This is a genomic window from Pantoea sp. USMM079 (assembly GCF_037153115.1).
GTDB lineage: Bacteria > Pseudomonadota > Gammaproteobacteria > Enterobacterales > Enterobacteriaceae > Pantoea > Pantoea communis.
Genome location: NZ_JBBCKX010000007.1, coordinates 1 through 55,579, shown reverse-complemented (window position 1 = coordinate 55,579; position 55,579 = coordinate 1). Strand labels below are relative to the sequence as shown.

57 protein-coding genes, 1 tRNA gene and 2 pseudogenes are annotated in these 55,579 nt (G+C 53.8%); 32 read left to right on the top strand and 28 right to left on the bottom strand.

Annotated elements, in window-relative coordinates:
* Positions 1 to 86: 86 nt before the first annotated feature.
* The 3 genes from ybeD (at position 87) to lipA (ending at position 2,212) form a co-directional block, all read left to right on the top strand.
* Complete coding sequence (gene ybeD, locus WFP70_RS12350; RefSeq protein ID WP_034829045.1) at positions 87 to 350, top strand: DUF493 family protein YbeD; 264 nt, start codon at positions 87 to 89, stop codon at positions 348 to 350.
* A 69-nt stretch (positions 351 to 419) separates the two neighbouring features.
* A complete protein-coding gene (lipB, locus tag WFP70_RS12345) occupies positions 420 to 1,070 on the top strand; it encodes a lipoyl(octanoyl) transferase LipB (RefSeq protein WP_337023520.1) in 651 nt (216 codons plus the stop codon).
* A gap of 176 nt (positions 1,071 to 1,246) precedes the next feature.
* Complete coding sequence (gene lipA, locus WFP70_RS12340) at positions 1,247 to 2,212, top strand: lipoyl synthase (protein WP_034829042.1); 966 nt, start codon at positions 1,247 to 1,249, stop codon at positions 2,210 to 2,212.
* 132 nt (positions 2,213 to 2,344) lie between these two features.
* Here lipA and tatE read toward each other — a convergent pair whose 3' ends face one another.
* The 6 genes from tatE to WFP70_RS12310 all read right to left on the bottom strand — a co-directional run bounded on the left by tatE (position 2,345) and on the right by WFP70_RS12310 (position 7,034).
* Positions 2,345 to 2,548, bottom strand: a complete 204-nt coding sequence (gene tatE, locus WFP70_RS12335; RefSeq protein WP_034829040.1) for a twin-arginine translocase subunit TatE — start codon at positions 2,546 to 2,548, stop codon at positions 2,345 to 2,347.
* A 106-nt stretch (positions 2,549 to 2,654) separates the two neighbouring features.
* Entirely contained in the window at positions 2,655 to 3,425 is a 771-nt protein-coding gene (locus WFP70_RS12330; RefSeq protein ID WP_337023521.1) for an amino acid ABC transporter ATP-binding protein, read from the bottom strand.
* Positions 3,422 to 4,372, bottom strand: coding sequence for an amino acid ABC transporter permease (locus WFP70_RS12325; protein WP_058960807.1), 951 nt, complete (start codon positions 4,370 to 4,372; stop codon positions 3,422 to 3,424). Before WFP70_RS12325 ends, WFP70_RS12330 begins: the two co-directional genes overlap by 4 nt.
* On the bottom strand, positions 4,369 to 5,256 hold the full coding sequence (locus WFP70_RS12320; RefSeq protein WP_097117441.1) for an ABC transporter substrate-binding protein: 888 nt from the start codon (positions 5,254 to 5,256) through the stop codon (positions 4,369 to 4,371). Before WFP70_RS12320 ends, WFP70_RS12325 begins: the two co-directional genes overlap by 4 nt.
* 21 nt (positions 5,257 to 5,277) lie before the next feature.
* Entirely contained in the window at positions 5,278 to 6,072 is a 795-nt protein-coding gene (locus WFP70_RS12315; protein WP_034829032.1) for a deaminated glutathione amidase, read from the bottom strand.
* 2 nt (positions 6,073 to 6,074) lie between these two features.
* Complete coding sequence (locus WFP70_RS12310; protein WP_045816520.1) at positions 6,075 to 7,034, bottom strand: ABC transporter substrate-binding protein; 960 nt, start codon at positions 7,032 to 7,034, stop codon at positions 6,075 to 6,077.
* Positions 7,035 to 7,169: 135 nt separating this feature from the next.
* Between WFP70_RS12310 and WFP70_RS12305 the strand changes: the two genes are divergently transcribed.
* Positions 7,170 to 8,525, top strand: a complete 1,356-nt coding sequence (locus WFP70_RS12305) for an aminotransferase-like domain-containing protein (protein ID WP_337023522.1) — start codon at positions 7,170 to 7,172, stop codon at positions 8,523 to 8,525.
* Here WFP70_RS12305 and WFP70_RS12300 read toward each other — a convergent pair.
* The 4 genes from WFP70_RS12300 to WFP70_RS26785 all read right to left on the bottom strand — a co-directional run bounded on the left by WFP70_RS12300 (position 8,503) and on the right by WFP70_RS26785 (position 10,910).
* Positions 8,503 to 8,934, bottom strand: a complete 432-nt coding sequence (locus WFP70_RS12300; protein ID WP_034829026.1) for a GNAT family N-acetyltransferase — start codon at positions 8,932 to 8,934, stop codon at positions 8,503 to 8,505. The genes WFP70_RS12305 and WFP70_RS12300 overlap by 23 nt on opposite strands.
* A 357-nt stretch (positions 8,935 to 9,291) precedes the next feature.
* Positions 9,292 to 9,501: a transcription antiterminator/RNA stability regulator CspE gene (cspE, locus tag WFP70_RS12295; RefSeq protein WP_034829024.1), complete on the bottom strand. Its 210-nt coding sequence runs from the start codon at positions 9,499 to 9,501 to the stop codon at positions 9,292 to 9,294.
* Positions 9,502 to 9,651: 150 nt separating this feature from the next.
* Positions 9,652 to 10,224, bottom strand: coding sequence for a lipid IV(A) palmitoyltransferase PagP (gene pagP, locus WFP70_RS12290; protein WP_442956344.1), 573 nt, complete (start codon positions 10,222 to 10,224; stop codon positions 9,652 to 9,654).
* A gap of 602 nt (positions 10,225 to 10,826) precedes the next feature.
* Positions 10,827 to 10,910, bottom strand: a complete 84-nt coding sequence (locus WFP70_RS26785) for a membrane protein (RefSeq protein WP_017346848.1) — start codon at positions 10,908 to 10,910, stop codon at positions 10,827 to 10,829.
* Between the two features lie 259 nt (positions 10,911 to 11,169).
* Between WFP70_RS26785 and WFP70_RS12285 the strand changes: the two genes are divergently transcribed.
* Both WFP70_RS12285 and WFP70_RS12280 read left to right on the top strand, forming a co-directional pair.
* Positions 11,170 to 11,415, top strand: a complete 246-nt coding sequence (locus tag WFP70_RS12285) for a hypothetical protein (RefSeq protein WP_008103719.1) — start codon at positions 11,170 to 11,172, stop codon at positions 11,413 to 11,415.
* 108 nt (positions 11,416 to 11,523) lie between these two features.
* Positions 11,524 to 12,606 (top strand): malate/lactate/ureidoglycolate dehydrogenase, encoded by a 1,083-nt coding sequence (locus WFP70_RS12280; protein WP_337023524.1) that lies wholly within the window; start codon positions 11,524 to 11,526, stop codon positions 12,604 to 12,606.
* A gap of 47 nt (positions 12,607 to 12,653) precedes the next feature.
* Here WFP70_RS12280 and gntT read toward each other — a convergent pair whose 3' ends face one another.
* Positions 12,654 to 13,970, bottom strand: coding sequence for a gluconate transporter (gntT, locus tag WFP70_RS12275; RefSeq protein WP_045816524.1), 1,317 nt, complete (start codon positions 13,968 to 13,970; stop codon positions 12,654 to 12,656).
* 125 nt (positions 13,971 to 14,095) lie between these two features.
* On the opposite strand from gntT, the pseudogene WFP70_RS12270 reads away from it, so the two are divergent.
* Positions 14,096 to 15,408, top strand: a pseudogene (locus WFP70_RS12270) (iron-containing alcohol dehydrogenase).
* A gap of 152 nt (positions 15,409 to 15,560) precedes the next feature.
* On the opposite strand, the gene WFP70_RS12265 reads toward WFP70_RS12270, so the two are convergent.
* The 3 genes from WFP70_RS12265 to WFP70_RS12255 form a co-directional block, all read right to left on the bottom strand.
* Positions 15,561 to 16,388, bottom strand: coding sequence for a Cof-type HAD-IIB family hydrolase (locus tag WFP70_RS12265; protein WP_337023525.1), 828 nt, complete (start codon positions 16,386 to 16,388; stop codon positions 15,561 to 15,563).
* Positions 16,389 to 16,496: 108 nt separating this feature from the next.
* Positions 16,497 to 16,970 (bottom strand): RcnB family protein, encoded by a 474-nt coding sequence (locus WFP70_RS12260; RefSeq protein WP_034828301.1) that lies wholly within the window; start codon positions 16,968 to 16,970, stop codon positions 16,497 to 16,499.
* A gap of 102 nt (positions 16,971 to 17,072) precedes the next feature.
* A complete protein-coding gene (locus WFP70_RS12255) occupies positions 17,073 to 17,561 on the bottom strand; it encodes a hypothetical protein (RefSeq protein ID WP_337023526.1) in 489 nt (162 codons plus the stop codon).
* A gap of 214 nt (positions 17,562 to 17,775) precedes the next feature.
* Here WFP70_RS12255 and WFP70_RS12250 point away from each other — a divergent pair, with 214 nt between their 5' ends.
* Positions 17,776 to 17,943 carry a hypothetical protein gene (locus WFP70_RS12250; RefSeq protein ID WP_337023527.1) on the top strand — a complete coding sequence of 56 codons (168 nt, stop codon included), beginning with the start codon at positions 17,776 to 17,778 and terminating at the stop codon, positions 17,941 to 17,943.
* Here the strand turns inward: WFP70_RS12250 and WFP70_RS12245 are convergent.
* Complete coding sequence (locus WFP70_RS12245; protein WP_058960815.1) at positions 17,916 to 18,155, bottom strand: DUF1272 domain-containing protein; 240 nt, start codon at positions 18,153 to 18,155, stop codon at positions 17,916 to 17,918. The two genes, WFP70_RS12250 and WFP70_RS12245, sit on opposite strands and share 28 nt — an antisense overlap.
* A gap of 182 nt (positions 18,156 to 18,337) precedes the next feature.
* On the opposite strand from WFP70_RS12245, the gene WFP70_RS12240 reads away from it, so the two are divergent.
* Together WFP70_RS12240 and WFP70_RS12235 are read left to right on the top strand one after the other, a co-directional pair.
* Positions 18,338 to 19,441: an AI-2E family transporter gene (locus WFP70_RS12240; RefSeq protein WP_160867887.1), complete on the top strand. Its 1,104-nt coding sequence runs from the start codon at positions 18,338 to 18,340 to the stop codon at positions 19,439 to 19,441.
* Between the two features lie 63 nt (positions 19,442 to 19,504).
* Complete coding sequence (locus WFP70_RS12235) at positions 19,505 to 20,506, top strand: AI-2E family transporter (protein WP_337023528.1); 1,002 nt, start codon at positions 19,505 to 19,507, stop codon at positions 20,504 to 20,506.
* A gap of 1 nt (position 20,507) precedes the next feature.
* Here WFP70_RS12235 and WFP70_RS12230 read toward each other — a convergent pair whose 3' ends face one another.
* Positions 20,508 to 23,207, bottom strand: a complete 2,700-nt coding sequence (locus WFP70_RS12230) for a cation-transporting P-type ATPase (protein WP_337023529.1) — start codon at positions 23,205 to 23,207, stop codon at positions 20,508 to 20,510.
* A gap of 739 nt (positions 23,208 to 23,946) precedes the next feature.
* Here WFP70_RS12230 and WFP70_RS12225 point away from each other — a divergent pair.
* Both WFP70_RS12225 and WFP70_RS12220 read left to right on the top strand, forming a co-directional pair.
* Positions 23,947 to 24,570, top strand: coding sequence for a response regulator (locus WFP70_RS12225; protein WP_034828290.1), 624 nt, complete (start codon positions 23,947 to 23,949; stop codon positions 24,568 to 24,570).
* Positions 24,571 to 24,577: 7 nt separating this feature from the next.
* Positions 24,578 to 28,186: an ATP-binding protein gene (locus tag WFP70_RS12220; RefSeq protein WP_337023530.1), complete on the top strand. Its 3,609-nt coding sequence runs from the start codon at positions 24,578 to 24,580 to the stop codon at positions 28,184 to 28,186.
* 14 nt (positions 28,187 to 28,200) lie between these two features.
* Here WFP70_RS12220 and WFP70_RS12215 read toward each other — a convergent pair whose 3' ends face one another.
* The gene (locus tag WFP70_RS12215; protein WP_337023531.1) at positions 28,201 to 28,827 is read right to left on the bottom strand and encodes a response regulator; all 627 of its coding nucleotides are present in this window, start codon (positions 28,825 to 28,827) and stop codon (positions 28,201 to 28,203) included.
* A gap of 399 nt (positions 28,828 to 29,226) precedes the next feature.
* Here WFP70_RS12215 and WFP70_RS12210 point away from each other — a divergent pair, with 399 nt between their 5' ends.
* A complete protein-coding gene (locus WFP70_RS12210) occupies positions 29,227 to 30,099 on the top strand; it encodes a phosphorothioated DNA-binding restriction endonuclease (protein WP_337023546.1) in 873 nt (290 codons plus the stop codon).
* A gap of 27 nt (positions 30,100 to 30,126) precedes the next feature.
* Positions 30,127 to 30,777, top strand: coding sequence for a winged helix-turn-helix domain-containing protein (locus WFP70_RS12205; protein WP_337023532.1), 651 nt, complete (start codon positions 30,127 to 30,129; stop codon positions 30,775 to 30,777).
* 698 nt (positions 30,778 to 31,475) lie between these two features.
* Here WFP70_RS12205 and WFP70_RS12195 read toward each other — a convergent pair.
* From WFP70_RS12195 to WFP70_RS12180, 4 genes are all read right to left on the bottom strand, one after another.
* Positions 31,476 to 32,615, bottom strand: coding sequence for a hypothetical protein (locus WFP70_RS12195; protein WP_337023533.1), 1,140 nt, complete (start codon positions 32,613 to 32,615; stop codon positions 31,476 to 31,478).
* Between the two features lie 42 nt (positions 32,616 to 32,657).
* Positions 32,658 to 33,014 (bottom strand): hypothetical protein, encoded by a 357-nt coding sequence (locus tag WFP70_RS12190; protein ID WP_337023534.1) that lies wholly within the window; start codon positions 33,012 to 33,014, stop codon positions 32,658 to 32,660.
* Positions 33,015 to 33,089: 75 nt separating this feature from the next.
* A complete protein-coding gene (locus WFP70_RS12185) occupies positions 33,090 to 33,374 on the bottom strand; it encodes a PerC family transcriptional regulator (RefSeq protein ID WP_442956382.1) in 285 nt (94 codons plus the stop codon).
* 25 nt (positions 33,375 to 33,399) lie between these two features.
* On the bottom strand, positions 33,400 to 33,732 hold the full coding sequence (locus WFP70_RS12180) for a hypothetical protein (protein WP_337029538.1): 333 nt from the start codon (positions 33,730 to 33,732) through the stop codon (positions 33,400 to 33,402).
* A gap of 209 nt (positions 33,733 to 33,941) precedes the next feature.
* Here WFP70_RS12180 and WFP70_RS12175 point away from each other — a divergent pair.
* A pseudogene (locus WFP70_RS12175) lies at positions 33,942 to 34,248 on the top strand (tyrosine-type recombinase/integrase); the annotation flags it as partial.
* Between the two features lie 15 nt (positions 34,249 to 34,263).
* Here WFP70_RS12175 and WFP70_RS12170 read toward each other — a convergent pair.
* Positions 34,264 to 34,340 (bottom strand) — tRNA-Arg (locus WFP70_RS12170).
* A 168-nt stretch (positions 34,341 to 34,508) separates the two neighbouring features.
* Entirely contained in the window at positions 34,509 to 35,012 is a 504-nt protein-coding gene (locus WFP70_RS12165; protein ID WP_337023536.1) for a DUF1198 family protein, read from the bottom strand.
* Between the two features lie 176 nt (positions 35,013 to 35,188).
* Here WFP70_RS12165 and folD point away from each other — a divergent pair, with 176 nt between their 5' ends.
* Together folD and ybcJ are read left to right on the top strand one after the other, a co-directional pair.
* A complete protein-coding gene (gene folD / locus WFP70_RS12160; protein ID WP_034828233.1) occupies positions 35,189 to 36,055 on the top strand; it encodes a bifunctional methylenetetrahydrofolate dehydrogenase/methenyltetrahydrofolate cyclohydrolase FolD in 867 nt (288 codons plus the stop codon).
* On the top strand, positions 36,055 to 36,267 hold the full coding sequence (gene ybcJ, locus WFP70_RS12155; RefSeq protein ID WP_034828230.1) for a ribosome-associated protein YbcJ: 213 nt from the start codon (positions 36,055 to 36,057) through the stop codon (positions 36,265 to 36,267). The genes folD and ybcJ overlap by 1 nt, the downstream gene beginning before the upstream one ends.
* Before the next feature lie 172 nt (positions 36,268 to 36,439).
* On the opposite strand, the gene cysS is transcribed toward ybcJ, so the two are convergent.
* Entirely contained in the window at positions 36,440 to 37,825 is a 1,386-nt protein-coding gene (gene cysS, locus WFP70_RS12150) for a cysteine--tRNA ligase (protein ID WP_034828229.1), read from the bottom strand.
* Between the two features lie 218 nt (positions 37,826 to 38,043).
* Here cysS and ppiB point away from each other — a divergent pair, with 218 nt between their 5' ends.
* The 4 genes from ppiB to purK all read left to right on the top strand — a co-directional run bounded on the left by ppiB (position 38,044) and on the right by purK (position 41,025).
* Positions 38,044 to 38,538 (top strand): peptidylprolyl isomerase B, encoded by a 495-nt coding sequence (gene ppiB / locus WFP70_RS12145; RefSeq protein WP_034828227.1) that lies wholly within the window; start codon positions 38,044 to 38,046, stop codon positions 38,536 to 38,538.
* Positions 38,538 to 39,254 carry a UDP-2,3-diacylglucosamine diphosphatase gene (locus tag WFP70_RS12140; protein ID WP_337023537.1) on the top strand — a complete coding sequence of 239 codons (717 nt, stop codon included), beginning with the start codon at positions 38,538 to 38,540 and terminating at the stop codon, positions 39,252 to 39,254. The genes ppiB and WFP70_RS12140 overlap by 1 nt, the downstream gene beginning before the upstream one ends.
* Positions 39,255 to 39,454: 200 nt before the next feature.
* Complete coding sequence (purE, locus tag WFP70_RS12135) at positions 39,455 to 39,964, top strand: 5-(carboxyamino)imidazole ribonucleotide mutase (protein ID WP_034828223.1); 510 nt, start codon at positions 39,455 to 39,457, stop codon at positions 39,962 to 39,964.
* The gene (gene purK / locus WFP70_RS12130; RefSeq protein ID WP_337023538.1) at positions 39,961 to 41,025 is read left to right on the top strand and encodes a 5-(carboxyamino)imidazole ribonucleotide synthase; all 1,065 of its coding nucleotides are present in this window, start codon (positions 39,961 to 39,963) and stop codon (positions 41,023 to 41,025) included. Before purE ends, purK begins: the two co-directional genes overlap by 4 nt.
* Before the next feature lie 44 nt (positions 41,026 to 41,069).
* Here purK and ybbP read toward each other — a convergent pair whose 3' ends face one another.
* Positions 41,070 to 43,487, bottom strand: coding sequence for a putative ABC transporter permease subunit YbbP (gene ybbP / locus WFP70_RS12125; protein ID WP_337023539.1), 2,418 nt, complete (start codon positions 43,485 to 43,487; stop codon positions 41,070 to 41,072).
* On the bottom strand, positions 43,484 to 44,170 hold the full coding sequence (gene ybbA / locus WFP70_RS12120) for a putative ABC transporter ATP-binding protein YbbA (RefSeq protein ID WP_034828216.1): 687 nt from the start codon (positions 44,168 to 44,170) through the stop codon (positions 43,484 to 43,486). Before ybbA ends, ybbP begins: the two co-directional genes overlap by 4 nt.
* On the opposite strand from ybbA, the gene tesA reads away from it, so the two are divergent.
* The 6 genes from tesA (at position 44,138) to WFP70_RS12090 (ending at position 49,300) form a co-directional block, all read left to right on the top strand.
* The gene (gene tesA / locus WFP70_RS12115; RefSeq protein ID WP_224934094.1) at positions 44,138 to 44,764 is read left to right on the top strand and encodes a multifunctional acyl-CoA thioesterase I/protease I/lysophospholipase L1; all 627 of its coding nucleotides are present in this window, start codon (positions 44,138 to 44,140) and stop codon (positions 44,762 to 44,764) included. The two genes, ybbA and tesA, sit on opposite strands and share 33 nt — an antisense overlap.
* Before the next feature lie 243 nt (positions 44,765 to 45,007).
* On the top strand, positions 45,008 to 46,099 hold the full coding sequence (locus tag WFP70_RS12110) for an acyltransferase family protein (protein ID WP_337023540.1): 1,092 nt from the start codon (positions 45,008 to 45,010) through the stop codon (positions 46,097 to 46,099).
* Positions 46,100 to 46,156: 57 nt separating this feature from the next.
* Complete coding sequence (locus tag WFP70_RS12105; protein ID WP_337023541.1) at positions 46,157 to 46,930, top strand: SDR family oxidoreductase; 774 nt, start codon at positions 46,157 to 46,159, stop codon at positions 46,928 to 46,930.
* 79 nt (positions 46,931 to 47,009) lie between these two features.
* Positions 47,010 to 47,864, top strand: coding sequence for a thioredoxin family protein (locus tag WFP70_RS12100; protein WP_160867906.1), 855 nt, complete (start codon positions 47,010 to 47,012; stop codon positions 47,862 to 47,864).
* A gap of 63 nt (positions 47,865 to 47,927) precedes the next feature.
* Positions 47,928 to 48,842, top strand: coding sequence for an SPFH domain-containing protein (locus tag WFP70_RS12095; protein ID WP_034828210.1), 915 nt, complete (start codon positions 47,928 to 47,930; stop codon positions 48,840 to 48,842).
* On the top strand, positions 48,842 to 49,300 hold the full coding sequence (locus tag WFP70_RS12090; protein WP_166933786.1) for an NfeD family protein: 459 nt from the start codon (positions 48,842 to 48,844) through the stop codon (positions 49,298 to 49,300). Before WFP70_RS12095 ends, WFP70_RS12090 begins: the two co-directional genes overlap by 1 nt.
* On the opposite strand, the gene cueR is transcribed toward WFP70_RS12090, so the two are convergent.
* Positions 49,276 to 49,692 (bottom strand): Cu(I)-responsive transcriptional regulator, encoded by a 417-nt coding sequence (cueR, locus tag WFP70_RS12085; protein ID WP_058960852.1) that lies wholly within the window; start codon positions 49,690 to 49,692, stop codon positions 49,276 to 49,278. The two genes, WFP70_RS12090 and cueR, sit on opposite strands and share 25 nt — an antisense overlap.
* 110 nt (positions 49,693 to 49,802) lie before the next feature.
* Between cueR and copA the strand changes: the two genes are divergently transcribed.
* From copA to ybaK, 4 genes are all read left to right on the top strand, one after another.
* On the top strand, positions 49,803 to 52,301 hold the full coding sequence (gene copA, locus WFP70_RS12080; RefSeq protein WP_337023542.1) for a copper-exporting P-type ATPase CopA: 2,499 nt from the start codon (positions 49,803 to 49,805) through the stop codon (positions 52,299 to 52,301).
* A 71-nt stretch (positions 52,302 to 52,372) separates the two neighbouring features.
* A complete protein-coding gene (locus tag WFP70_RS12075) occupies positions 52,373 to 53,173 on the top strand; it encodes a TraB/GumN family protein (protein ID WP_337023543.1) in 801 nt (266 codons plus the stop codon).
* Positions 53,174 to 53,382: 209 nt separating this feature from the next.
* The gene (locus WFP70_RS12070; RefSeq protein ID WP_160867910.1) at positions 53,383 to 53,559 is read left to right on the top strand and encodes a hypothetical protein; all 177 of its coding nucleotides are present in this window, start codon (positions 53,383 to 53,385) and stop codon (positions 53,557 to 53,559) included.
* A 24-nt stretch (positions 53,560 to 53,583) separates the two neighbouring features.
* A complete protein-coding gene (gene ybaK / locus WFP70_RS12065; RefSeq protein ID WP_045816347.1) occupies positions 53,584 to 54,063 on the top strand; it encodes a Cys-tRNA(Pro)/Cys-tRNA(Cys) deacylase YbaK in 480 nt (159 codons plus the stop codon).
* Here the strand turns inward: ybaK and WFP70_RS12060 are convergent.
* On the bottom strand, positions 54,060 to 54,929 hold the full coding sequence (locus WFP70_RS12060; protein ID WP_337023544.1) for a LysR family transcriptional regulator: 870 nt from the start codon (positions 54,927 to 54,929) through the stop codon (positions 54,060 to 54,062). The two genes, ybaK and WFP70_RS12060, sit on opposite strands and share 4 nt — an antisense overlap.
* Before the next feature lie 90 nt (positions 54,930 to 55,019).
* Between WFP70_RS12060 and WFP70_RS12055 the strand changes: the two genes are divergently transcribed.
* The gene (locus tag WFP70_RS12055) at positions 55,020 to 55,451 is read left to right on the top strand and encodes a multidrug/biocide efflux PACE transporter (RefSeq protein ID WP_034828198.1); all 432 of its coding nucleotides are present in this window, start codon (positions 55,020 to 55,022) and stop codon (positions 55,449 to 55,451) included.
* Positions 55,452 to 55,579 lie beyond the last annotated feature (128 nt).

Genomic DNA, 55,579 nt, shown 5'->3' with positions numbered 1-55,579 from the left:
AAGCCTCCCTTATCGATTTTTATGCATCACCTGTTGTAGGGGCGGCCTTCGGGCTTCTCTTCTCAATTTTAAGCACCGGAGCCAACATGAAAACCAAACTGAATGAACTGCTCGAATTCCCTACCCCCTTCACCTATAAAGTAATGGGTCTGGCGCAACCGGAGCTGGTTGATCAAGTGGTTGAAGTGGTGCAGCGCCACGCCCCCGGCGACTATACCCCGGCAGTGAAACCGAGCAGCAAAGGTAACTACCATTCGGTTTCTATCACCATCACCGCAACGCATATCGAACAGGTAGAAACCCTGTACGAAGAACTGGGTAACATTGATATCGTGCGCATGGTCCTGTAATACCCGCGCTGGCAAAGGCGGCTTTGCCAGCGTTATACTCAGCCCTTCACTCTCTACCGGATCTCCGCTTTGTCAGCTAACACGCTTCTTGTTCGTCAACTGGGCCAGCGCGACTGGCAACCTGTCTCCGATGCGATGCATCAGTTTACCGATCAACGTGACAGCAGCACTGCCGATGAAATCTGGCTGGTGGAACATCATCCGGTGTTTACCCAGGGCCAGGCAGGCAAAGCCGAACATCTGCTGATGCCGGGCGATATTCCGGTTGTGCAGAGCGATCGTGGCGGCCAGGTGACGTATCACGGGCCTGGGCAACAGGTGATGTACGTGTTGATTGATATTAAACGTCACAAAATCGGTGTCAGAGAGCTGGTCACTGCGCTGGAGGAAACCGTGATCGCCACCCTGGCGGATTATGGTATCGCTGCGCGCGCACGTGCCGACGCACCCGGCGTTTATATCGGCGATGACAAAGTGTGCTCATTAGGCCTTCGCATTCGCAAAGGGTGCTCCTTCCACGGCCTGGCATTAAATGTGGCGATGGATCTGGCACCTTTCCTGCGCATCAATCCCTGCGGTTATGCCGGCATGCGCATGACGCAGTTAAGTGAAAAGCAGCCGGGCGTCACAACCGCCGACGTACAACCCCGTTTGGTACAACATTTCGCCCGCTTAACGGGTTTCACCCAGCTTGAATGGCAAAATGATGCCAGGGTCTGACCTTGACTGTCTGTGCTCATTTACAAAATTGTAACTTTAGCACTCGCATATCGGCTGCTTATGCGCAGTCGAAATGATATAATTTTTGCCATATTTTCAAATAAAGTTGAAAGCCTGGTTCTCAGTTTGAGTGAGGAAGCTTTCAAATCGCAATCCCGACCGGAACCTGCAGATTTATGAGTAAACCAATTCAGATGGAACGTGGCGTCAAGTATCGCGATGCCGACAAAATGGCGCTGATTCCGGTGAAAACCGTGATGGTCGAGCGTGAAGAGATTCTGCGTAAGCCGGAGTGGATGAAGATCAAACTGCCTGCGGATTCCAGCCGCATTCAGGGTATTAAAGCCGCCATGCGCAAAAATGGTCTGCACTCGGTGTGTGAAGAGGCCTCCTGCCCTAACCTCGCTGAATGTTTTAACCACGGCACCGCCACCTTTATGATCCTCGGTGCGATTTGTACGCGTCGTTGCCCATTCTGCGACGTCGCCCACGGTCGTCCAAATATGCCTGACGCCAACGAACCGCTGAAACTGGCACAAACTATTGCCGATATGGCGCTGCGTTATGTGGTGATCACCTCGGTTGACCGCGACGATCTTCGCGACGGCGGGGCTCAGCACTTTGCCGATTGCATCACTGCCATTCGCGAAAAAAGCCCTAACATCAAAATTGAAACGCTGGTGCCTGACTTCCGTGGTCGTATGGATCGTGCGCTGGAAATCCTCACCGCCACGCCGCCAGATGTGTTCAACCACAACATGGAAAACGTGCCACGCGTTTACCGTCAGGTACGCCCTGGCGCCAACTACGACTGGTCGCTGAAGCTGCTGGAGCGTTTCAAAGAAGCGCATCCGGACGTGCCAACCAAGTCTGGCCTGATGGTCGGATTGGGTGAAACCAATGCGGAAATCGTAGAAGTGATGCGTGACCTGCGTCGTCATGGTGTCACCATGCTCACACTCGGCCAGTATTTACAGCCAAGCCGCCATCACCTGCCGGTACAGCGCTATGTGAGCCCGGCAGAGTTTGATGAGATGAAAGAGGAAGCCATGGCGATGGGCTTCACCCACGCGGCCTGTGGCCCATTCGTCCGTTCTTCTTATCATGCGGATATGCAGGCCAAAGGGCTGGAAGTGAAGTAATCGGTTCTGCGGGTGTGACGCCCGCAGCCAGGCTTTTTTCACCCGTGCCAAAAAACAAAAACCAGACTGGAAGCAGTCTGGTTTTTTTATCAACGTCATAAACATTTACACTTATTGACGTTTGAAGTCGGATTACTCTTTGTGGCTCACGCGTTCAGCCGGCGCTTCTTCAGCGGTGCTTTTGGTTGCGGTGGATTCATCGTCTTTCATGGCTTTCTTGAAGCCTTTAATGGCGGAACCCAGATCACCACCCAGTGAACGTAACTTGTTGGTACCAAACAGCAGTACAATAAGTGCACCGATGATCAGCAGTTTGGCAATGCTGAAACCTTCCATACTTTACCTTTCAACCTTAGCGAAAACAGACATAACTATTAACGCGCAGTTTATCAGCTGTCACAACTGGAATCTGTAACAGATTACGATCAACACCCGCGCAACATTAAATAAAGCGGCTCAAAAAGGCCTGCGTACGCGGGTGCTGTGGATTACCGATCACCTGCTCCGGTGTTCCCTGCTCCACCACCACGCCGCCATCCATAAATACCACCCGATCCGCCGCCTCACGTGCAAAGCCAATCTCATGTGTCACCACGATCATGGTCAGACCACGATCGGCCAGCGTGCGCATCGTCGCCAGCACCTCTCCCACGAGTTCGGGGTCCAGCGCGGAAGTCGGCTCATCAAACAGCATCAACGCCGGTTTGATGGCTAACGCACGAGCAATCGCCACACGCTGCTGCTGGCCGCCGGAAAGATGGCGTGGCCAGGCATCGGCTTTGTCACTTAATCCCACCGTTGTCAGCAGCTCGCGTGCATGCTGTAGCGCTTCCTGGCGGGGAAACTTGTGCACGCCAATCGGCGCTTCGATGATGTTCTGCAGCACAGTCATATGCGGATAGAGGTTGAACTGCTGAAACACCATGCCGATCTTCTGACGCTGGTGAGCAATCCGCCGTGCCGACAGGCGATGCAGAATTCCGCGCTTCAATTCGTAGCCAATCTGCTCGTCACCCACCATAATGGAACCGGCATTCATATCTTCCAGATGGTTGATGCAGCGCAGGAAGGTCGATTTACCCGAGCCCGATGGCCCGAGAATCACCACCACTTCGCCTGGAAACACATCCAGATCGATCCCTTTCAACACTTCGTTATCGCCATAACTCTTCTGGACATTGCGCGCAGAGACCAGCGGCTGAATCTCACTCATACATCCTCCTTCAGCTGATGTGTGGCTGCGACAGCCGTGTCTGTCCGGCGTTTATTCACCACGGTACGTTTGGTGCCGCGTGCGTAGTAGCGTTCAATTGCTGACTGCCCAATATTCAGGATCGACGTGATCAGCAGATACCAAATCACGGCCACCATCAGCATCGGGATAATTTCAAAGGTGCGGTTATAAACGGCCTGCACCGAGTAAAGCAGATCGCCCATGGCTATTACGCTGACCAGCGACGTCGCTTTGATCATACTGATCAGCTGATTGCCGGTGGGAGGAATGATGGATCGCATCGCCTGCGGAATGATGATGCGACGCAGCGCACGACTGCGGCTCATGCCAAACGCCTGAGTGGTTTCCACCTGTCCCTGATCCACAGACAACAGCCCAGCGCGAATGATCTCCGCCATATACGCCGCTTCATTCAGTGCCAGTCCGGCAAACGCAGCGGTCAGCGGCGTAATCAGATCGTTGGTATTCCAGCTGGCGAAGGTAATATCTGTCCAGGGTACGGTAATCGAAATGTTCGGAAACAGCGTCGACAGGTTGTACCAAAAGATCAGTTGCACCAGCAGCGGCGTGCCCCGGAAAAACCAAATGTAGAGCGACGAGATACCGCTCAGCAGTTTGTTTTCCGAAAGACGCCATACCGCCAGCAGCAGCCCCAGCAGCGTACCGAGGATCATCGAGACCACCGTCAGCCCGAGCGTCACCTGCAGCCCTTTCATCACCGAACCTTCGGTGAACCACTGCAACACCACTTTCCATTCAAAATTGGGATTGGTCGCCACCAGCCAGAGAAAGTTGGCCGCGACCACCAGTACCACAATCCATGAGATCCAGCGTCCATAAGTGGGCGCACTGCGGGCGAAAGCGACATCGCGCTGCTGCACGTTGGCCTTATCCCTGGCTCGCGTATTGTGGGTGACCGGATTCATTTTGCTGTCCCCTGCGCCAGATTACGACCCGGCTGCTGCAAGATATTGCCGTCGAGTTTCCACTTCTTCATGATCGCCGCGTAGGTGCCGTTGGCGAACAGCTCTTTATAGGCGTCGAGTACTACGTTGCCCAGTTCGGAACCTTTTGGTACCACCGTGCCCTGGAAAATATCGCCAAAGCCGTTTTTCTGTCCTTTACCCGAAAGCTCCAGCTGGCCATTGGCTTGCTCAATAAAGTAGGTCAGCGGCGCCTGAGAAGAGAAGAATGCATCAGATCGCTTAGAGCGCACCGCCAGAATCGATGAAGGCTGATCGGTAAAGGATTGCACCACCACCGCGGGCTTGCCCGCAGCGACGCAGGCATCCGACTGTTTACGAATCACCTGCTCGGCAGAACCGGCCGCCATCACGGCGATACGCTTGCCGCAGGTGTCTTCCAGACCGTTAATTTTCGCTGGATTGCCCTTCTGCACGCCGAATACCACGAACTCCTGCACAAAATCGATGAAGTCGACTTTCTGCTGACGATCGGGATAGTCGCCAATCGGCCCAATCGCCATCTGATAACGGCCCGAGTTAATGCCAGCTAAAACACCCGACAAACCGCTGACCGTGGCATGTTCAATTTTCACACCCAGCAATTGAGCCAAAGCATTCGTCAGGTCGGCTGAGGCGCCGTCCATCGAATGTGGACCGTTCACGATCTCATAAGGAGGAAACGATCCGTTGTTTACCGAAATCATTTTTCCAGCGCTTTTAATCTCTGCTGGCAAGCGGTCATGCAGCGCCTGATCAACTTTCTGCGTTGGGATAGTTTCCGCTGCCTGCACTGCGCTGACTGTCAGCCCCAGCGCCAACGTTATTGCTGTTGTAAGTTTATTCATGAGCCAGTTCCCCAAAATCTATCAAAGTGGTTTCAGTTCAGGACGTGCAAAACGGCGGTTTTCCAGCACCGGCAGTACGCTACGTGCGTAGGCAATACGTTGTGGATCGAGGTCGGCGAACACCAGTGCCGCCGACTCTGGCGCTTTGGCTATCGCCACGCCGAGAGGATCGATGACCAGACTGTTGCCGATGTTACGCGGGCCACATTCGCCCACGGCCACCATGTAACAGGTGTTTTCCAGTGCGCGTGCCGTACACAGCAATTCCCAATGCATCTCTTTCAGCGGGCCTTTGACCCACGCGGCAGGCAATACCAGCACATCAGCACCGTCCAGCACCAGACGGCGCGCCAGTTCCGGGAAGCGCACGTCGTAGCAGGTCATCAGGCCCACTTTCATCCCCGCCACTTCCACCAGCGGTGGGATTTCGTTGCCTGGATTCACGCGCTGTGACTCCTGCATCGCAAACGCATCATAAAGATGCAGCTTTTCGTAGGCGGCGATGAGTTCACCGTTGCGAATGGCAATCAGCACGTTGAGCGCCTTGTTGCCCTCTGTCGGCACGTGCACGCTCATCATGGTGGTTAAATCGTTGCCCTTACTGACCGCCAGCAACTGTGTGATGAAAGGGCCATCCAGCGGCTGTGCGGCTTTCAGTACCAAATCAGGGTCGGCAATATCACGCGCCAGCACGCCTTCTGGCAGGACCAGTAAATCCGCGCCTCCAGCAAGTGCATTGTTCATTAAACCGATGCAGATATCGGTGTTTTCCTGCCATTCCCGGCTGACAGCAAACTGCCCCATTGCAACTTTCATCTTCACTCCCCTTGCACTGCTGCCGGGAAAATCGCTTCCGGCGTCAGTAATGTTTTGGTTAAGCCTTGCTGGAACAGCTCGTTAGCAAAATCGGCGATCATCTTTTTGTTAGCGGAGAATCCGTTTTGATTCCAGTCCGCCGGTAATTCCTGCGCGGTACGTCGCAAATCATCCAGCAGCCACGGTGTGGTGTCGGCGTATTTCTCGCGTTTCTGCATCCACATCTGGTACGAACGATCGATGATTTCGCTTAACGCCTGCGGCAGCCAGGGATGCATTTCCGCCAGTGCCGGTTTCATCGCCAGCAGATGGATACCCGGCACGTAGCCGACGCGATTAAAGTAGTCGCGCTCGGCGGTCACAAAGTCGTTTTGCAATTGACGCAGGCCAGAATTTTTCAGGAAGAAACCTTCTGGCATAAACGGCGTGAACACCGCATCCAGCTCACCGGCCTTCAGCAGTTCGATCAGCGGGCGCTCACCCGGTGCCGGCTCAATGCGACCTGGACGGCCGAAGCCTGCGAGGCGATCCACAATCGGATGCTCTTCGGTTAGACGGCCGGCAAACCAGTACGCATCATCGATCTCCACGCCAGCTTCACGCAGCACGGTGCGCGTCCAGGTGTTGCCAGAATCCTGCCAACCGGTCACACCGATTTTCTTGCCTTTCAGCTGAGCGGGCGTGGTAATCGGGCTGTCGGCGGTGGTGATGATGCAGCGCTGGCGGAAGCCGCGCATCAGGAAGTGCGGCAGGCCGAGCAGTGCGTTATCCCCTCTGGCGCATGCCTGAGCATAGCGGCTGAATGACACTTCACCCGCGTCGTATTTGTCGCTGGTCGCGAGGTTATCAACCAGCGTGCCCACGCGGTCAATCTCTAACGTGAAGCCTTCCGGTTTGATGTCGCCGAGTGCCAGCGGGGTGAAATAATCCCAGTCACGCACCGCCAGTCTGATGGTTACCATAATTGTGCTTTCCCCGTTTTCGGCCAGAGATCTGGCGCTGTTTATTTATTCAGCAAATAGTGCTTGAATTTGAGTCTAAAACGCGAATACTAATCTGAACAATCAATTCTTTGTTACTGAACAAATGATTTTCTTATGACGCAAACGGTAGATGTCGAGTGGCTTAGCCATCAAATAGACGATGCTTCGGTAAAGGGAATAACGCTTACCGCCTCATCCTTAATTCGGGACGGCCAAATTGCTGTTGGCATGCAAATGCCTGCGGTGCGCGAACTGGCGGAGCGGCTGGGCGTCAGTCCGGCAACCGTTTCTGCTGCCTGGGCGCAACTGAAGAAGCAGAAAGTGCTGGCGGGTAAAGGACGCAGTGGCGTGTGGGTGTGTGGCAACAGCGTACTGCCACGCCCTATCCGCTTTGAGAAGATTGGTAACTACGGCGAGAACATCCGGGCGGCGCTGGCGATGGCGTCACCCGATCCGGCGTTGCTACCCGATCTTAAACGGGCGATCCTCGCGGGGATTGCCTCGCCTGAGTTAAACAGCTATCAGCGCGAGGCGATTTCCCCGCAATTGCAAGCGGCCATCAGTCCACGCTGGCCCTATCCGGCGGAAGCCTGGTTAGCCACTGATGGCGGTTTTGATGCCATGAACCTGATTGTGCAGACGCTGTTGTCGCCGGGCGATCGGGTGGTGATTGAAAATCCCACCGCCACCCGTTTGCTGGATATGCTGGAAAATATCGGCGCAGAAATTTTGCCGCTGCCCTGTGATGATCAGGGGCCGATACCCACGGCACTGGCCACACATCTGCAAAAATCACCGGCGATGTTTATCTATCAGCCGCGCACGCATTCCGCCACCGGCTACAGCGTGACTCAGCGTCGCAGCGCCGAGCTGGCGCGGGTGCTGGCGAACAGTACCACGATGATTGTCGAGGATGATGGCATTGGCGATCTGTCGCGCTGGCCGGCCTGGAGCCTCGGTTTTCACTTCCCGGAACGGGTCATCCACGTGCACTCATTCTCCAAAGCCTACGGCCCGGATCTGCGACTGGCGGCGCTATCCGCGACGGCAGACATGGTGAAACGCTTACAGTCGTGGCGTAACTTCGGCGTCAGCTGGACCAGCCGTATCTTGCAGGATGCGGTGGCATGGATGCTCACCGATGAGGCCACACAGCAGAGCGTTCAACAGGCGAAGACCGTTTACGCGCAGCGTCGCCAGCAGTTACTGGCGGCACTGGCAAAACGCGGAGTGGTGCTGGAAGAGCGAGATGGGTTGAGCGTACAGATCCCGGTGGAATCAGAGCAGTACGCCATGATCACCCTGGCAGCACGCGGCATTGCTGTACTGCCGGGAGAACGCTGTTGCCTCAACGGCGAGCCCTTTATTCGCGTCAGTGCTTCACTGCTCCCGTTCGATCAGCTTGAAAGCATTGCTGACGCGCTGGTCATCGCCACCGGGCGTGAACTTAAAGCGAGCCCAGATCTTTGATGTGATAACGCGGAGATTCTACATAGCCTTCACGCGAGTAGAACTGGTTGGCTTTAAGGCGGGAAGCGTGACAATGCACTTCCATGCGATCGCAGCCCCGTTCACGCGCTAGCTGCTCGGCATGGCTGAGCAGCTGTTGGCCACTGCCTTTACTACGCTCGCCTTCCGCAATGCAAAAATAGCTGATGCGGGCGAAATCACCGGGCAGCGCCAGTTGGGGGATAAAGTGCAAAGAGAGAAATCCCAGAACCTGATTACCGTGTTCTGCCACCAATAAAATTTCGTCGGGATGGCTGCATAACTGCGCCAGACGTGTATCAATAAACTTTTCTGTGCCGCTGTAACCCAGTTCGGTTAACAGCGCACTCAGGGCAAAACTGTCTTTTGCCAGTGCCTGACGTATATTCATCCTGCCTCCTCATGAGTCCTTGCATGCAGTTATATAGCGTTGTTGCGTAAAAAGCTGCAAGTAAGGATTGTTATGAGAATGTTACTGCCAGGTTCTGTGAAATACGCCGCAGAATGTGCCCTGTCATCAGACTGTCATCACGGCTTAAGGTTGGCTTAACCTGGCTTTGCGATGCTGAGTGAAATACACCTCTGGGGCGCGCACATGAAAAACCTGATTCCACGTAGCTACAATGAAGTGATGGCGCTTTTCGTCGCCATGGCGGCCGTGTTGGGCTATTCCCTGACCTGGTGGCACATGTAAAAAGGACAAAAAAAACCCGCCATTAGGCGGGTTTTCAAAATTCTAACTGTTAACTTACAGAGCGATAACGTTAGCAGCAGATGGGCCTTTAGCGCCGTCAGTGATTTCGAACTCTACACGCTGACCTTCAGCCAGAGTTTTGAAACCATTGCTCATGATTGCAGAGAAGTGTACGAATACATCTTTGCTGCCATCTTCTGGAGTAATGAAACCGAAGCCTTTCGACTCATTAAACCACTTAACGTTACCTTTGATCTTGGACATCTATATTACCTTTACATGAAAAATGGACACTAAACTGTGTCGGCATCTAGTACAGCAATTGCGGTGACATTTGTCCAGTGAGAATTGATGAAAAAGTGATAAATATTGATTTTTTGCATCCCCTTCACACTTTTTGACGCTTTTCACACGCTAAAACTGGAATCTCAGCCAGGCAAAATAGACGTTGCCGTTATTATAAGTTCCTGGAATATAAGTCATTTGGAAAGTGGCTGGCCCATATCCTATTGATGCTAATGGCAAAACCAGTGGAACCGGGATATAGCGCCAGTTATCTCTCGCGGTGACGCCCGCGGTGTAGCCTGCACCGATGTGGAAATTCTGATCGTTCAATGGCCGCCAGGTCGCTTCCCAGCCATAGCCAGCGATAGGCTCCCATTTGTTGAACGAGTCTTTGAACACCATGGCATAGAGCCCATGCCAGTTGCCTTTCTCATCCCAACGAGAGACACCGCCCCCTGCACCCCACGGCCGCTCGTTGTACTTTTCGATATGCTCGTCATCATAGGTCCAGCGGTTATGCCAGGTGATAGCGGGCAGGTAAAAGTCATGATGCTGTGGCTGCGACCAGGTTTGCTCAACATTGGTGCTAAATGTGTTCCATCCCGCCTTAATGGCTTGCGATGTTGTGACTGCTGATGCCGAAAACGTCATGGGTAACGTCAAAATTCCGCCCAAAAGTGCGGATAAAATGTGCCGATTCACAAAAAAATCCTATTAAGTCATCTCTTAAATTCGCCCCCCAGTAAAAAGGCGCATTCGGTGAGTGGGCGATTATTAGCGCAACAACTTAAAACGATATCTAAAAAGGCGGCTAAAAACTCCAGGGATAGTCTGCGTTACAACATTATTTTCCGATGATTTAGATTAGGTTGTGGTTTTTCTATAGAAAGAAATATCCCGGTCGTCAGGAAAAATGCACATTAAATGCACTCATAGCGTGATAATCACCCAGAGAGACAACTTAATTTTCAGTAACTTAACGACAATCATTTACACTGGAAATAAATTAATTAAATTTATGAATTGAACTCTGAGGGCGAATAAGATAAATCTCATCTTTCCAGGATGGAGAGGGAGGAACATTGAAATGACGATTCGCTGTCGACGTTGCGGCTGCGCTAAATTTTATTTCACATTGCCGAAAGTGGAAGAGGATAGAAATAACCCACACCATGGTGCGTGTTGCGCGGGTTGTGATAAACCGATTGACTGGCGGGACTTGATTCCGGCAATGCTCACATTGAGCGAATTTGCCGCGTCCCGGGCAGAATAAAGAATTCAGGCACCTCAGGTGCCTGTTCATGCTAAAAAATCAGTTTGAATACACCCGTAATCGTCAGTAATCCCACGATAAAAATGATGGCAATAATCCACAGAATTATTTTCATTGTTCGCTCCTTCAGTGATGAAAAATAACGCGCCTGTTATCCAGTATAGATGATCATTCTGCGTTCGCTGTGCAGTGCGAGCACTGTCACGCATGGTGATGAGCGTTGCCTTCCGTTCAGTTTTATTTCTGCGAGACGGGTCGCATGTCGCGATTTTATCTCTCTCTCCCGCTGCGCACCGCCGGCTCGTGCTGTCTAAACTTACAGCGCCTCTAGCAGGCCTCAATTGTTATCACTGCCTACGTAACAAGGAGATCTTATGAGCACGATTAATACCAGCATGGGGCGTTACAGCCTGAAGGCAAAGGATTACGGCAACCACATCAGTGGCAGCATTGCTATTAATGATGAAGGTGGCACCCAACTCACCATGCAAGAGTTTGAAGAGCATTACCTTGACGATGTCGTCAACAATGTCATTTATCCGGTCACGGGTGGGAACCGTGAAATTACCCGCGCGTTGCGCGATCAGATGGTGAAAGCGGGCTTTGAACAGCCGCATTGAGTTTTTGGGCCACAGATTGTGGCCCTTTGCTTTTGATAACACTCACTTGCGGTAATGATAGCTTTAAGCGCAGGATACATTATCGAACATGACAAGGAGATTGACCGCGTGAGTGCCCTTTACCGACTTCCCCCTTCCCAGTTACATCAATTTGTTCAGGCCATTTGGTTACATGCCGGCTGCAGCGCCGAAGAGTCACGTTTAGTGGCTGACCATCTGGTGGCCGCCAATCTGGCCGGTCACGATTCACACGGCGTAGGAATGATCCCGAGCTATATGAGTTCGCTGAAGCAGGGATTCCTGCAGCTGAACCAGCACACCACCATTGAAAAGGATGCCGGTGCGGTGCTCACCCTGCACGGACATAACGGCTTTGGTCAGGTGGCGGCACATCAGGCGATGCAGTTGGGTATTGAGCGTGCAGCGAAGCTGGGTATCGCTGCGGTCGGCTTACACCACTCTCACCATATTGGTCGTATCGGTCATTGGGCGGAACAGTGCGCAGCTGCGGGATTCGTCTCTTTCCATTTCGTCAACGTGATGGGTGATCCGATGGTTGCGCCCTTTAACGGTAGCGACCGTCGTTTTGGCACCAACCCCTTCTGTGCCATCTTCCCACGCCAAAATGCCAAACCGCTGCTGCTCGATTTCGCTACCAGCGGGATTGCCTACGGCAAAACACGCGTGGCGTGGAACAAAGGGCAACAGGTCGCGCCCGGTTATCTGATCGATCATCAGGGGCAGCCCACCACCGAACCCGGCGTGATGCATCAGGCACCTTATGGCTCGCTGATGCCCTTCGGTCTGCACAAAGGTTACGCGCTGGCCACGATGTGCGAAATTCTGGGCGGTGCGCTTTCCGGTGGTCGCACCACGCACGATGCCACGCTGGTCAGCAGCCATGACGCCATTTTCAACTGCATGACCACCATCATCGTTAATCCCGAAGCGTTTGATGCCCCGGCGATGCAGGAAGAAGCAGAATCGTTCCTCGAATGGGTAAAACGCTCGCCACAAAGCGGCGATGCACCGATTCAGGTGCCGGGTGAATGGGAAGAACAGAATCGTATCGAACGCGATCGCGAGGGGATTCCGCTCGACAGCAACAGTTGGGAACAGATTTGCGCAGCGGCATTACAAGCGGGCATGTCCGATGAAGAGCTGGCGGCCTTCCGCGCGCTGGCGCAGTAGACCCCAGTAATAAGAAAGCTGAGGCACATCGCCTCAGCTAATTTCCTTCAGATCACGTTAGCCAGCAGCAAACAGCCGACCAAACCACACACCGAAATAATGGTTTCCAGCGCGGACCAGGAGCGGATGGTTTCACCGATGGTCAGGTTGAAGTATTCCTTGAACAGCCAGAAGCCCGGATCGTTGACGTGAGAGAAGATCACGCTGCCGGAACCCACGGCAATCACCATCAGTTCCGGGCTGGCACCGCTGGTGGCAATCAGTGGTGCAACGATCCCGCCGGCGGTAATCGCCGCCACGGTGGCTGAACCCAATGCGATACGCAACACCGCCGCGATGGACCACGCCATAAAGATCGGCGATACGTTGGTCTCGTGCATCATACTCGCGATGTATTTATCGACGCCGCTGTCCACCAGCACCTGCTTGAACGCCCCGCCGCCACCAATGATCAACAGCATCATGGCGATGATTTTGATCGAGTCGGTGATGGTGCCCATCACTTCATCCATGCTACGTCCACGGTTCAGACCAAAGGTGAAGATGGCGATCAGCACTGCAATCAGCGTTGCCATAATCGGGTCACCAAAGAACTCCGCATACGGCAACAACAGATGCCCTTTCGGCAACACCATCTCCGCCACGGCACGCAAGGCCATCAGCACTACCGGCACTAACGCCGTCCAGACGCTGACGCCAAAGCCGGGCATTTCCGCTTCGGTAAAGGTTTTCGGGTTCCACAAACCTTCAGGAATCGGTTTGTCGATGCCTTTCAGGAAGCGCGCATACACCGGGCCCGCCAGAATCACGGTCGGAATACCCAGCAGGGTGCCATACAGCAGCGTTTTACCCATATCGGCGTTGAACAGCGTCGCAATCGCCGTTGGACCTGGATGCGGAGGCAGGAAACCGTGCGTCACCGACAATGCCGCAGCCATCGGCACGCCGACGTACAACAGCGGCACACGCGCCGACGCCGCGATGCTGAACACCAGCGGCAGCATCAACACAAAGCCCACTTCATAGAACAGCGCGAAGCCCACCGTGAAGCCGGTTAAGACCAGCGCCCACTGAATGTGTTTTTGACCAAATTTAGCAATCAGCGTGGTGGCAATACGCTGGGCACCGCCGCAGTCAGCCAGCAGTTTTCCCAACATCGCGCCAAAGCCCATGATCAGCGCCAGACTACCAAGTGTGCCGCCCACGCCGGTTTTGATCGATCCAATCACTTTGTTGACGGGCATACCCTGCATCATGCCCACCGCCAGCGCGACCAGGATCAGCGCAATAAATCCGTTCAGCTTGAAGCGAATCATTAACAGCAGCAGTAAGGCTACGCCAATCGCCACATAGAGTAATGGCATAATTTTTCTCCACTTTTGCGCACGACAGCATGTCGGCAGCGGTTTGTTTTGTTGATCCCAAAGGACAGTCGATTCGGTGACATCGCTGAGAGGCACGCGGTCTGCCGCACAATGTTACGGGTATCATGTTAAGGGTAACATTGCGTACAAAGCATCAGCCGTGCGGGGGGAATTTCTGTTTTGCGAAGGTGATCAACTTTTTGCCAGGCAGTTATCAGAATGTTTGCAGCGGGGGCGTCACCGCTTTTGGTTACACTAAGGTCTTTATGCCCTTCAAAAAAAGGATCTGCAGGTGAGTGAGAATCTGATCGAGTTGTACAGTAATCAACAAACCCTGTTTGGACGTGGCAGCATTGACCGTTTATTGCCGCTGCTGGCTGCCCATCCCCAACCGACGTTGCTGTTTTGTGGCCGCTCTTTCCTTAACGGTCCCGCCTGGCAAAGACTGGGTGCGGCACTCAATGACCAGATTTTGGGCTATGAAATTGTCAGCCATGAAGCCTCGCCCGATGAAATTGATGCCTGGGTGAATCGCTGGCGCGGCCATGTGGATCGCGTAGTGGCGATCGGCGGCGGCAGCGTGCTGGATGCGGCTAAAGCTTTCAGCGCCATGATGCAGCATCCGCTGAATACCGCACGTTACCTGGAGAAAGTGGGTGATACGCCGGTTCAGGCGATCACTCTGCCGCTGATCGCCATTCCCACCACAGCGGGAACGGGCAGTGAGGCGACGCAAAACGCCGTGGTGACCGATCAGCAGCATATTCAGGTGAAAGCCTCGTTGCGCCATCCGGTGTTTGTGCCACAGGTGGCAATTCTGGATGCCGATTTGCTCAAGGGCACACCAGATAGCGTACTGGCCACCTGCGCCATTGATGCCTTTACTCATCTGTTCGAGGCGTACCTGTCGCGCAAAGGCAATCTGTTTACCCAACAAACGGCGCTGAATGGGCTGCGGCTGTTCTTTCAGGCATGGCCAAACCTGAATCGTGACGATGCCCAAGGTGATGAAGCGCGGGAAGCGATGATGATGGCTTCCTGGCTGGGCGGTGTCTGCCTGAGCAGTGCGGGATTGGGCGTGATTCATGGGATTGCCGGTGAACTGGGCGCCATCAAACCTTTCCATCACGGAGAAGTGTGCGGACGTTTGCTGTTCCCATTCCTCGATGTGCTGGCGGAAACCGAGCACGCTGAACAGCAGCGTTTGATGGCACAGCTGGGGCAAGCGCTACTACCGGACGATCCGGCGCCGCCCGCGCTGGCGCTGAAAGCCTGGCTGCAGCAGCATGCGATTGTGCCATTCTGGCAGGATGGGCCGACCTTGAGCGCTACCGACGTTGACTGGATTGTCGCGCGCGCCAACAGTAAAAACGGTTGGGTCAGCTACGATGCGCCAACCCTCACCGAGATGATCACCGCAGCCTGGCATGTGGCATAACAACGGTTGATTGCGACGGTGCGGGCGCGCCAAAGCACGCCCGCACAGCATGACTTTCCCGCCAATGTCCTGCGCCCGCGGTGCCGCTGCATCTCGCTGCGCCTGGTATGCGTAGCGCATCGGCAAAGCATTAATTGAGCCCTAAATGACGCTCAGCTTGCAAACGGCGCTTTGCCCGCCAGCATCTGTTCAATCACCTGCAGTACGCCCTCTTCATTGTTGCTGGGCGCTTCATAGCGTGCGGCATCTTTCACTTTTTGCGGTGCATTCGCCATGGCGAAGCTAAAGCCCGATTGCTGCAACATCTCCAGATCGTTACCGCCATCGCCAAACACCAAAATCTCGCTGCGATCGATGCCCCAGCGTTTGCTGAGCAGATCGAGCCCATGCCCTTTGTGATTGCCTGGCACAATCAGATCCACTGAGCCGTGGCCGCTGGACGTCGCCGCAGCCGAACCCTGATGCAGGCGTTCGATATCGGCCATTAACGGTTCAACATAATCATCGGAAAGATTGAGGGCGAACTTGAAGAGTTTGTCATCCGCGACCTCATCGAGGCTGCGAATCGGCTTCAGACGATGGCAGTAGTGGCGCATCTTCACCAGCCAGCTCTCGTCGAGACCTTCGAAGTAGTAAGCACTTTCACGTCCGCAGAGGATATAACGCAGTTCCGGGTAGTGCCCGTTGTGCAGGGTGTCGAGTACCGCATCGATATCGTCACGGCTGAATGCGCCGCAGAACAGCTCTTCATCGCGATCGATGATCCATGCACCGTTTTCGGCGACGAAGGCAATTTCGCTGGAGATATCGGGGAAGAAGGATTTGAGTTGGTAATATTGATTGCCACTGGCGACCACAAATTTGATGCCGCGCCGTTTCATCTCTTCATAACAAGCCTGAAAACGAGCCCGGTTGTACTGCTTTTTATCGTCGAGAAAGGTGCCGTCCTTGTCTACTGCCACCATTTTTACCACGGTCATCATGACTCCTTAGCGCGTTGTAGGGAAAAAAGGGTCGCATAGAGAATAACCTGGTGAGGGCAGAAAGCAGAGAGAAACACGGATGGCCGTAGCCATCCGTGGGGGAGATTAGTTAAATGCGCCGTTCAGCAGCAGCGAGGTGATCACGCCAGTGGCGGCAGCAATCAGGACGTAATTACCGTCAATGTAAGACCAGTACTCACCGCGCGGCGGCTCTGGCAAACGGCGTTCACGCCAGTCATCTACGCGATAGTGCGGGCCACGGAATTCTGGCGGCATCGGGTGACCGCGACGGAAGTCATGGCCGTTCCAGGCGAAGTGATCGCCGTCATGGTGTCCATCTGGGCCACGATGGTCGGCATAACGGTCATGATGATCCGGGCCACGGTCCGGGCCATGGTTGTAGCCATGATCGGGGCCGCGATCACCGCCATGGTCAGGGCCACGCCCATGATCCTGATGCTGGTCGCCGCCGTGCTGCTGCCAGCGCTGGTCGCCCGGGCCATCTGCCCAGGAGACGGAAGAGAACAGTGTGCTGCATGCAATAAGTGAAGCAATAAGACTTAATGTTGTTTTTTTCATGATGTTGCCTCCAATGATAACGGCAGTTACTGCGCCGTCGAGAGACACTATTCACCAATCAAAAGCAAAAGAGGATTTCCAAAACTCTTAAAAACCGCAGACTTACATTAAATTACTGCAAATTAGCGATTTCTTAACGATTGTGTCTTTTCTGACATTATCTGGTCTTAAAGTCAGCGGATTCATACTACAGCGGAGAGGAAAGAAACCCGATCGCGAGGATCGGGTGGAGAATGCTATTTCCATAAATTGCATAAAGCGGGTAAACCCTAAAATTGAGGGTAAAACTGAAGCACACAACGCCACATCACTAGCATTGCGGATAAACAATACCATTTTAAAATGCAAAATTCTTTTAAAAACCCCTGCTTTTCGGAAAAAACCGTAAAAATAAAATGGCGCAGAAAAATAATCTGCTGTGCGAGGGATCTGATGCACAAATAAGGTCTGTGCTCTGACCAGAATAGCGGTTTGATAAATTTCGCACCGTCGTGGTGATAGAAACGAACCTGCCCCCAACGATAACCACACAACCACCATTCGATAAAACACTGCTAAATCAATACCATTCCCTTCAACCTGCGTCGGCAAACCCTTTCATTAACCAGACTTCAGCGTTATTCATCAATTTACCCGGCATTAATACGTTAGAATCCTGCAGCACCTCGATTAATTCACAATCGTGATTAATATCGCGCTAAATATAGCGCAGGCTTTAACTCGCTTAATGGATTTTTATTTCAACTTCGATATCAGCGTTAGAATATTACGTTACCGCTGCGATTTATTTCCGAAGGATGGAGTCATGGAAAGAATATTAGTTAGTGCCTGCCTGATGGGATTGACGGTTCGTTATAATGGCAGCGATAAGTTACTCATCTCTCGCACGCTGCTGCGCCAGCATGGCATCGAAGTCTTCAACGAAGCGCAGCTTGACGAACTCATTCAGCGTGTCGCGGAAGCCGATAAATGACGCGTGGTCGAAGCCGGATGGCGTGCTAACGCCGCCGCCGGACGCACCGGACGGCGCACCAGTTCCCCCTCACAGTTTGGGCAGCGATGATTCAGCGTGGTTTCCACGCACTCGACACAAAAGGTGCATTCGAACGAGCAGATGCGTGCATCGGGTGAGTCCGGCGGTAAGTCTTTATCACAGCATTCGCAGTTGGGACGCAGTTCCAGCATGGTTCATCTCCAGTCAGATTTTTCACCATCATCACCGCGATTCAACCCTTGCACCAGCCCGCTTGCAGACATCAGCAGGACAAATCGGGACATCCGATGTCCACACGCGTGGCCTAAAAGCATTACATTCCGCTAATCACGTTCTATAGTTCAATCGCCACGTTTACTCACGAGACAATTGAATGCGTATTAAAGGACTTAACTTCGGCTTCTTTATTGTTATTTTGGCGATAGTCACCTACGCCTTTTTTGATGTGCTGACACCATACTTCTCTGCCATTTTTTGGGCAGCCATTCTGGCGGTGATCTTCCATCCGCTGAAGTCATTGCTGCGCCGCAAAATGGGCGATCGTAACGGGCTCGCTGCCTTTGCCACTCTGGCGATCATCTGTCTGATCGTGTTCACGCCATTAGCGATTATCACCTCGTCGATGGTAGTTGAAGTCAATACTGTTTACACCAAACTGCAGAACAGTTCGTCACAGTTCCCGACGGTGTTTGCCGAATTAATGCAGCACTTACCGAACTGGGCGCAGAGTTATCTCGCGGAACACAACCTCAACAATGCCGGCCAGATTCAGCAGAAACTGTCTGAATTTGCCCTCAAAGGCGGCCAATACATGGCAGGCAGCGTGTTCATGATCGGTAAAGGAACGTTCACCTTTACGGTTGGCTTCGGCGTGATGCTGTATCTGCTGTTCTTCCTGTTGAAGGATGGCCCATGGCTGGTCAATCTGATACTGGAAGCACTGCCGCTCTCTACTTACGTGAAGCATCACCTGATGGTGAAATTTGCCGCCGTCTCACGCGCTACCGTCAAAGGCACGGTGGTGGTCGCGGTGGTTCAGGGCGTGTTGGGCGGTCTTGCCTTCTGGTTCACCGGCATTGACGGCAGCTTGCTGTGGGGCGCACTGATGGCGTTCCTGTCGCTGATCCCGGCGGTCGGTTCCGCCATCGTTTGGGTGCCTGCGGCGATCTTCTTCTTCGCCACCAGCGCGATATGGAAAGGTCTGTTCCTGGTCGGCTTCTTTGTGGTGATCGTCGGTCTGGTAGACAACATTTTACGTCCGCTGCTGGTCGGAAAAGACACCAAAATGCCTGACTACTTGATCCTGATCTCGACGCTGGGCGGCATGGAAGTTTACGGTATCAATGGCTTTGTCATTGGCCCGTTGATTGCCGCGCTGTTTATCGCCTGCTGGAACCTGCTCTCCGGGCGCGACAACCGCGACAATGTCGAGGAGATCGACGAAGAGTTTATTGAAGAGGGGAAATCTCGCGAGTAAGGCCTTTCCCTGTCAGGCGGTTGCTGCACACGGCAACCGCCCGTTTACCGGAGAACTGCATCGATGTACCAGGGTTGGTTAAAATCTTTCGCGCCGCTATCGCAGGCGCTTATTTTGCTCGCATGTCTGACCCTTGTACTGTTTGGGCTGCGCCTTGGTGCGCCGCTGATCAACCAGGTGCTGCTGGCGATATTTCTTGCCGTGATGCTCGATCCACTGATTAGCCGCCTGGCGCGACGCGGCATCCCACGTACGCTCTCTTCTCTGCTGGTGATTGTGATTTTGCTGCTGCTGATCGTCATCACCATCATGTCACTTAGCGCCTCCGCGCCCGACCTGATCAAACTCAGCCGTCAGGCACCCAATCTGGTAGCAGCCAAGCTGCAATACCTGACGCTCTCTCTGAGCCAGATGGGCATTGCCCTCACCGCCGATGAGATGCTGAATTTTGTCGATGCCGGTGCGGTGGTGCGCTTTGTCACCTATCAACTGTCGTTAATCCCCGGCCTGCTGTCGTGGTGGCTGATGGTGTTCCTGATGCTGCTGTTTATGCTCATTGAGCTGCCGCTGCTGAAACGCACCCTGCGCGCCAGTAAACAGCACACTGCGCTGTTTATCGCTTTGGAAGAAGGGATTCAGAGTGTGATTGTTTATGCGCGGGTGAAAACGCTGACCGGCCTACTGGGCGGCGTGATTGTCTGGGGCATGGCACATCTGCTGGGATTGAAGTTCGCCTTTTTGTGGGGCGTGCTGATGTTTATCTTCAACTACATTCCGGTGCTCGGTTCCTTTCTCGCGGCCATTCCCCCGGTGATCCAAACCTTTATCCTGTTCGATACTCAAACCAGCCTGATGATGGTGGGATTCTTTGTGGTGCTGAACCTGCTGCTCAGTTCGGTGCTGGAACCACTGATGCTCGGCAAGCGCCTGAATCTCACCCTGACCGTGCAGTTGCTGGCCTTCCTGTTCTGGCAAGCGCTGCTGGGCATGACCGGTGCGATACTGGCGATTCCTCTCACCTTCTTGCTGAAAAAAGTCTGGCTGGCACTGCGCCAGCCAGAGTGAGTTATCGGGCGACGCGCCAGCCGCGCGTCAGATGCTTCTCAATTTCCACCAGCACAAATATCCCGGCGCTGACCGCCAGCGAAATAAACCAATATTTAACCGGCAGTGGCTCGGTGCCAAACAGCGTATTCATCAGCGGCAGATAAATAATCATCGCCTGCAGCGCCACCAGCACCAGCGTCACCAGCCAGATACCGCGATTTTTCAGCAAGCCTTTATCCAGTGAGAAGCCCTCGCTGTTGCGGCAGTTGAGCATATATGCCCACTGGGCAGTCACCAGCATCTGCAACAGCACCGTGCGGATAAACTCCGGCGAATAACCACGCGGCTGCAACCAGGCTTCCAGTACAAAGGCGCTAATCGAAATCAGTAAGCCGACAAAAACCACTCGCCAGATGGCGTATCCATCCATCACATGGCTGCGCACGTTACGCGGCGGCCGACGCATGATATTGCGCTCGGCGGCTTCGAATGCCAGCCCAAATGAGAGTGTTGCTGAGGTCGCCATATTCATCCAGAGAATCTGCACCGGCGTCAGCGGTAATAGATTGCCCATCAGAATGGCGATGATGATCAACAACCCTTGTGCGAGGTTGGTCGGCATCACAAACAGGATGGTTTTCTTCAGGTTATCGTAAACGCGACGCCCCTCTTTCACCGCCGCCGCGATAGTCGCGAAGTTATCATCCGCCAGAATCATATCCGCCGACTCTTTGGTCACCTCGGTGCCTTTGATGCCCATGGCGATGCCGACATTGGCCTGTTTCAGCGCAGGGGCATCATTCACGCCATCGCCGGTCATCCCGACGATCTCCCCGCTCACTGCCAGCGCTTTCACCAGACGCAGCTTATGTTCCGGGCTGGTGCGTGCGAAAATGTCGTACTCGCGTGCCGCTTTGCCCAGTTCAGCATCATCCATGTGCTCCAGCTGATAACCGGTGACGGCGCTGTCACTGTTGCCGATGCCTAAAATCTGACCGATGGCCATCGCCGTTTCCGGGTGATCGCCGGTGATCATTTTGACGCGAATCCCGGCCTGCTGGCAGTCGCGTATGGCGGTAATCGCTTCCGGACGCGGCGGATCCATCATGCACGCCAGACCCAGCATCATCATGCCCTCGCGCAGATCGGCGTGATCGATCCGCTGCTGGCCCTCCGGCAGCCAGCGCCAGGCCGCGGCCACGGTGCGCAGCCCTTCGCTGGCATAAGTGGTGATCGCGGCGTTCCAGTAGTCGCGATCCAGCGCTTCGGCACCCTGCACGCCCTGCTGCTGCTGACATAGCGCGAGGAGCACATCCGGTGCGCCAGTCAGTAACAGGCACGCTTTGCCATCAATCAGGCAACTCACGGCCATGTATTTGTAGGCCGAGTCAAACGGCAGCTTGCTCAGCACCTGCACACTTGCCGAATTGATGCCTGCTTTCGCCGCCAGCACCTTGAGCGCGCCCTCGGTGGGGCCACCCACAATCCCCCAGTGACCCTGTTTATCCTGCCTCAATTGGCTCTCGTTGCAGATATCTACCGTCTGTAAAAAGCCGTTGAACAGCGCCTCATCACGCTGGCCGCTTTCCAGATGAAACTCCCCTTTCGGCTCGTAGCTGTTGCCACTGATACGCCAGTGACTGTTCGCCAGCACCAGCGCTTTCACCGTCATTTCGTTCATGGTCAGCGTGCCGGTCTTATCCGAGCAGATCACTGACATGGCACCGAGGGTTTCTACCGTCGGCAGCTTACGAATGATGGCATGATTGCGCGCCATCGACTGCACGCCAAGTGAGAGAATGATCGAGATAATCGCCGGCAAACCCTCTGGCACCGCCGCCACCGCCAGGCTGATCACCGCCAGCAGCAGTTCCGCCAGCGGGATGTCGCGCAGCAGATAACCGAACACGAACAGCGCGGCCATCATCAGCAAAATGATGTAGAAAATCGCCTTACCGAGTTTTTCAATCTGCACCAGCAATGGCGTTTTTGCTTCTTCGATGGAGGAGATCATCGCGTTGATGTGCCCCAACTCGGTATCACCGCCAGTGGCGATCACCACACCTGCGGCAGTGCCAGAACTCACCGTAGTACCGGAATAAGCCAGATTCAGCCGATCGCCGAGCGACTTTTCGCCTTCCAGCGCATCGCTTAATTTGGACACCACCGTGGATTCCCCGGTGAGAATGGCTTCTTCCACCCGCAAATTGTGCACGTCGAACAAGCGCAGATCGGCAGGGATTTTGTCGCCAGGACGCAGCAACACCACGTCACCGACCACCAGCTGTTCGGTCGGCACGGTGATCTGCCGCCCATCGCGCAATACCATCGCTTCGTTCGACAGCATGTTCTGAATGCTTTTCAATGACTTCTCGGCGTTACTTTCCTGGATAAATCCAATCAGTGCGTTGATGACAGCAACGCCGAGAATGACAAAGGTATCCACCCAGTGGCCCATCACCGCGGTAATGACCGCTGCCGCCAGCAGGATGTAAATCAGTACATCTTTAAAATGCGCCAGAAAGCGCATCAGCAGTGACTTTTCGGCTTTCTGAGGCAACACGTTGCGCCCGTTAGCCGCCAGACGCGCCTGCGCCTCCTCGGTCTGCAAGCCACTGGGCGAACTGTTTAAGCGGGTAAAAGCGCTGGCACTGTCGAGCTGATATAAGGGTCGATCAGATGAATCCGATCGATCTGGACGGAAAGGAACAACGGTCATATTTCACCCCGTGCGGTTGACAATAAAATGAAAAAAGGAGAACGAAAATAAAAGCCTACTTTAATAACTTTCACTGCCACCGTGATGACCGGGGTCATGTTTTGGTTAATTATCATTTCAAAGATCAGAATTAATAAAATTCAGCACTCCGTTTATCAACTCATGGTTCATGGAGGTTAAAGTTATTTATTCATCGTTAAAAAACGGCAATAAAGAATATAAATTTAACCATTTAAAACAGATGATTAGGATGAAATACCCTTTTCCACCCAGGATTACTTCCTGTGTTAACTATCAGCTTGGTGACATTTTATGACGTTACACTTAGGATCACATAAATAACTTTACCTTCAGGTAAATATTAAACCTATCCTAAACAATTTCACATTTCGTCCTTTTCATCGCGACATCCTTCGTGCTCATCTTCCCTGCGGAAAACCACGGTTCTGAGCAATCAGATATCAATCAACAACGATAACGGGTGTTCTGATCGTGCAACAGCGCATTCAATTTTATGTTCAGTTAACGCACCTTATTAAAATGAATCACCGCATAATTAAAAACCGCACAAAAACCATCGTAAATATATAAATAATCCGTCAGGGCATGATATTTATTTTATCAGGAAACCCCTACAAAATAATTATTTGCGCCATTTAAACTTTACTCTTAAAATCTGCTAACCAATAAAACCAATCCTTATGAATATTCCATTCACCGCAATAAACAGGACAGCCATATGAAGGAAGTTCTTATCGTTGATGACCATCCGGTGGTTCGGATGGCGTTAAGACTGCTGCTTGAAACGGACAACATGAATGTGGTGGGCGAAACGGATGACGGATTTGAAGCATTAGCGCTCACCAAGAAACTGTCGCCGGATTTGATCATCGTGGATATCGATATGCCCTCTTACAACGGCATCGACCTGGTGCAAAGGTTGCGCCACAACGGCTTCAACGGTGGCATTCTGGTACTGACCGGCAAGGACGTTGACCACTACATCAAGCGCAGCGCCACTGCCGGTGCCGATGGTTTTATTAGTAAACGCAATAATATGACCGAATTGCACGATGCCATTCGCGCGATTAATGCCGGATATGGCTTCTTTCCTTTAAATCGCCGACGTCAGGGTTTACCGGACGATATTCAGGAAGACAAAAATAAAATTGCCGGCCTCTCCAGCAAAGAATTGCAGGTGCTGGTGTATTTATCCAAAGGAATGAAAGTGGTGGAAATGGCACAGCGGATGAAAATCAGTGATAAAACCGTCAGCACTTATAAACGCCGATTAATGGAAAAGCTCGACATTCAAAATATGGTCGGCCTTTACGAGTTTGCCAAACGCAATAATATCGCCTGACAGAGTGATGGTTAAATTACTCCTCCTGATTGGCCTGATGCTCTGCCTGATGAGCCAGCCAGTCAGGGCTGAAGATCCCCGCATCATGCAGTTGGTCAGCCGTGAACAAAATGTCCTGCTGACCTTTGATCTCCCCGACAACGACTGGCGCTGGCTGGGCGAAAAGCGCGAAGTCAGCGTTGCGATTTACGCGCCTGAAAATCCGCCGTTCGATATGGTCATCGATGCCAACACGCTGGAAGGGATCTCCGCCGACTACACCGCTTTAGTTCTGCATTACCTCGGTTTACACATCAACACGCACTATTACAGTAGTCGCAGTGCGGCGCTCGATGCGCTGCAGCAAGGCAAGGTCGATATGCTGATGGACAGCGCGGGCAGCCCGGAACCCACTGGCGCAGAGCTATTATTAAGTACCCCGTTTGCCTCTGATTACCCTGCGATGGTGTCACGCGATAACATCATGTCTGAAATGAGTGATGATAATTCGCCGATGCAGATCGCCATGCCGCGAGGCTACCTGAGCGACGCCTGGATCGAGGCGCGCTATCCGGAAGCGAAAATCACCCGCTATCCTTCTGCGCTCAGTGCGTTGGCGTCATTAGCCTTTGGCGAAAACGACTACTTTATTGGCAATCTCAACACCGCCAATTACCTGATTGAACGTAACTACGCCTCGACGCTCTCCGTGATACGCATTTTTGAGCCCACCGATGCCGGACCGCGCTTTGTCTTTCCCATCCGCAATGCGCCACTGTATCGGGGCGTCAATGCGGTGCTGAATGCCATTCCCTTGCAGCAGCACAAAGCCATCTTCCATCAATGGGTGCAAAGCATGCCGCCGATGATGGCGGCGCCGCCTCTGCAACTCACTGACCGTGAGCGACGCTGGCTGGCTCAGCATCAGACGCTGCGCGTGGTGATGAACCCGCTCGATGCGCCTTTCACGTTGAAAGATCGTCACAACAAATTTAACGGCATGACCGCAGACTTACTGCGCTTGATCCATCTTCGCACCGGCATCGACTTCACAATGGTGGAAGCTTCCTCCGTCAACGCGATGTTTGACCGGCTCAGCCGCCATGAAGTAGAACTGGTCGGTTCGCTGGCCCACAGCCCGCAGCGTGAAGCGCGCGCCCTCTTCTCCCGCCCTTACGTGCTGCCGCCGTATGTGCTGGTGAGTAAAAATACGCTGGGCGCGCCCAAATCACTCAATGACACCGATACGCTGGCGATCACACCCCAGCATGAACTCACCAGCTGGCTGACGGAAAATTTCCCCCACATCAAGTTGGTCACCGTTGAGAACGCCAGTATTGCACTACAGATGGTGAATGAAGGTCGGGTGGATAGCGCGGTGAATAACCTGATTGCCGCGCGCTACATGATCGATCGCTACTTCAGTAATCGGCTGCAGATTGTCTCGCGCCTCGGTGAAAATCCGGCGCGGATTGCCTTTGCCGTGGGGCGCGATAACCCGGAACTGCTGAGCATCCTGAACAAAGTGCTGGCAACCATCCCGCCACGCGATATCTCATTGCTGGCAATGAAATGGCAGGGCACACCCGATGTTAAACTCGACACCTGGATGGCCTATCGACACGAGTTTTACTGGCTGGCGGGAATCTTCGCGGTGCTGGTGATCACCTCACTGTTCTGGAACTACCATCTGCACCGCGCGGTGCGTCAGCGTAAAGAGGCGCAGGCGCGACTGCAGGAACAGGCCACCTTCCAGAAAACCCTGTTCAACGGCACGCCGGTGCCGATTTACGTCATTGACCACAAAGGCGAGATGACCAACAAAAATCCGGCCTGGAGCCAGTTCTTCAACGATGCACACTCCAAAATCAGCCAATTGCCGCTCAGTGACAGCGCGCATCCGTTGCACGCTATTTGCCAGGCGCAAATGGCCTTACTGGCGGAACAAACGTCAATGGAGATGACACCACAGCGCGGCCAGATCGATAACGGCCACGAACTGCGTGATGTCATCCACCGCGCAGTGGCGTTTCGCGATAATCACGGCAACATCGCCGGAATGATTTGCAGCTGGCAGGATGTGACGGAACATGAACAACTGACCCGCGATCTGCTGCAGGCCAGCGAGCGCGCCGAACAAGCTAACCGCACCAAAAGTACCTTCCTCGCCACTATGAGCCACGAAATCCGCACGCCGATCAGCGCGATTATTGGCTTACTGGAGCTGGCGGTCGCCAATCGTCTGCAACAACCGTGCGATAAAGAATCGGTGCGCGTCGCCTATGAATCCGCGCAATCGCTGATGGGGCTGATTGGCGATATCCTCGACATGGCGAAAATCGAATCGGGCAAGCTGGAACTGTCGCCGGAATGGGTGCGCTTCGATACGCTGGCCGAACCGGTGGTGCGCGTGTTCGAAGGGCTGGCGCGCCAGAAAGGATTGCTGCTGCACTATCAGATTGATGTGCTGCATCCAGATGAACTGCTGCTGGATCCGATGCGTCTGCGGCAAATCCTCTCAAACCTGATCAGCAACGCCATCAAATTCACCGAGCGCGGCACGGTGGAAGTACAAGTGCGTAGCAAACCTGGAGAAGGCGATCGCGCTACGCTGGAACTCACGGTGCAGGATACCGGCATCGGCATCAGCGAAGAGGATCAGCAACTGATATTCAATCCTTACGAACAGTCCGCATCGGGCAAAAAACAGCGCGGCACCGGACTTGGATTGGCGATTTGCGAACAAATGGTGGCGATGATGGCGGGCAGCCTGACGCTGCACAGCCAGCCGGGGCGCGGCACCCGCATCTGCGTGCGCATTCCGGTGGATTGTCGTGAAGCGGTCAGCGTGCCAGTGGAACCGATACGCCAGCAGGATGCCTGTGGCCTGCCGTTAACCATCCTGACGGTGGATGATCATCCTGCCAACCGCCTGCTGCTGAAACGCCAGCTGACCCGACTGGGACACAAAGTGATCGAAGCCGAGGATGGCGAACAGGCGCTGTGGCTGTGGCAGGAAAACCAGATTGATTTGGTGATCACCGATTGCAGCATGCCGGTGATGGATGGCTTCACCCTGACGCGCGAACTGCGTAAAAAACAGCGCGAGCCGCTCACCATTATGGGACTGACCGCCAACGCACAGCCGGAAGAGCGATCGCGCTGCCTGGAAGCAGGCATGGATGACTGCCTGTTCAAACCGTTGCGCCTGCCGCAGCTGGAAGCGCTGTTGCAAAGGGTGCCGCGCCCTGCTGTTGTGCCCTATCCCGGCCATGTCGCACTCAATCATCTGCTCGATCTCAATGCCCTGCGCGAACTGGCTCATCAGGACAACGAGATGCTGCAGCGCCTGCTCAGCGCCACCCGCGATGAAAATCTGCATGACATGCAGGTGGCCTGCGCCTGTTTCGACAATCGCGACTGGCCCGCGCTGGAACGCAGCCTGCACCGCCTGGCAGGTTCGGTGCAGATCATCGGCGCAGTCTCGATTGCCGATCAGTGCCGCGAATTAGAGCAAGCCTGTAGCGCCCCAGCCGATGAACGCCATCTCGGCCAGATGCTCGATGAAACGCTGGGCTGCGTGCATGTGTTGAATCAGGCTATCGAAACCTTTCTCAAAGACGAGTTCAGCGCATAATATGCCACTGCGCCTCAATCCAGATTGTGCCGCTGGGCAAAATCGAGCACATCCACCAGATTCTTTAACTCCAGCTTCATCATCAGCCGGCTTTTATAGGTGCTGACGGTTTTATCGCTGATGTTCATGCCTCGCGCGATATCCACCACTTTCTCGCCTCGCGCCAGCTGACGCAACACATCCAGCTCTTTCGGCGACAGCTCATCAATTTTGCGCTGGTCACTGCTTTCCTCATCAAGGTGTGAGCACTGACGCGCACGATTCATCGGGAAAAAGCCGTACCCTTTGCTGATGGCGCGAATCGCATCTCTCAGCTCGGCCAAATCTTTGCACTTGCTCATAAATCCGTTAGCACCCGCCGTGGCACAGCGGCGAATGTAGTGCTCGCTGTCTTTGCCGGAGAGCACCAGAATGCCCATCTCGTGCCCACTCTGGCGCACGCGCTTGATGACATCGATACCGTTGAGCACCGGGATATCGATATCAATAATCACTAAGTCTGGCTGCAGTTTTTTCACAAACTTTATGGCCTGAATGCCATCGCCCACTTCTCCTACGACTACCCGATTATCTTCTTCAATCAGTATCTTGAGCGCTAATCGCGTGATTGGATGATCGTCAACAATCAATACCTTTTCCATTTTTCACCCCGTCCCGCGCATTGACCGATAAATTAGAGCGGCTGGGTGAATTGACGTGCGTCATTAACCGTCAGGCATCAGCTTCAAATTGACTCTCCCTTGTCTCGCCAGCCACCACTCTCCGAAAACGATCCCTTAACGGTTATATCGGTGGATGTGGGGATCGCTAAAATAAATGCGTGTTTGAAGGGAACAGGGTATGGATTCTCTCTCTGTCGGATGGCGTGGCAGCTCCAGGCTTTCAGCCCGTTGCATCCTCGTCTTACAACAAGTGCAGGAATGGATGACAACATTTATCAAGTCAGAGACTTGCAATTACATCATAGATATCTTCCATCAATCTTGATCAACAAGTATTTTGCGAGCATTATCAAAATTATTTGTCTGATAGTGAAATCAATGGCTTCCATCAAAACTCTGCAACAGGCAATCACTAACATCACAATCTGGCGTAAAGGCGACCAACGTGCTCCGCATAAGCCGTTGCTGCTGTTGTACGTATTAGCGGGATATCAAAATGGCCACGGCCGCCTTTATGATTACGGTTCAGAAGTTAGGGACAACCTGCATAGTTTACTGGAACGATTTGGACCTCAGCGCTCCCAATACCGACCTGATATGCCATTTTGGCGCTTGCAGGGTGATGGTTTTTGGGAACTTCAAAATGCGGAACTTTGTTCCACATCAGGTACTAGCAGGCAACCACCTGCGGGAGAATTGGTTGAACATCATGTTGCGGGTGGTTTTGACCAGCAGCACTACACTCTTTTGATAAAGAGCAAGGCCTTAATTAACTCCTTAGCTGAAACAATCCTCGAAGCACATTTTACCGAAAGCATTCAGGAGGAACTGGCCGATGAGCTAGGATTTAATCTTCTGGAAATTCGTAAACAGCGCGATCCTTTGTTTCGGCAGCAAGTATTACGTGCTTATAACTACCAGTGCGCGATCTGTGGTTTCAATATGCGACATGATAATGCCTCTATTGCGCTTGAAGCTGCTCATATTAAGTGGAAGCAGCATGGAGGCCCATGTGAAATCGCAAATGGTATAGCGCTCTGCGCAATCCATCACAAAGCATTTGATAAAGGTTCTATTGGCGTGGATGAAGATATGCGGATTCAAATATCTTCTGCCGTAAATGGCAATAGCATTGTATCCAGACTTTTTTGGGACTTCTCAGGAAATCAAATCAACCTTCCCTTGCAGAAAGAAAATCATCCACAAGCTAATTTCATTGCATGGCATACAAGAGAAATATTTAGGAAGTAATTCAAATACAATTTTATGGTGGTGAATATGGCTTTCCCAAGTTATAAAGAGATCGAAATGCCCTTGCTTTTAAATATCTATAACCAAGGTGGTGAAGTAAATCCCTCATCATGTTATGAGTCGCTGGGGAAGGCGTTTGGCCTCTCAAAAGAAGAAATGAACGAGTTAATACCTGATGATAGTAACCGCTCTCAATGGAAAAACATGGTTCAATGGGCGAAAAGAAAACTTGTTGACTACAAATACATCTACAATGCAAACGAATCAGGCCGTGGCATTTGGAAGCTCACTCCAGCGGGCATCAGTAAAGCCGAATCGCTTTCTAATACAGTAGATATTATTTATCCAGATGATGTTTCAGAAACCTTTTATGAAGGTGCCGTAAAAAAGATCAAGGTTAACAAATACGAACGAAGTAAAACAGCTAGAGATAAATGTATAGACTATTACGGCTGTCAATGTAGCGTGTGTAATATGGACTTTAAGGACGTGTATGGTGAAATCGGTAAGGACTACATACACGTCCACCATATTACTCCTCTTTCTGAGATAGGAGAGCGTTACAAATTGGATCCAATAAAGGACCTTCGTCCTGTCTGCCCCAATTGTCATGCAATGCTCCACAGACAAAAACCGTCATTCTCTATTGACGAGTTGAAAACATTAATTGAAAATTAAAAAATTATAAGTTCTATTTTAAATAAATTTATTATAGCCCCCCCCATATACTAATGTACCATATGTTTTTAGCATGACAGGAAAACTATCAGTGAATATCGTACAGATTATAACGAATATCGCCCATACTCCACGCTGAATTATCTGACACCGTTTGAGTTTGCATCCAGCTGGAGAAAGGATAATTCAGAAATGAAGATTCAGACATTACTAACTGACTATTGTATTAAACACGGGGGCGGGCATCATGAGTAAATTTAGTGTTCCCATGCTCACGAATGCGATAACGAATGTATGTGTCTGCGATAGCTTCAGCCAGGCGCTGTAATTGCTCCATCACGCCCCCTCAGCAAACTGAGCGATCGCTTTGTCCATGAGGCCGCGAGCAATAACGTGAATAGATGGTGCCACGCCTAATGATGATTTAGCGCGCTCCTGCTGCTAGATTTTTTGGAGTGCCTTAACCTTTTCAAGGCTGAGAAGTACTGGTGCTACTATTTTCTTCATCATAACCACCCCACTGATATACACACAGTGATTATAATTGCAAAAAATGAAATAATTAACATTAAGATGCGGATTTATGAAATGTTCATAGGATCGTTTTGATCGAATATTTTGCTTATAAAAACCTCGCCGGAACGAGGTGTGGTTACAAAATTTTATAATCGTTGATGTATCAATATCGAGAAGAAGATTTATAACGAGCTTTTCTTAGCGTCTTCAATCTCCGCATTGCATGCATCTATGTTGTCGAAGTCATACTGCAGGTAAACATATCCCTCGCCAGAGCCATTGGCTCTTGCTTCCATTGATACCATTACAAGCTTGTTTTTAAGAGGGGTTGCGGGCGACCCTGCCCACTGAGCTGAGAGGAAACGTTCCTTTTTGTTCAGCGCCATCATCCAGTCTTGAGGTTCTTTCCAGATTGAGCCAGAAAGTAAAAGATCGGTGCTTTTAGGTTTGCCATAGATTGAAGATAGGGAATCCAAGATCTCTTTATATTTTGATTGGAGCGCAATTCCATAGCTGTCTGTATCAACGTTTTTACCCAACGCCCTGATTTGACATAGGCCAGACTTTGGAGAAATGAGTAGACCAAAACCCTCAAATTCAGCGTTCTTTTTCGGTGGGAATTTTATCGTATAGAGATTTGGCACGCCCTCATAAGGCTTAAGCTCTTCACCGGTCATGTCTTCAATATTCTTTTTGCTTAAACCTGACTCTAAACCAAAAGGCCCCTCACCGGGTGGTAATAATGGCTGAATGTTATTGGCTTGTGTTGGCTTCCGGATTTGGTTTGCTTCCGAAACGGTTGCCTGCTTCATATCCACTGGTAAAGAGTTAGCAAGTCCATACTTGGCTGAAAGGTAGCGCTGTTGGAGCATCGCCATGGTTTGCTCCTGAGTTGCGATTGCTGCCAGTTTCATCGCAAGAACTAAGCCACCGCTATATTGGTTCGCTTCTGCTTTAGCCTGAGAAATCTGAGCATTTAACGCATCTATTTCGTTCTTAACTGACTCAGCAGTTGTCTCATCAGGTTTTGTCCCTGGCACATCCATTGTTATTTTTGCGCCTGATTCAATAGCATCAATCCGCTGTTTAATTAGCGCCTGGTTTGTTTTGAGAATTTCTACTCTGGCGCTGATTAAAGTCTTGATCAGCCCGCCAGAGTAATTTTGATTGGCGACATTCGCTGAAGAAATCTCATTTTCTGTTTGTGATAATTCTACCTTGAGTTGCTCTACCTTTTGTTTCTCTTCAGGAGAAAGCTCCTTTGGGCCAAATCCTGTTAAAATGAACACAGATATTAGACATGCCAGAATAGACTTTTTCATTTCCATACCCCATAGAAAAAGCCACCCGTAGGTGGCTTAAGATCAGATGTGGTTTTCACATCCCATCTGTGATTTGTCGATGATTTGCGTTCCCTCTACACGGAAACCGTAGGTGCCGAAGAGGAAGGCGTGATTTAGCTGGTAGATGACAACATCACTCAAGCCAACCGCACACTTATCTTTCTCAATAGCATGATCCATCGCCGTTTTAACGTTCGGAATACCTAGAGGGAAAATTACGATTAGTGCTTTATCTTCGCCGGTAACGCGAGCCCCCTTCTCAAACTTAGCTGCGTTCAGATTGTAGTTTTTGGTGCTTGCGACAGTCATATCAGCAACACGTACAGTACAACCAGAAAGTAACAACGCCCCAAGCGCCACTGCCAAAACCTTTTTCATTATTTATATTTCCATTGATTGCAATCGGAAACATCCTATCAATAATTATTAACATTGCAATTATTGTTACTTGCTTTATTTTCCAGCCTTTCTAGATCGCTCACACACTTCATTTTTCAATCTGAAGGCCTGACCGCCCGGCCTGGCTAATCCCATCCTGTGCTGTGTGTCGCCTGCGGCCTTGGTCACATCTCCAAAGATGTCGATAAGCACAGTGGGGCGAACACGCCTCGCCAGACACTGCTTGCGGCGGGATCTGATCCACTCTCGGACGGCTTCTGATTCGCATTTGTTGAATACCTCCAGCCAGCGTAATGCGGCTCTGCGATACAGCCGCTTTGATTCGAGCTCTTCCGCGATTTTATCAATAACCCTTCTAACTAATTCATTTTATTATTGTTTTAATTATTTGGCTTAAAGAGTAAATAAAGAGAAATTCCGCCGATATAAGGACATACAGTACGTATCCTCGCTTAAGCCATTTTGAAGTGAAAAATGCGGTAGCGTGATGATAAACCCTACTTACAATCCATGCTCCTACACAGCACAACGCAGGAGCTATTAACACTGTTCCAGCCCAAATTACGACATCTAAACCATGCTTTGATATATAAGCTAATGGCATTGCAAAGAGGAAAGTTAGTGCAGTATTTCCCAGCAAAATGTCTTTGATCGTGTTTTCAATAAGCTTTTGCACTTCTTCGTTCACTACATCCATCCTTAAAATTCAAATCCACTAAAAAGTGTTGGTTCAAAACAGCCAATTTTTGGTTCAGTGCCGATTCAGTTATTGAATTAAACCCCCCTTATAAATCATTAGCTTATAAAGATTAACCAACTGAACCAACACTATTGTTCTCATATGTGACATTTATTCTTCTGCTGATTCATCCTCTGGGCGGTACTGGATCACATAGACGTTGTACTACCGTGCGTAAAACGCTGGTGGATTCTAATACAGCATGGCGGGCAGCACTTAAGCGGGCAGGCATTGAGGATTTCCGTTTCCACGACCTGAGACACACATGGGCGAGCTGGCTTATTTAGGTCGGAGTGCCATTGTCGGCATTGCAAGAAATGGGCGGCTGGGAAAGTATCGAAATGGTGCAGCATTATGCTCACCTGGCACCGAACCATTTAATGGAGCAAGCGAGGCAAATTGACGCGATTTTTTGGCAGTCGTGTCCCGAATCTGTCCCATGGGGAAAATTTGAAAGCTGAGGGAGAGAGATAACTTATTGATTTGACTTGGCACGCCCTACAGGATTCGAACCTGTGACCTACGGCTTAGAAGGCCGGTGCTCTATCCAGCTGAGCTAAGGGCGCATAGTGGTTGCGTCGGATTATACGTTTGCACGCTCTCGCGTCAACGTTTTTGCCGCCCTGCGGCTCCAGAGTGTTGAATCATTGAACAATTAGTCCTGAAGACCGAGCCGTTCGCCCCACGTCGCGCGCCATCCGCCCTCAATACCCATGCCCAAAAATCCCTTAACCTCAATGCCGCTTCCGCCACTCGCTCATCGACACCAAATTACTCACCTCGCCAGCCTCCCCTTCCAGCTCGATCCCCTGCTGCGTAAACCTCGCATTATATTGCTCCCGCAATGCATGCAGTTCCGCACTCTCCGGCTCCAGCTGACGCAGAAATCCAAGCGCCAGCAACAGCTGCTGCCGCGATATCAGTCCCGAAAATCCAGCTTTAGTCAGAATCCCGTGCCAGCGCACTGCGTTCTCGTCGCTGCCATCGACAATCAACACCTGCCAGATCAGCATCACTGCTGCGCCGTTAGCCAGATGGGTTTCATCATCGCCCGCGATGTAATCGGTGAACTCTTTGGCCGCATCCTTACCCATTAGCGACAGCATCGATTCGATGTGCACCGGGGGGAGTTGCAGCCTTTTACTCAGCGCCTGCGCAGCATGGCGCGAACCGGCCGTCAGTAGTTGAAACCCTACAACAAACACCACCGCCAGCGTGGCGAGTATTAACCAAATCATCACGGCATCCACATAATTTCCTGAGGGACATAATACGCGCTAAGGCGGCCTCACGTCACTGCGGAAAGTCGTGAAACGCACGGGTGAAATGAATCTCTACCTGACAGCCGGACGCGCTTCTGACAGAATAGGCGCCAATCCCCGATTTAACTCTCTACAGATGGATTTCCTCTCTGATGGCAGCAAAAATTATTGACGGTAAAACGATTGCGCAGCAGGTGCGCCTTGAGGTTGCCGAAAAAGTACAGCAGCGTCTGGCAGCCGGTAAACGTGCACCAGGTTTGGCAGTGGTGCTGGTGGGTGAGAACCCCGCTTCGCAGATCTATGTCGCCAGCAAACGTCGCGCCTGTGATGAAGTGGGCTTTATCTCCCGCTCTTACGATCTGCCTGCGACCACCAGCGAAGCCGAACTGCTGGAACTGATCGATACGCTGAACAATGACAGCGAAATCGACGGTATTCTGGTTCAGCTGCCGCTGCCAGCCGGCATCGATAATGTCAAAGTGCTGGAACGTATCGTGCCGGACAAAGATGTCGATGGCTTCCATCCGTACAACATCGGTCGTCTGTGCCAGCGTGCGCCGAAGCTGCGTCCTTGTACGCCACGCGGCATCGTCACGCTGCTGGAGCGCTACAATATCGATACCTACGGCCTGAACGCTGTGGTGGTTGGCGCATCCAATATCGTCGGTCGTCCGATGAGCATGGAGCTGCTGCTGGCGGGCTGCACCACCACCGTCACGCACCGTTTCACCAAAGATCTGCGTCATCACGTTGAGCACGCCGATCTGCTGGTGGTGGCGGTCGGTAAACCAGGCTTTATTCCGGGTGACTGGATCAAGCCAGGCGCGGTGGTGATTGATGTTGGCATCAATCGTCTGGAGAGCGGTAAAGTGGTGGGCGATGTAGATTTCGCGAGCGCTTCTGAGCGTGCGTCTTATATCACCCCAGTTCCCGGTGGCGTCGGTCCAATGACCGTTGCGACCCTGATTCAAAATACATTAGTCGCGTGCGAAGAGTATCACGACGTGGAGGAGGCATAATGGCCAGTTTTTCTTTGGGCGAACATGCCCACGTTGATTTGTGTGACCTGCTGAAACTCGAAGGTTGGGTTCAGAGCGGTGCGCAGGCAAAAGTGGCTATCGCGGATGGCGAAGTGCGCGTGGATGGCGCAATCGAAACGCGTAAGCGCTGCAAGATTGTGGCAGGCCAGAAAGTTGAGTTCGCGGGTTATAAAATTACCGTTGTAGCTTAAGCGTTCAGGCAATGAAAAGGGGCGAACCGTGGTTCGCCCCTTTTGCTATTCTGCGGCTGGTAAATTCAGGTACGCATCAACGCGAAACCTGCAACCTGGCAACTCGGGTGCTGATGACTGCGCACCCTTCAATTTGCCTATTCGGATGCCAATAAACGCGCACCCGACGATATTACTTACGACGCCAGCTCGAACCCTGCGGACCATCTTCCACAATCACGCCCAGCTCATTCAGCTTGTCACGCGCCACATCCGCCTGTGCCCAATCTTTCGCGGCACGCGCATCAGAACGCGCTTTGACCCAATGCTCGATCTCTGCCACTTCGTCATCATTCACCTGCGCACTGCTCTGCAGGAACTGCTCTGGATCCTGTTGCAGGATGCCGAGCACGTTCGCCAGCTGACGCAGTTTCGCGGCCAGGGCATCAGAGGCGGCTTTGTCTTCAGTTTTCAGGCGATTCACTTCACGCGCCATGTCGAAGAACACCGAGTAGGCTTCCGGCGTGTTGAAGTCGTCATCCATTGCGGTGCGGAAGCGCGCTTCAAACTCTTCGCCGCCTGCTGGCGTGGCGCTGGCATCGGTGTGACGTAGCGCGGTATAGAGACGCTCCAGCGCTGCACGTGCCTGATTAAGGTTATCTTCGCCGTAGTTAAGCTGGCTGCGATAGTGGCCCGACATCAGGAAGTAACGCACGGTTTCGGCATCGTAATGCGCCAGTACATCGCGCACGGTGAAGAAGTTGCCCAGTGATTTCGACATCTTCTCGCGGTCGACCATCACCATGCCGGAGTGCATCCAGTAGTTGACGTAATCGCCGTCGTGCGCACAGGTTGACTGCGCCACTTCGTTTTCATGGTGCGGGAACATCAGATCCGATCCGCCGCCGTGGATATCGAAGTGGGTGCCGAGCTGTTTGCAGTTCATCGCGGAACATTCGATGTGCCAGCCCGGACGACCGTTGCCCCACGGTGAATTCCACGCGGGCTCGTTAGGTTTGGACATTTTCCACAACACGAAGTCCATCGGGTTGCGTTTGATTTCGGTGATTTCAACGCGCGCGCCCGCCTGCAGCTGAGTCAGATCCTGACGCGACAACACGCCATAACCTTTGTCACTCAGCACATCGAACATCACGTCGCCGTTATCGGCCACATAAGCGTGTTTGCGTTCGATTAAACGCTCTACCAGTTCGATGATTTCAGGGATATGGCGCGTAGCACGCGGCTCCAGATCCGGCGGCAGAATGCCCAGTGCGTCAAAATCTTTGTGCATTTCAGCGATCATACGGTTGGTCAGCGTTTCGATGCTCTCACCGTTTTCGTTGGCACGTTTGATGATTTTGTCTTCAATATCGGTAATGTTACGCACATACTTGAGCTGATAGCCCACATAGCGCAGATAACGTGACACCACATCAAATGCAACGAAGGTACGCCCATGACCGATATGACAAAGGTCGTAAACCGTAATTCCACAGACGTACATGCCGATCTGACCAGCGTGGATCGGTTTAAATTCCTCTTTCTGACGGCTCAGGGTGTTATAGATCTTCAGCATTGAACGATTCCGTTATTAACGTTTGCGGGATACGCCTTTCCAGCGTAGCTGGGTATTGTGCCGTATTTTTCTCAGTTGTGCATCGCTCGCTTACCTTCTGTGGCTGCCTTACTGACGAGCCATCGGAATTTGTGATATAAGAGGCGTCTACAAAAATGCCCCGCCGCTTAGCAGGCGCGGCAGTTGATACTGACGACACCCGTAACAGGACGAATATAATGGTCACTTTCCAGACGAACCATGGCGACATCGTAATCAAAACCTTCGATGACAAAGCGCCGGCTACCGTGAAAAACTTCCTGGACTACTGCCGTGAAGGTTTCTACGACAACACCATCTTCCACCGTGTTATCAACGGTTTCATGATCCAGGGCGGCGGTTTTGAGCCTGGCATGAAGCAGAAAGACACCAAAGAAGACATCCGTAACGAAGCCAACAACGGTCTGAAGAACACCAAAGGTACGCTGGCGATGGCCCGTACTCAGGCGCCACACTCTGCGACTGCACAGTTCTTCATCAACGTAGCAGACAACGACTTCCTAAACTTCCGTGACGAAAGCCTGCAGGGCTGGGGTTACTGCGTGTTCGCTGAAGTGGTTGAAGGCATGGACGTGGTTGAGAAAATCAAAGCGGTGAAAACGGGCCGCAGCGGCATGCACCAGGACGTTCCGGTTGACGACGTTGTCATCCAGAAAGTGACTGTTAGCGAGTAATGTCGCGCACGCTGTTTATCGCAGATTTGCATCTGTGCACAGAAGAACCGGCAATTACTGCCGGTTTTCTGCATTTTTTGCAGGGTGAAGCGCGCGATTGCGATGCGCTTTACATCCTCGGCGATCTGTTTGAAGCCTGGATTGGTGATGACGATCCTAATCCGCTACATCGTGAAATCGCCGCAGCACTGAAAGCCCTGCCGATCCCCACATTCTTCATCCATGGCAATCGAGACTTCCTGCTCGGTAAACGTTTTGCGCGCGCCAGCAGCATGACGTTGCTGCCGGAAGAGCAAGTGCTCAGCCTGTACGGCCATCGCGTGCTGATTATGCATGGCGATACCTTGTGTACCGACGATGAAGGCTATCAACGCTTCCGCGCCAAAGTGCATCAGCGCTGGCTACAACGCTTGTTCCTCGCCCTGCCGTTGCGGATTCGTATGCGCATTGCCGCACGTATGCGCGCCGACAGCAAGCAAGCCAATCAGCACAAGTCGATAAGCATCATGGATGTTAATCAGCAAGCCGTGATCGATACGATGACGCGCCAGCAGGTGCGGATTTTGATTCACGGGCATACTCACCGTCCGGCGGTGCATGAGCTGTTGGTGCAAGGTGAAAGCGCCCAGCGCGTGGTGCTCGGTGCCTGGCATGAAAATGGCTCGATGATTCAGGTTGATGCCGATGGCGTGCAGCTGATCGAATTCCCGTTTTAAAATCGCATCTTCATAGTCGGGCGCGCCAGTGCTCGGCACTCAGCGGGATGAAGATTCATCATCTGCCCATCCTGACGCACCATTGCCCGTTTTCCGGCCACGCAACCGTTTTCCTTGCTCTCTTCTCATGCTATTCTCTGTGCCCTTCTTTACCTGCCTGCCCGGCCAGGTTCGTTTGACTATTCACAGGAGTTGACCGCATGTCATCCAACGCCACCCCGGCTCGTATCGCCATCGTCATGGGTTCTAAAAGTGACTGGGCTACCATGCAGTTCGCCGAGGAAATTCTTAACAGCCTGGATGTTCCGTTCCACGTTGAAGTGGTCTCTGCTCACCGTACGCCAGACAAACTGTTCAGCTTTGCCGAAACCGCCGCAGATAACGGTTTCCATGTGATCATTGCCGGAGCGGGCGGTGCTGCGCATCTGCCGGGCATGATTGCTGCCAAAACCCTGGTGCCAGTGCTGGGCGTGCCGGTACAAAGCGCCGCGCTGAGCGGTGTGGATAGCCTCTACTCCATCGTGCAGATGCCGCGCGGTATTCCTGTCGGCACATTGGCGATCGGTAAAGCCGGTGCGGCTAACGCTGCACTGTTGGCGGCACAGATTCTGGCGGTGCATGACAAAGACCTGGCGGCGCGTCTCGCCACCTGGCGTCAAACCCAGACGGATGAAGTGCTGAACAACCCAGATCCGCGGGTGGATGCATGAAACCGGTTTGCGTACTCGGCAACGGTCAGTTAGGCCGTATGCTGCGCCAGGCGGGCGAACCGCTGGGCATCGCGGTGTATCCGGTAGGTCTGGATGCTGAACCTTCTGCCCTGCCGATCGCCGAAAGCGTGATCACCGCAGAGATCGAGCGCTGGCCGGAAACTGCGTTAACGCGTGAGCTGGCGTTGCATTCGGCATTTGTGAACCGCGATATCTTCCCGCGCCTCGCCGATCGCCTGACGCAGAAACAGCTGCTCGATCAGCTGAACCTGGCAACGGCGCCATGGCAGCTACTGGCAGATAAAGCTGAGTGGCCGCAGGTGTTTAGCTCGCTCGGCGAACTGGCGATTGTGAAACGTCGCACCGGCGGTTATGACGGTCGTGGTCAGTGGCGTTTGCGCGCCAACGAGACCGATTCTTTGCCGGATGAGTGCTACGGCGAGTGCATCGTTGAGCAGGGCATCAACTTCAGCGGTGAAGTGTCGCTGGTCGGTGCGCGCGGTCAGGATGGCACCACGGTGTTCTATCCACTGACGCACAACCTGCATCAGGACGGCATTCTGCGCACCAGCGTGGCGTTCCCGCAGGCCGATGCCGCGCAACAGCAGCAGGCGGAAGCGATGCTTAGCGCGATCATGCATGAGCTGAAGTACGTTGGTGTGATGGCGATGGAGTGTTTCATCACGCCAGAAGGCCTGCTGATTAACGAACTGGCGCCGCGTGTGCACAACAGCGGTCACTGGACGCAAAACGGCGCGTCGATCAGCCAGTTTGAGCTGCATCTGCGTGCGGTGCTGGGTCTGGCACTGCCGAAACCGGTGGTGTTTGCGCCGTCGGTGATGGTAAACCTGATTGGCACCGACGTGAATGTCGAATGGCTGCAACAGCCGCTGGTGCATCTGCACTGGTATGACAAAGAAGTGCGTCCAGGCCGTAAGGTTGGGCACTTAAATCTCACCGATAGCGATCAGGCACGCCTCGCGGCGGCGCTGAACGCACTGGTACCGCTGCTGCCGGAAGAGTACGCCAGCGGAATTGCCTGGGCGGTTGAGAAGCTGTAAATGAAAAAGGCCGCGCAAGCGGCCTTTGATTTTTGTGCACTAGATTAAGCCGCTTCAAACCGCCTGAACAGCGCCTTCCCTTTCAGCAATCGCACGCCCAGCCAGCCGCCACACACTGACAACAGCAGCGCGCCGCTGATCGGTAATGCCATCCACAGCGTCCAGTCCGGCTCCCAGGGGAAATCGAAGATCTTACGCTGCAATCCCCACAGCGCTGCTTCTGCACCCAGTGCCGCTGCAATACCCGACACCACGCCGAGCAAGGCAAACTCGCACCACAGCGTGCCGCGCAGCAGGCGTTTGCTGGCACCCAGCGTGCGATACACCACCAGCTCTTGCCTGCGCTGTCGCATACCCACCTGAATCTGCGCCAGCAACAGCAGAACACCGCACACCGTCACCAGCACCACCATGATCTCCAGCGCCTGACTGACCTGCGCCAGCACCAGACCGATCTGCTTCAGCATGCTGCCGACATCCAGCAAGCTCAGCGTCGGGAAGGCGCGATTGAGCTGCGCCAGCAGCGCCGGATTGCTGTCCATGCGGAAGCTGGTGAGCCAGGTTTGCGGCTGTTGGTCCAGTGCACCCGGCGGGAAGATAAAGAAGAAGTTCGGCCGCAGGCTTTCCCAATCCACTTTGCGCAGGCTGGTGACTTTGGCGCTGAACTGTTGGGTATCACCGCTGAAGGTCAGCGTATCGCCAAGCTTCAGCCCAAGGCGATCCGCCAGTTCCACTTCCATCGACACTTCACCCGCTTTCGGTGGCCAGCTTCCGGCCAACAGCGGATTGTGATCCGGACGCTCTGCTTGCCACGTCAGATTCAGCTCGCGGTTCAGCGCGTTATCCATCTTCGGATCGGCTTCTTTGCCGTTCAGCTCCGTCAGACGCGCACGCACAATCGGATAGTAGGATTCCGGTTTAATATGATGCTGATTGAGGAAGTCGCGCACCTGCGGCACCTGTTCCTGCGTCATGTTGAGCAGGAAATAGTTCGGTGCATCCGGCGGTAACTGCTGCTGCCAGCGATCCAGCAGATCGCCGCGCATCACCAACAGTAACGCCAGCAGCATAAAGGAGAGCGAAAATGCCGCCAGCTGACTCAGCGTCATCACCCGCTGCCGTAGCAGACGATTGATCGCCAGACGCATCGCCAGATTGCGCACCACCAGCTTACGCAGCAGCAACAGCGTGCCCCAGCCGAGCAGTGACAGCAGCAGCGCCAGCATCACCACGCCCGCCAGCAGCGCCCACAGCATTTTGCTGCCGCCCATCAATAACGCCAGCAGGCCAACCACCACCAGCGCCATGGCGGGCAGATAAAACCGCAGCGGCCAGACATTCGCCACCGCATCACGCCGGAGTACACGCAGCGGCTGAGTTGCCATCAGCAGCCGATAGGGGCGCAATCCCACCAGCAGCGAAATCACAAACATCGCGCCAATCGCCCACAGCCACGGCCAGAAGCTGGCGGCAGGCAAGGCGGCAGGCAGCACCGGTTTGAGCATCGCCAGCAGGATGACCTCAATCCCCTGCCCCAGCACGCTGCCCGCTATCGCCGCCAGCAGCAACACCGCCAGCCACTGGCCGATGATCAACCGTTGCAAGGCTTTGCGCGTCGCGCCCAGCGTTTTCAGCACTGCCACCAGATCGTAGCGGCTGCGGCAGTAATGGCTCATCGCCACCGCCACGGCGGCAATCGCCAGCATCAGCGTCAGCAGTGCCGATAACAGGAGAAATTGCTGGGCGCGTTGCATCGAGCGACCCAGCGCATCTTCGGAGTTCTCGACGCTGATCCAGCGCTCACCGGCTTTTAACTGCGGCTGGATCCAGCTGTCATAACGCGCCAGCGGAGCCGGATCGCCGGAGAACTTGTAGCGCCAGCTGAGTCGACTGCCGGGCTGAATCGCACCGGTTTTATCGACATCCGCGAGGTTCATCAGCAGGCGCGGCGCCGTCTGGAACGGATTAAAGCCGCCATCCGGCTCCTGAATCACTTCACCGGCAATACGCAGCGTGGTGTCACCGACATCAACATTGTCGCCAACTTTCACATTCAGCAGCGCCAGCAAGCGTGGCGCGGCCAGCACCGTGCCCGCCTGCGGTTTTAATCCCGGCGGATCGGTCTGCAAGGTGCCGAACATCGGATAGGCATCGTCCACCGCTTTCACATCCGCCAGCTGCGGCGTCTGATCGGCGAAGGTCATGGTCATAAAACTGAGCTGACGACTGACGGAGAGCCCTTCATCGCGCGCTTTTTTCAGCCAGGCTTCCGGCGCGGGCGCGCTGCTGCGCAGAGTACGATCGCCCGCCATAAAATCACGGCTCTGCTGGCTCAGCCCTTTCTCCATGCGATCGCTGATCGAGCCCAGCGCCAGCACGCAGGCCACTGCCAGGGTGAGCGCCAGCCAGACAATCAGCAGCGACGGCGAGCGCCATTCACGCCAGAACCAGCGCCAAATCATGTCTCCTCCCACAGCTTGCCGTCGCGCAGACGCAGCCGACGATCGCAGCGCGCCGCCAGTTGCTCATCGTGCGTCACCAGAATCAGCGTGGTGGCGAAATCGCGGTTAAGGGAGAAAAGTAAGTCGGCGATGCGATCGCCGGTTTTGCGGTCCAGGTTGCCGGTCGGTTCATCGGCGAACAGCAAACCCGGACGGCCACTAAACGCGCGTGCCAGCGCCACACGCTGTTGTTCCCCGCCGGAAAGCTGCGCGGGCAGATGATGCAGACGATCTTTCAGACCAAGTTGCGTTAAGAGATCCACCGCCTGGGCGCGGCTATCGCGATCGCTGTCACCGCGCAGCAAGGCAGGCAGCTGCACGTTCTCCAGCGCATTGAGCGTTGGCACCAGCATAAAGGACTGGAACACAAAGCCCACTTCCCGCGCGCGCAACGCGGCACGTTGCTCTTCGTTCATATTATGCAGCGGCTGGCCGAGAAGATTGACCTCGCCGCTGCTGCCATCGTCCAGCCCGGCCAGAATGCCCAGTAATGTGGATTTGCCGGAACCCGATTCGCCAATTAGCGCGATGGTCTCAGCTGGTTTGACAACCAGCTCAACTCCGGTAAGGATGGTCAGCTGATGCTCTCCCTGACCGACGGACTTAGTAAGATGATGAACTGCAACAATGTTTTCCGCTGGCATTATCCCTTCCTGTTGTTATTGCTTCTGCTGGTGTCCCGCATCGCCGCCGCCGATACCTTGCTGGTACTGGGCGACAGCCTGAGCGCCGGGTATCGCATGTCCGCCACTGCGGCATGGCCCAGCCTGCTCAATAAAACCTGGCAACAGCAGCCCCAAATTATCAACGCCAGCATCAGCGGGGATACCGCCGGACAAGGGCTGGCGCGTTTGCCTGGCCTATTAAAACAGCATCAACCCCGTTGGGTGTTAATCGAATTGGGCGGTAACGATGGCTTGCGCGGCTTCCCGCCTGCCAATATCGCGCAGGATCTGAGTAAAGTGATCGACGAAGTCAAAGCGGCTAAAGCACAGCCGCTGCTGATGCAAATTCGTTTACCCGCTAATTATGGACGTCGTTATACCGAAGCGTTTAGCGCGATTTATCCGCAACTGGCACAGCAGTACAACATTCCTCTGGTGCCCTTCTTTATGGAGCAGGTCTATCTGAAGCCGGAATGGATGCAGCAGGACGGTATTCACCCCAATCCGGATGCGCAGCCGTTTATCGCCAATCTGATGGCCAACGAACTGGCTCCGCTAGTAAAGCAGAATTAAAGCAGGCGTGTGATTTTTAACAGGTAAAGAAATGCAAACCCGGGCAACGTCAGCACCAATACCCTCATGCGCATCAGCAGACCTGGCGGTGCGCAACATCACACATTTAACCTAAATCAAATCATTAATTACTAATTCTTTGCACTCTTAACTTTTCGTGGTCACACCCTTAACGCAATGATATAAAAGGGCACAATTTAAGCCGTCTACTTGCGGTTGGCTACCACAGTTAAGAATAATTAAATGAATGCGAGTTATTTTAAAAGTGTGCACGCGCTCAGGGGATTCGCTGCCCTCAGCGTGATGTTTTTCCATTTCCGCTGGAACATCAATGCAAAGTCATCTGGGTTAGGAGACTCATTATTTGGTTGGGGAGCCACCGGTGTTGACCTGTTTTTTCTGATTAGCGGTTTTGTGATTGTTTTAACCTTGAAAACGACACCCGCCACGCTTTCAGGAACTGTGCATTTTTTGAAGCGCCGCCTCTTCCGTATATTACCTGCGTACTACATTATTCTGATCATTACCTTTCTGCTCTCTGGCGCCATGAGCACCTTCCACTATGCAGATAAAACACAGAACCTCATAAGCGCGCTCACCTTTCAGCCGATATATCCTGAGCACGGTCCCTTTTATGTGGATGACAGTGGCATGTATGGAATTCGCTGGACCCTGAATTATGAACTCTACTTTTATCTTGCGGTGGGATTGCTTCTGGGATTACCACGTCGGGCTTTAGCTATCGCAATTTGGTTCGTCTTAACTCTCTTCGCCATCCCCTGGCTTGCCGGGAAAAACCTCAGCCTCGCAGAGCAAGGTTATGATTTAGGCAGTGCACAGCTTAACCTTGTCACTAATCCGATGATTTTATTGTTCCTGGTTGGAATGCTGATTGGGTTAAGCGTACCGCTACTACGTAAACTCGACTCTTATCTGATGCTGATCATGTTTGTCGCTTCGGTGGCCATGATGGTTACGCTATTTAGCCAGGGACTATTTGTCGGACATGGCTTAACCGGTTCAGGATGGATTTATGCACTTATTCTCTTATTCGCCGTTGCTTCAGAAGAGAGAATTGGAAAGCTTATCCCTCGCGCATGGCTTAAGTTAGGCGATATCTCATTTTCACTTTATCTGGTACACACCTTGATGAATGAAGGGATAGGTAAGCGATTGAATGACATGGGTATTGAAGAGGGAGTATTGCGATTTTCTGTTTCGGTCGCACTCTCTTTATTACTGGCATGGCTGGCATGGAAATACATTGAAAGGCCGTTTAATGCACTTAACAAACGAAGTGCTAGCGCGGCCGGCTTGGCCATAACTAAAGGTTGACGTCAGCAGTACAAATCACTGAATCTGTTATCAATCTCAAACAGCCTTACAGTGATTATGCAAAAAAATATTCTCATCACCGGCTGCTCCAGCGGCATCGGCTTAGTGGCCGCCAACGATTTGCAGTCTCGCGGCTATCGCGTGATTGCCGCCTGCCGTCGTGCGGATGATGTGGCGCGCATGGAGGCGCTGGGATTTACTGGCGTGCTGCTCGATCTTGATGATGCCGCCAGCGTGGATGCCGCCGCCGACCATATTCTGGAATTGTGCGAGCATCGCCTGCACGGTTTGTTTAACAACGGCGGCTTTGGTCAGTACGGCCCACTGAGCAGCGTCTCGCGCGCGCAGCTGGAAAAGCAGTTCTCCACCAACCTGTTTGGTACGCACCAACTGACGATGCGCCTGCTGCCTGCCCTGCAAGCCAGCGGCAATGGGCGTATTATCAATACCAGCTCGGTGCTGGGGCTGATCTCCACCCCCGGGCGCGGTGCCTATGCCGCCAGCAAATGGGCGCTGGAAGCCTGGAGCGATGCGCTGCGCATGGAAGTGCGCGCTTCCGGCGTGCGCGTAAGCTTGATCGAACCTGGACCGATTGCCACGCGTTTCACCGACAATGTGCATCAGGGCGAGCAGGACAAACCGGTGCGTAATCCCGGCATTGCCGCACGCTTCACCCTGCCGCCGGAAGCCATTTTGCCCAAGCTGCGCCACGCGCTGGAAAGCAAACGTCCGCGCCTGCGCTATCCAGTGACGCTGGTCGCATGGGTAATGAGCCTGCTGAAACGCCTGTTACCGGGTTGGATGCTGGATCGCATCTTGCGCAGCAACTGATCGACAAGCTAGATTTGAACTTGAAGCGGGGCAGCTTGCCCCCATATTCTCAACACACTTTCTGCAAAGAGACGTATTCATGTCACACGCTTTGATTATCGACATCAACGAATCCAACCTGCACCAGACGCTGGAACAATCCACGCAGTTGCCGGTGCTGTTCTATTTCTGGTCCGATCGCAGCCAACACTGTCAGGAGCTGACGCCGGTGCTGGAGCGTCTGGCACAGGAGTACGCAGGTCAGTTTATTTTGGCCAAACTGGATTGTGATAAAGAGCAGATGGTGGCATCGCAGTTTGGTCTGCGCTCGATTCCAACCGTGTATCTGTTCCAGAACGGGCAGCCGGTGGATGGCTTCCAGGGCCCGCAGCCGGAAGAAGCGATTCGCGCCCTGCTGCAAAAAGTGCTGCCGCGTGAAGAAGAGATCAAAACCCATCAGGCGATGCAGCTGATGGAAGAAGGCAAACCGCTGGATGCGCTGCCGTTGCTGAAAGACGCCTGGGCGCTGAGCAACCAGAACAGTGAAATTGGTTTCCTGTTGGCAGAGGTGCTGATCACCCTGAGCCGCAGCGAAGAAGCAGAAGCGGTTCTGGCGGTGGTGCCATTGCAGGATCAGGACACCCGTTATCAAAGCCTGGTATCGCAAATCGATCTGCTGAAACAAGCTGCCGATACCCCTGAAATTCAACAACTGCAGGAACAGCTGGCAGCCGAGCCCGCGAATGCGGAACTGGCTGCTAAACTTGCATTACAGCTGCACCAGGTGGGCCGTAACGAAGAAGCGCTGGATCTGCTGTTCAGCTTCCTGAAGAGCGATCTCAGTGCCGGAGAAGGTCAGGTACGTAAGATGTTCCAGGAGATTTTGGCCGCGCTCGGCACGGGCGATGCACTCGCCACGCGCTATCGCCGCCAGCTGTACTCGCTGCTGTACTGATCGGTACCGCGCGTGCAACGGGCCGAACGATTCGGCCCGACAATCTGACAACCAGGAGGTTATATGTTGACTGTCATTCCCGTCATTATCGTGCTCGCACTCGTTACGGTGTGGGCCGGTGTAAAAATTGTGCCACAAGGCTATCAGTGGACGGTGGAACGTTTTGGTCGTTACACCAAAACCCTGCCCCCCGGCCTGAGTTTGATCGTGCCGTTCATGGATCGTATTGGTCGCAAGATCAATATGATGGAACAAGTCCTTGATATCCCCTCGCAAGAAATCATCTCCAAAGATAACGCCAACGTCACCATTGATGCCGTGTGCTTTATTCAGGTGGTTGATCCTGCGCGCGCGGCCTATGAAGTCAGCAATCTTGAGCTGTCGATCCTCAATCTGACCATGACCAACATCCGTACGGTGCTCGGTAGCATGGAATTGGATGAGATGCTGTCGCAGCGCGATAACATCAATACCCGTTTGCTGCACATCGTCGATGAAGCCACCAATCCGTGGGGCGTGAAAATTACCCGTATCGAAATCCGTGACGTGCGCCCGCCGCAGGAATTAATCGCGGCGATGAATGCGCAGATGAAGGCCGAGCGTACCAAGCGTGCCGACATTCTGACTGCAGAAGGCGTACGCCAGGCGGCGATTTTACGCGCCGAAGGGGATAAGCAGTCGCAGATTCTGAAAGCCGAAGGTGAACGTACCTCCGCCTTCCTGCAAGCCGAAGCGCGTGAACGTCAGGCGCAGGCGGAAGCCAACGCCACGCGTGCGGTATCGGAAGCGATTGCCGCAGGCGATATTCAGGCGGTGAACTATTTTGTGGCGCAGAAATATACCGATGCGTTGCAGAAGATCGGTGAATCTCACAACAGCAAAGTGGTGATGATGCCGCTGGATGCCAGCAGTTTGCTGGGTTCTATTGCCGGGATCGGCGAATTGTTGAAGGAGAGCCGTCAGGAGCGTAAACCGTGATCCTGATTGAGCTGATTGCCCATCCGCACTGGTTCTGGCTGACGCTGGGCGGCCTGCTGCTGGCGGCTGAAATGCTCGGCACCAGCGGTTATCTGCTGTGGAGTGGATTAGCGGCGGTGCTGGTCGGTCTTATTGAATGGCTTTTCCCGTTCTCGTGGACGCATCAGGGCATTTTGTTCGCGGTGCTGACGTTGCTGTGTGTCTACTTCTGGTATCGCTGGATGCGCTACCGCGAGGTTGCTCAGCAGCCCAACACCCTGAATCAACGTGGATCGCAGCTGATCGGGATGCACCTGACCCTTGATAACACCCTTAAGGATGGGTTAGGCCATGTGCGCATAGGCGACAGCAGTTGGCGAGTGCAGGCGACAGAAGATTTGCCCGCCGGAACGCCCGTGATCGTCACCGGTGTGATCGGTATCACGCTGCAGATTCAGCCGCGTTTCCCTTCGCCCTGATGGCAGCAGCCCGCCAGATGATTGATGATCGGGCACTCGGCACTGTCATCGCCGGGGCAGGCTTCAGCAAGTTCCAGCAGTCGCGCGCGCATTGCATGCAATTCTTCGATGTGTGCAGCGATTTCATCTGCTTTCTGCAAGGTGCGCGCTTTGACATCCGCGCTGTGGCGTGCGGGATCGTTGAACAGCGTCACCAGCTCGCGGCATTCGTCCAGCGTAAACCCGACCTGACGCGCCTGACGCAGCAGATTCAGCTCATCGATATGGTGCGCGGCATAACTGCGATAGCCATTGTCACTGCGTAACGGCGGCGTCACCACGCCCTTCTCTTCATAAAAACGGATCGCCTTGCTGGTTAGCCCGGTTTTTTTTGCCACATCGCTGATGTTCATCTTTTGTCTTCACCTCATGACCGCTTGACCTTCCCCTGAATGGAAGGTTTAGGCTCTATAACTAATGCAAAGTTTGCAGACAGTCAAACCTCTCGTTTAAGGAGTTTAAGATGTCACACACACAATTACTGGCGCTGGACGGTTTGTCCTGTGGCCACTGCGTCAAACGGGTGAAAGAAGCGCTGGAGCAGCGCGACGATGTGGAACAGGCGGATGTCACGCAGCAGGAAGCGCGCGTTACCGGTGCCGCCAGCGCCAGCGATCTGATTGCGACCGTTGAACAGGCCGGCTATCACGCGGCGGTGAAAGACAGCCCAAAGCCTGAGCCGTTGACAGCAACAGAGCCGCCGCCGGAGGCGCTGACAACGGTGTCGCAACCGGCAGAAGAAAACCTTCCTGTTCACCATTTGCTGATCGGCGGCATGAGCTGCGCCAGCTGTGTGAGCCGCGTGGAACAGGCGTTGCAGAAAGTGCCTGGTGTCAGTCAGGCCCGCGTCAACCTCGGAGAGCGCAGTGCGCTGGTGTTAGGCGATGCGCAAGCCGAGGCGCTGATTGGCGCAGTGGATCAGGCGGGCTATTCCGCTGAAGTGATCGACGATGAACAGACGCGGCGTGAACGCCAGCAGGTCAGCGCACAGCAGGCGATGCGCCGCTTTAGCTGGCAGGCGGCATTGGCGCTGCTGCTCGGCGTGCCCATGATGATCTGGGGCATGCTCGGCGACAACATGATGTTGAGTGACGCCAACCAAACGTTATGGCGCTCGCTCGGCGTGATCACTTTGCTGGTAATGGTGATCGCCGGCGGCCATTTCTATCGCAGTGCGTGGCGCAGCCTACAGCACGGCACCGCCACCATGGATACGCTGGTGGCCTTAGGCACTGGCGCCGCCTGGCTCTATTCGATGAGCGTGGCGCTGTGGCCAGAATTTTTCCCGATGCAGGCACGACATCTCTATTTCGAAGCCAGCGTGATGATTGTCGGTTTGATTAACCTCGGCCATGCGCTGGAGCAGCGGGCTCGCCAGCGGGCCTCCAAAGCCCTCGAACGGTTACTGGATCTCACCCCGGCGCAAGCCTGTGTCATCGGCGAACAGGGCGAAACGTTAATGCCGCTGAGCGAAGTGCAGCCCGGCATGCTGCTGAAACTGGTGACGGGCGATCGCGTGCCGGTGGACGGCGAAGTCGAAAGCGGTGAAGCCTGGTTTGATGAAGCGATGTTGACCGGTGAAGCGGTGCCACAGGCGAAACAGCCCGGCGATAAAGTCTATGCCGGGACACTGGTGCAGGATGGCACGCTGCGCTTCGTGGCACGCGCCACCGGCGGCCACACCACGCTGGCGCGGATCATCAATTTGGTACGCCAGGCACAAAGCAGCAAACCGGACATTGGCCGCCTGGCCGATCGCATCTCAGCGGTGTTTGTGCCGGTGGTGGTGGCAATTGCCCTGCTGGCGGGTCTGGTGTGGTATCTGGTCGGCCCGCAGCCGCAGTTGGCCTACACGCTGGTGATTGTCACCACGGTGCTGATTATCGCCTGCCCTTGCGCGCTGGGGCTGGCGACGCCAATGTCGGTGATTGCCGGCGTCGGTCGCGCGGCAGAATTGGGCGTGCTGGTGCGCGATGCTGATGCGCTTCAGCGTGCCAGCGAAGTCGATACCATCGTGTTTGATAAAACCGGCACGCTGACGCGCGGCACCCCGCAGGTGAGCGATGTGCTGGTCTATGGCGACTGGAATCGTCAGCAGGTGCTGAGCGCTGCGGCGCAACTGGAACAAAGTTCGAACCATCCGCTGGCGAAAGCGATTCTGGCGGCAGCACCCGATCTCAGCGATGAGCCGACTAAGCAATTTCGTACAATACGCGGCAAAGGCGTGAGCGCTAAAGTGGCGGGCAGAACGCTGCTGCTCGGCAATCAGGCACTGCTGGATGAACAACAGATTGATTACCGCGCCGCACAACAAGATATCGACCGTTTCGCCGCGCAAGGCACTACGCCAGTGCTGCTGGCCGATCATCGTCAGTTGCTCGGCCTGATCGCCCTGCGTGACAGCCTGCGCCCGGAAAGTGCGGAGGCGTTACAGCGCCTGCACCAGTTGGGCTATCGGTTAATCATGCTGACCGGCGATCACCAAAAAACCGCGCAGGTGATTGCTGCCGAAGCCGGTATTGGTGAAGTGATCGCGGGCGTGCTGCCCGAAGGCAAAGCGCAGGCGATTGCGCAGTTGCAGCAGCAGGGGCGCAAAGTTGTGATGGTCGGCGATGGCATTAACGATGCGCCCGCGCTGGCGCAGGCCGATGTGGGGATTGCCATGGGTGGCGGCAGCGATGTGGCCGTCGAAACCGCCGCCATGACGTTGATGCGCAACGATTTGCACTGTGTTGCCGATGCGCTGGCGATGGCAGGCGCAACGCTGCGTAATATGCGCCAGAACTTGCTCGGGGCTTTTGTCTATAACAGCCTGGGGATTCCGATTGCGGCGGGCGTGCTCTACCCGTTCACGGGTTTGCTGCTTAGCCCAATCGTGGCGGGCGCGGCGATGGCGCTGTCTTCGATTACCGTGGTGAGTAACGCGAATCGTTTGCTGCGCTTTAAGCCAGCAAAACGTTAATCGCCCTCTCTGCCCTGTTTTTCAGTGACTGAAATCGCTAGCATGGATTTTTGACTTCAAAAGGACAGGGCATGAGACGCAGTCTGTGGCACAGCTTCCAGCAGATGGCCGCCAGCCTCTTCCCGGCACGCTATACCTGGCCGGCAATGGATATCAAATTGGGCGATCGACGCCTGCATCTGGCGGGCAGCATTCATATGGGCACGCGCGATATGCAGCCTTTGCCCGCCGGTCTGTTGCGTCAGCTGAGCAAGGCCGACGCACTGATTGTCGAAGCGGATATTACCCAGGGTGCATCGCCCTTCAGCAATGATGATGCCTGTGCACCGCTGGCAATGCGTCTGGATGCCGAGGTGTTGCAGCGACTGGATGTGCTGTGCGATGAGCTTTCGCTTTCCATGGCAGTGTTCGACACGCTGCCGTTCTGGCAAATCGCCTTGATGCTGCAGGCACAACAGGCGCAGCGTCTGGGGTTACGGCCGCAATTTGGCATTGATTACCAACTGCTGATGGCGGCGAAATCGGCTAATAAGCGCATTATTGAACTGGAAGGCCCGGAAACCCAGATCGCACTGCTGAAGTCGCTACCGCAGCAGGGTTTATCGCTGTTACTGGACACGCTGGAGCATTGGCACACCAACGCCCGCCTGCTGCAAACCATGATCAGCTGGTGGCTGGATGCACCGCCCACGCAGCAACCGGTGGCCCTGCCGACCACCTTTAGCAGCGATCTCAATGACACGCTGATGCGCAATCGTAATCAGCACTGGCGCGAGTTATTGCAGGCGCTGCCGAAAGGCCGCTATGTGGTGGCTGTCGGCGCACTCCATCTATATGGCGAGGATAACCTGCCAGGATTGTTGAAATCGTAACAAATGCCGTCACCGCAAGACCTTATGCATCCTCATGTCCTGAAAGTTATCAAATCGATGACGTGCATCTCTCTGATTGTGTGGGAATGTGCTTTGCCGGATGCGCGGCGGAGGGTTGGCACAGCGGATGAGCAGTGAGCCGTTGAGCCGTTGAGCCGTTGAGCCGTTGAGCCGTTGAGCCGTTGAGCCGTTGAGCCGTTGAGCAGCAGATGGCAAACAAAGCGGATGCGTGGCGAATTGCAGGCAAAAAAGAAGGCCAATATCGCTATCGGCCCGTCAAAGAGGAATTTGTTTATGATTTTGGTTATCACCAGCATTGCTGGCGCGGGCCAATTTTCGCGCAAAGTTCAGAATTTCGCCAGTATTATTCACCAAAACTGAAATAAGAATTTTCGTAGCAAGGACAGAACATGACACCCGCCGTAAAACTGCTGGAAAAACAAAAGGTCGCCTTTACCCTTCATCCTTATGAGCATGACAGCCACGAAACAAATTTTGGTGATGAGGCGGTGCGTAAGCTCAATCTCGATGCACGCCAGGTGTTCAAAACCCTGCTCGTGGCGCTCAACGGCGATGCCAAAGCGCTGGCGGTAGCCGTAACGCCAGTTTCCTCGCAGCTCGATTTGAAAAAAGTGGCAAAGGCGCTGGGCGCCAAAAAAGCGGATATGGCCGACCCGCAACTGGCACAGCGCGTCACCGGCTATCTGGTGGGTGGCATCAGCCCGCTGGGGCAGAAAAAACGTCTGCCAACGGTGATCGATCAGCAGGCTGCAGAATTTGCCACCATCTTTGTCTCCGGCGGCAAGCGCGGGCTGGATATAGAACTGGCGGCGCAGGACCTGGCACGACTGCTGGATGCCACACTGGCCGACGTGGCGCGCCGCGATTAATCCGGCTGCTGGGCGCAGAGTTGATCAATCATCCAGCGCCCGGCAGGACCTGGCGGATTGAGTCGCGACCAGATTACATCCACCGCGATGCGCTGTGGCCAGCCCGGCACCGGCAACTCTTTCAACACCTGATGACCAAACTGCTCCACCAGCCAGCGCGGTAATACGCTCCAGCCAAAGCCCTGCTCCGCCATTTCCAGCAGCAATAAATAAGAAGGCGCCGACCACACTCGGCCAGCAGGCAAGGGTTCACGGTTTTGCACCCAGGTATTAAGCCGTAAATGACGCAATTCACCGAGTTGTGCTTCACTCACCTGTTTTGACTGCGCCAGCACATGCTCCTGATGCAGATAGATCGCCATTTCCGCCCCCACCTGTAAACGCGCCACCGCTAAATCAGGCGGCAACTGCGGCTGCGCACGCACCACGCCGAGATGCACGCGACCGGCCTGCAGCAGGTCCAGCGCGTCCGCGTCCTCAGCAATCATGCATTCAAATTCAATATCCGGATAACGCGCTTCAAAGCGGTTGAGCAGATTTTCATGATGATCGGCCTGCCAGAAATCAGAAATCGCCAGGCTGAGTCGCGGTTCCACGCCCTGTGACAGCCGCACAGCCAGCTCATCCAACCGCTGACTGGCCGCCAGAATCTGCTGTACCTGCGCCAGTGCGCGCTGTCCTTGCTCGGTTAGTACCGGCTGGCGACCGCTGCGATCGAACAGGGTGAAACCGAGATCGTCTTCCAGATTCGCCACGGCGCTGCTGATGGTGGACTGGCTTTTGGCCAGCGCACGCGCCGCCGCAGAAAACGAGCCGCTGGCGACAGTCTGGACAAAAGCCTCAAGGGATTCCGGGGAGTATTTCATGGTGAACCATCGCTTTTATCGATAGGTAATCATTTTATCTTAGCATTTTGCGGTGAGAAAATGTGTCGCGTTACCCAAAAGGAGGTTTATATGCGTACCCGTTCGCTGAAAGAACGTTTTTATCATGCTGCAGGATTTGAAGTGCTGGCGATTCTCACTGTGGCTCCGCTGGCCGCCTGGATTATGGAAAAGCCGCTGTTTCAGATGGGCGCGCTGGCGATTATGTTGTCAACGGTCGCCATGCTGTGGAACATGATCTATAACACCGGTTTTGATCGCATCTGGCCGCCGCAGAGAAAACGCGGCCTCGGCCTGCGCGCCATCCACGCGCTGGGCTTTGAAGGGGGCTTTATCGTTATCGGTTTGCCGATTGCCGCCTGGATGCTGAAGATCACGCTGCTGGAAGCCTTTATGCTGGAAGTGGCGTTCTTCCTGTTCTTCCTGCCCTATACCATGGCTTATAACTGGATGTGGGATAAATTGCGCCAGCGCTGGCTGACGCAGAAATCCTGTCAGGCATAAAACAACGGCGCCCAATCTGAAGTGAACCCCGAAAGTTGGACACCATTCCAACGAGTAGGGGGAACTACAATGAGCAGTCGTAAGCATTCACCGGAATTTAAAAAACAGGCCGTTCTGCATCTTCTCAA

Excerpts from the sequence above, each read along its gene's own strand:
- ybeD (WP_034829045.1), top strand. The coding sequence starts at position 87 with ATGAAAACCAAACTGAATGAACTGCTCGAATTCCCTACCCCCTTCACC.
- lipA (WP_034829042.1), top strand. The coding sequence starts at position 1,247 with ATGAGTAAACCAATTCAGATGGAACGTGGCGTCAAGTATCGCGATGCC.
- tatE (WP_034829040.1), bottom strand. The coding sequence starts at position 2,548 with ATGGAAGGTTTCAGCATTGCCAAACTGCTGATCATCGGTGCACTTATT.
- WFP70_RS12330 (WP_337023521.1), bottom strand. The coding sequence starts at position 3,425 with ATGAGTGAGATTCAGCCGCTGGTCTCTGCGCGCAATGTCCAGAAGAGT.
- WFP70_RS12325 (WP_058960807.1), bottom strand. The coding sequence starts at position 4,372 with ATGAATCCGGTCACCCACAATACGCGAGCCAGGGATAAGGCCAACGTG.
- WFP70_RS12320 (WP_097117441.1), bottom strand. The coding sequence starts at position 5,256 with ATGAATAAACTTACAACAGCAATAACGTTGGCGCTGGGGCTGACAGTC.
- WFP70_RS12315 (WP_034829032.1), bottom strand. The coding sequence starts at position 6,072 with ATGAAAGTTGCAATGGGGCAGTTTGCTGTCAGCCGGGAATGGCAGGAA.
- WFP70_RS12310 (WP_045816520.1), bottom strand. The coding sequence starts at position 7,034 with ATGGTAACCATCAGACTGGCGGTGCGTGACTGGGATTATTTCACCCCG.
- WFP70_RS12305 (WP_337023522.1), top strand. The coding sequence starts at position 7,170 with ATGACGCAAACGGTAGATGTCGAGTGGCTTAGCCATCAAATAGACGAT.
- WFP70_RS12300 (WP_034829026.1), bottom strand. The coding sequence starts at position 8,934 with ATGAATATACGTCAGGCACTGGCAAAAGACAGTTTTGCCCTGAGTGCG.
- cspE (WP_034829024.1), bottom strand. The coding sequence starts at position 9,501 with ATGTCCAAGATCAAAGGTAACGTTAAGTGGTTTAATGAGTCGAAAGGC.
- WFP70_RS26785 (WP_017346848.1), bottom strand. The coding sequence starts at position 10,910 with ATGAAAATAATTCTGTGGATTATTGCCATCATTTTTATCGTGGGATTA.
- WFP70_RS12285 (WP_008103719.1), top strand. The coding sequence starts at position 11,170 with ATGAGCACGATTAATACCAGCATGGGGCGTTACAGCCTGAAGGCAAAG.
- gntT (WP_045816524.1), bottom strand. The coding sequence starts at position 13,970 with ATGCCATTACTCTATGTGGCGATTGGCGTAGCCTTACTGCTGCTGTTA.
- WFP70_RS12265 (WP_337023525.1), bottom strand. The coding sequence starts at position 16,388 with ATGACCGTGGTAAAAATGGTGGCAGTAGACAAGGACGGCACCTTTCTC.
- WFP70_RS12260 (WP_034828301.1), bottom strand. The coding sequence starts at position 16,970 with ATGAAAAAAACAACATTAAGTCTTATTGCTTCACTTATTGCATGCAGC.
- WFP70_RS12250 (WP_337023527.1), top strand. The coding sequence starts at position 17,776 with ATGGAAAGAATATTAGTTAGTGCCTGCCTGATGGGATTGACGGTTCGT.
- WFP70_RS12245 (WP_058960815.1), bottom strand. The coding sequence starts at position 18,155 with ATGCTGGAACTGCGTCCCAACTGCGAATGCTGTGATAAAGACTTACCG.
- WFP70_RS12240 (WP_160867887.1), top strand. The coding sequence starts at position 18,338 with ATGCGTATTAAAGGACTTAACTTCGGCTTCTTTATTGTTATTTTGGCG.
- WFP70_RS12235 (WP_337023528.1), top strand. The coding sequence starts at position 19,505 with ATGTACCAGGGTTGGTTAAAATCTTTCGCGCCGCTATCGCAGGCGCTT.
- WFP70_RS12230 (WP_337023529.1), bottom strand. The coding sequence starts at position 23,207 with ATGACCGTTGTTCCTTTCCGTCCAGATCGATCGGATTCATCTGATCGA.
- WFP70_RS12225 (WP_034828290.1), top strand. The coding sequence starts at position 23,947 with ATGAAGGAAGTTCTTATCGTTGATGACCATCCGGTGGTTCGGATGGCG.
- WFP70_RS12220 (WP_337023530.1), top strand. The coding sequence starts at position 24,578 with ATGGTTAAATTACTCCTCCTGATTGGCCTGATGCTCTGCCTGATGAGC.
- WFP70_RS12215 (WP_337023531.1), bottom strand. The coding sequence starts at position 28,827 with ATGGAAAAGGTATTGATTGTTGACGATCATCCAATCACGCGATTAGCG.
- WFP70_RS12210 (WP_337023546.1), top strand. The coding sequence starts at position 29,227 with ATGGCTTCCATCAAAACTCTGCAACAGGCAATCACTAACATCACAATC.
- WFP70_RS12205 (WP_337023532.1), top strand. The coding sequence starts at position 30,127 with ATGGCTTTCCCAAGTTATAAAGAGATCGAAATGCCCTTGCTTTTAAAT.
- WFP70_RS12195 (WP_337023533.1), bottom strand. The coding sequence starts at position 32,615 with ATGAAAAAGTCTATTCTGGCATGTCTAATATCTGTGTTCATTTTAACA.
- WFP70_RS12190 (WP_337023534.1), bottom strand. The coding sequence starts at position 33,014 with ATGAAAAAGGTTTTGGCAGTGGCGCTTGGGGCGTTGTTACTTTCTGGT.
- WFP70_RS12180 (WP_337029538.1), bottom strand. The coding sequence starts at position 33,732 with ATGGATGTAGTGAACGAAGAAGTGCAAAAGCTTATTGAAAACACGATC.
- WFP70_RS12165 (WP_337023536.1), bottom strand. The coding sequence starts at position 35,012 with ATGATTTGGTTAATACTCGCCACGCTGGCGGTGGTGTTTGTTGTAGGG.
- folD (WP_034828233.1), top strand. The coding sequence starts at position 35,189 with ATGGCAGCAAAAATTATTGACGGTAAAACGATTGCGCAGCAGGTGCGC.
- ybcJ (WP_034828230.1), top strand. The coding sequence starts at position 36,055 with ATGGCCAGTTTTTCTTTGGGCGAACATGCCCACGTTGATTTGTGTGAC.
- cysS (WP_034828229.1), bottom strand. The coding sequence starts at position 37,825 with ATGCTGAAGATCTATAACACCCTGAGCCGTCAGAAAGAGGAATTTAAA.
- ppiB (WP_034828227.1), top strand. The coding sequence starts at position 38,044 with ATGGTCACTTTCCAGACGAACCATGGCGACATCGTAATCAAAACCTTC.
- WFP70_RS12140 (WP_337023537.1), top strand. The coding sequence starts at position 38,538 with ATGTCGCGCACGCTGTTTATCGCAGATTTGCATCTGTGCACAGAAGAA.
- purE (WP_034828223.1), top strand. The coding sequence starts at position 39,455 with ATGTCATCCAACGCCACCCCGGCTCGTATCGCCATCGTCATGGGTTCT.
- purK (WP_337023538.1), top strand. The coding sequence starts at position 39,961 with ATGAAACCGGTTTGCGTACTCGGCAACGGTCAGTTAGGCCGTATGCTG.
- ybbP (WP_337023539.1), bottom strand. The coding sequence starts at position 43,487 with ATGATTTGGCGCTGGTTCTGGCGTGAATGGCGCTCGCCGTCGCTGCTG.
- tesA (WP_224934094.1), top strand. The coding sequence starts at position 44,138 with ATGATGAACTGCAACAATGTTTTCCGCTGGCATTATCCCTTCCTGTTG.
- ybbA (WP_034828216.1), bottom strand. The coding sequence starts at position 44,170 with ATGCCAGCGGAAAACATTGTTGCAGTTCATCATCTTACTAAGTCCGTC.
- WFP70_RS12110 (WP_337023540.1), top strand. The coding sequence starts at position 45,008 with ATGAATGCGAGTTATTTTAAAAGTGTGCACGCGCTCAGGGGATTCGCT.
- WFP70_RS12105 (WP_337023541.1), top strand. The coding sequence starts at position 46,157 with ATGCAAAAAAATATTCTCATCACCGGCTGCTCCAGCGGCATCGGCTTA.
- WFP70_RS12100 (WP_160867906.1), top strand. The coding sequence starts at position 47,010 with ATGTCACACGCTTTGATTATCGACATCAACGAATCCAACCTGCACCAG.
- WFP70_RS12095 (WP_034828210.1), top strand. The coding sequence starts at position 47,928 with ATGTTGACTGTCATTCCCGTCATTATCGTGCTCGCACTCGTTACGGTG.
- cueR (WP_058960852.1), bottom strand. The coding sequence starts at position 49,692 with ATGAACATCAGCGATGTGGCAAAAAAAACCGGGCTAACCAGCAAGGCG.
- copA (WP_337023542.1), top strand. The coding sequence starts at position 49,803 with ATGTCACACACACAATTACTGGCGCTGGACGGTTTGTCCTGTGGCCAC.
- WFP70_RS12075 (WP_337023543.1), top strand. The coding sequence starts at position 52,373 with ATGAGACGCAGTCTGTGGCACAGCTTCCAGCAGATGGCCGCCAGCCTC.
- WFP70_RS12070 (WP_160867910.1), top strand. The coding sequence starts at position 53,383 with ATGGCAAACAAAGCGGATGCGTGGCGAATTGCAGGCAAAAAAGAAGGC.
- ybaK (WP_045816347.1), top strand. The coding sequence starts at position 53,584 with ATGACACCCGCCGTAAAACTGCTGGAAAAACAAAAGGTCGCCTTTACC.
- WFP70_RS12060 (WP_337023544.1), bottom strand. The coding sequence starts at position 54,929 with ATGAAATACTCCCCGGAATCCCTTGAGGCTTTTGTCCAGACTGTCGCC.
- WFP70_RS12055 (WP_034828198.1), top strand. The coding sequence starts at position 55,020 with ATGCGTACCCGTTCGCTGAAAGAACGTTTTTATCATGCTGCAGGATTT.